This window comes from Acidovorax cavernicola (assembly GCF_003581445.1).
The window spans coordinates 1-53,856 of sequence record NZ_QXMN01000039.1; the positions used below are offsets into that span (position 1 = coordinate 1).

The following is a 53,856-nucleotide window of genomic DNA, read 5'->3' on the forward strand; positions in this document are numbered from 1 at the left end:
GGGTCATGTTGGGAATTTTACGGGTCGGCGCTAGCATGGGCCGATGACCGACCATGACCACGCCCACGACCACAGCGAACTCGGCGAGATGGACCTTCGCGTGCGCGCCCTCGAGAGCGTGCTCACGCAAAAGGGCTACATCGACCCCGCCGCGCTCGATGTGCTGATCGACACCTACCAGACCCGCATCGGCCCGCGCAACGGCGCGCGCGTGGTCGCGCGGGCCTGGGTCGACCCGGCTTTCCACGACTGGCTGATGGCCGACGCCACGGCCGCCATCGCCTCGCTCGGCTACACCGGGCGCCAGGGCGAGCACATGGTGGCGGTGGCCAACACTGACGACCAGCACCACATGGTCGTCTGCACCCTGTGCAGCTGCTACCCCTGGCCGGTGCTGGGCCTGCCGCCCACCTGGTACAAGAGCGCGCCGTATCGTTCTCGCGCCGTGAAAGACCCGCGCGGCGTGCTGGCCGATTTCGGCACCACGCTGCCGGAGACCACGCGCATCCGCGTCTGGGACTCGACCGCCGAGGTGCGCTACCTCGTGATTCCGCAGCGCCCGGCAGGCACAGAGGGCTGGAGCGAGGACGAGCTCGCCGCGCTGGTCTCGCGCGATTCGATGATCGGCACGCGCGTGGTCGAGGCGCCTTCGGCAAGGAGCGCGGCATGAGCTATACCACCCACGCCGACCTCGGCGGACAACCCGGCTTCGGCCCCGTCACGCCCGAGCCCGAGGGCGAGCTGTTCCATGGCGCGTGGGAGCCGCGCGCGTTGGCGCTCACGCTGGCCATGGGCGCTACTGGTTCCTGGAACATCGACACCAGCCGCGCCGCGCGCGAAACGCTGCCCGACTACCGTGACCTGAGCTACTACCAGATCTGGCTCGGCGCGCTGGAGCAACTGATGCTGCAGCGCGGCCAGGTCTTCGCCGACGAGATCGCGTCCGGCCAGATGCAGCATCCGGCCGCGCCGGTCGCCCGCGTGCTGCAGGCCGGGAACGTGCCAGCTATGCTCGCCAAGGGCTCCGGCACCGAGCGTCCCGCGTCGGCGCCCGCGCGCTTCGCGCTGGGGCAGGCCGTGCGCATGCACCTCGGGCGCGTCGACCACCACACGCGCCTGCCAGGCTACGTGCAGGGCAAGCGCGGCACGATCGAACACATCCATGGCGCGCACGTATTCGCCGACGCGAACGCGCAGGGCCTGGGCGAGCAGCCGCAGTGGCTCTATACCGTGGTCTTCGACGAAGCCGAGCTGTGGGGCGACGACGCGCCGCGCCAGAACCTCGCCGTGTCGGTCGATGCGTGGGAAAGCTACCTGGAGCCTGCGGCATGAAGGTCAACGACCTGCCGCCACTGGCGCTTGCTCCCGGCATGCCGCACGATGCCGACGGGCCGGTGTTCCGCGAGCCTTGGGAGGCACAGGCCTTCGCGATGACGCTGGCGCTGCACGAGCGCGGCCTGTTCACCTGGGTGGAGTGGGCTGCGGCGCTGGCCGACCAGATCACCGCCGCGCAGGCTGCCGGCGACCCGGACACGGGCGACACCTACTACCGTCACTGGCTGGCGGCGCTCGAAGGGCTTGTGGCTCGCAAGGGCGCGAGTTCCGGCGACGAGCTGGCCCGCTACCGCCATGCCTGGGACCACGCGGCCGACCGTACGCCGCACGGCCAGCCGATCGAGCTTCGAAGCGAAGACTTTCCAGGCTAGACCCGGATCACCCGCCCCGGATTGAGGATGTTCTTCGGATCGAGCCCGCGCTTGATCGCCCGCATCATCTCCAGCGCCACCGGCGACTTGTGCTTCTCGAGCTTGTCGACCTTGAGCGAACCCACGCCGTGTTCGGCCGAGAACGAGCCGCCGAACTGCTCGACCGCGTCGTACACCAACGTGTTGATGCGCTCTTCCTCGTTCTTCAGGAAGGCCTTGGTGTCGATGTTCTCGGGCGCCTGCACGTTGTAGTGCAGGTTGCCGTCGCCCAGGTGGCCGAAGTTCACGAGCCGCACGCCGGCGATCTCGCGCTTCAGGAGTGCGTCGGTCGCTTCCACGAAGGCCGGGATGCGCGACACGGGAATCGAGATGTCGTGCTTGATGTTCAGGCCTTCCTCGGCCTGCGCTAGGGGAATGCTCTCGCGGATGTGCCAGAGCTGGTGCGCCTGCGTGAGGTTCTCGGCCACCACCGCGTCGGTCACGCAGCCGTCCTCGAAGGCGGTTTCGAGCAGGGCCTCGAAGCGCGCGCGGGCGTGGTCTTCGGACTCGTTGTCGGAGTTCTCCAGCAGCACGCAGTAGGGCACCGCCTCGTCGCCGATGAAGGGCACGCGCAGCTGCGGCATGTGCTTGTCGACCAGGCTCAGCGCAAACTTGCCCATCACCTCGAAGCCCGTGAGGCCCGAGCCCAGGTGCTTGTGCGCCAGGCCCAGCAGCGTGACCGCGTGGTCGAGCGAGGGCACGGCGGCCCAGGCGGTGAGCTGCGCGGCGGGCAGCGGGTACAGCTTCATGGTCGCGGCCGTGATGACGCCCAGCGTGCCTTCGCTGCCGACGATCAGGTCGCGCAGGTCGTAGCCGGTGTTGTCCTTGCGCAGGCCGCTCGTGCCTTCCCAGATCTCGCCCTGCGGCGTGACCACTTCCAGGCCCAGGCACAGCTCGCGCGTGTTGCCGTAGCGCACGACCTGCGTGCCGCCCGCGTTGGTCGCGAGGTTGCCGCCGATGGTGCAGCTGCCCTCGGCCGCGAGGCTCAGCGGGAACAGGTAGCCGGCTTTCTCGGCGGTTTCCTGCAGGGTCTGCAGGATGCAGCCGGCCTCGACGGTCATCGTGAGGTTGGCGGCGTCGATCTCGCGGATCGCGTTCATGCGCTGCAGGCTCAGCACCACCTGCGTGCCGCTGTCGTCGGGAATGGAGCCGACCGCCAGGCCGGTGTTGCCGCCCTGCGGAATGACGGCGGTGCCGGTCGCGGCGCAGGCCTTGACCACGTCGGCCACCTGCTGCGCATTGGCCGGACGCACCACGGCCAGCGACTTGCCGCGCGAGCGCTTGCGCCAGTCCTGCTCGTAGGCGGCGAGGTCACCCTCGGTGAGCACATGCGAAGCGCCAACGATGGCGCGCAGTTGATCGATCAATGCGGTGGACGAAGAAGTCATGGGGCGGAAGTCTCCAGTGGACGGGCAGCGGCAGCGGCGGCCTTGGCGTGACGCAGGCGAAGGCGCACATGCCAGGCGCAGGCGGCGAAGAGCACGAGGCACAGCAGCACCTCGATGAGCGCGAGGATCTGCCCCACGCCATTGGTGTCGCTCCAGGCGCGCACCACGCCCTCGGTGAAATAGAGCCAGATCATCAGGCTGACCCAGCGGTAGGTGTACATGCGGTTCTTGTAGAGCCCCGCGAGCGGAATGACCAGCGGCAGCACCTTGAGCGCGAGCAGCGAACCGCCCGGGCGCAGCGGCGCCAGCCACAGTTCCCAGGCCAGGCCCAGCACGATCAGTCCGACGAGGCTGCCCACGGCAAGCCAACGGGTGGCGCGGACGGAAGAGGGCGGGAGCGGGGTGTCGGACACGGTGGCGAGGGAAGAAGAAAGGGGTGGCGCGACGGGCTGCCGGGCGCCTCTGAAAGAGCGGATGGCATGATAACGGCCATGAATCGTCGGCAGCTTTGGAGGGATCTTTCGCGCTTTCCATGGCGCAACACCGCAGCGGTGCTGGGGGAGCGTTTCCGCGAAGACCGGCTCGGCCTCACGGCCAGCAGCCTGACCTTCACCACGACCATCGCGATGGTCCCGTTCTTCACGGTGGCGCTGGCGCTGTTCACCGTGTTTCCGATGTTCGCCACCATGCAGGGCCGCCTGCAGCGCTGGCTGATCGAAAGCCTGATCCCCGACAACATCGCGCGCCAGGTGCTGGGCTACCTGAACCAGTTCGCGAGCAAGGCCAGCGGGTTGGGCATCGCGGGCCTGGTGGTGCTGCTGATCACCGCCATCGCGCTGATCCTCACCATCGACAAGACGCTCAACAACATCTGGCGCGTGCGCACGCCCCGGCCCTTCGCGCAGCGGGTGCTCATCTACTGGGCCACCATCACGCTCGGTCCGCTGATCCTGGCCGTGAGCCTGTCGACCACCTCCTACGTGTTCGCTGCCTCGCGCGACGTGGTGGGTGGAGGTGTCGTCAAGCTGGTCTTCGACGCCTTCGAGTTCGTGCTGCTGGCGGCCGGCATGGCGGCGCTCTACCACTACGTGCCGAACACCAACGTGCGCTGGTCGCATGCCTGGGCCGGCGGCATCTTCGTGGCGGCGGCCATCGAGATCGCCAAGCGCGTGCTGGGCTACTACCTGAGCCTCGTGCCGACCTATTCGGTGCTGTACGGCGCCTTCGCCACCTTCCCGATCCTGCTGGTGTGGATCTACGTGGCGTGGGTGATCGTGCTGCTGGGCGCCGTCATCGCGGCCTACCTGCCGAGCCTGTTGACGGGCGTGGCGCGTCGGGGCAGCGCGGCGGGCTGGCCGATGCAGCTCGCGATGGAGGTGCTGCAGCACCTGGCGCGCGCGCAAGCCACGCCGGCCAAGGGCATGGGCGCCAGCGAAATGTTGACGCGCATGCGTGTCGACGGGCTGCAGCTGGCACCGGTGATCGAGGCGCTGGTGCGGCTGGACTGGATCGCGCCGCTGGCCGAGGAGCCCTCCAACCAGGACCCGCGCTACGTGCTGCTGGCCGACCCGTCGACGCCCATCGAGCCGCTGCTGCGCGAGCTGCTGATGCCGCGCGCCGAACCGCTGGAAGACCTGTGGCAGAAGGGCCCGCTGCACACGTTGCGGCTGGGCGACGTGCTGTTGATCTAAAGCCTGGGGCGGCTCAGATCTTGACGCGTCCCGCCCAGATGTCGCGGTACATCGTCCAGTCGCCCATGAAGGAATAGAGCGGGCGCTTGAACGAGGCCGGCTTGTTCTTCTCGAAGCCGAAATGCCCGACCCAGGCGAAGCCGTAGCCCGCCACCAGCCCGGCCAGCAGCCACCACGGATTCAGCGTGACCACCAGGGCCACGAGGCACAGCAGCGAGATCGTCGAGCCCGCGAAATGCAGCCGCCGGCAGGTGACGTTGGCGTGCTCGGTCAGGTAGAAGGGATAGAACTCGGCGAAGCTCGTGAAGCGGCGTGGATCGACGGCGCCCGAGGCTTGCGGCGTGGTGTGGGTGGAGGTGCTCATCGTGTGTCTCCTGCGCCCCGCGGGGGCTTTGTCCATAATAGCCACGAGCCCGCGGCCGCACCACCCGGGTTCGCCATTCCACCTTCGCCATATCCACCTTGAGCGCTGTTCCCGCCGTCCCCGTCGATTCTTCCGCCGATGCCAACGCGCCGTGGGTCGTCTGCCTGTGCGCCGAATGGTGCGGCACCTGCCGCGACTACCGGCCGCTGCTGGCCGAGCTGGCCAGGGCGCATCCGCAGTTCCGATTCGCCTGGGTCGACATCGAGGACCACGCCGAGATCGCCGATGCCTTCGACGTCGAGACCTTCCCGACCCTGCTGGTGGCGGGCGCCGACGGCACGCGCTTCCTGGGCCCGCTGCTGCCGCACATCGAGACGCTGTCGCGCCTGCTCGGCGCGCTGCAGCCGCCACAGCCTTCCAGCCTCGACGTCGACCTGCTCCTGGCCGTTCTCGAGAAAAAGCCCGCGGTCTTCGCGGTCTGACCTCTTCGGAGCCTTCCTCCCATGAACATCCTGATCTTCGGCGCCACCGGCATGGTGGGGCAGGGCGTGCTGCGCGAGTGCCTGCTGGCGCCCGATGTGGAGCGCGTGGTCGCCGTGGGGCGCAGCGCCACCGGGCAGCAGCATCCCAAGCTGCAGGACCTCGTGCACAAGGACATGTACGACTACCGCACCATCGAGTCGCAGTTGACGGGCTTCGATGCCTGCTTCTTCTGCCTGGGCGTGTCGTCGGTGGGCATGAAGGAGCCCGAGTACAAGCACATCACCTACGACCTGACGATCGCTGCCGCCACCGTGCTGGCGCGGCTCAATCCGGGCATGACCTTCACCTACGTGACCGGCGCGGGCACCGACAGCAGCGAGCGCGGCGAGCGCATGTGGGCGCGCGTGAAGGGCGCGACCGAGAATACCCTGATGCGCCTGCCGTTTCGCGCCTCCTACATGTTCCGGCCCGGGATGATCCAGCCGCTGCACGGCGTGCGCTCGAAGACGCCGCTGTACGACGCTGCGATCGTCGTGCTCAAGCCGGTGCTCGGACTGGCCCACCGCTGGTGGCCCGACCGCGTGACCACCACCGAGAAGATGGGCCGCGCGATGCTCACGGTGGCGCGGCAGGGCGCGCGCAAGGTGCTGCTCGATCCGGCGGATATCAACGCGCTGGGCAGTTGAACAGCAGCTGAGCCGCCCAGCGTTTTCCGCAGTTTCTCAGCCCGCGACGAAGTCGCGCAGCGCGAACAACACCTCGTCCGGCGCCTCGCTCATCAGTGCGTGGCCGGCGTGCACGGTCACCACCTTGGCGTTGCGCGCCTTGCTCACCAGTGCCTTGGTGGCGCGCGGCGGCGTCATCTGGTCGGAATCGCCCAGCAGGAACAGCACGGGGCACTGCACCTTCTCCATCGCCGCCTCGCCATTCGCATAGTCGTTGCAGGCCTTGAAGCCGATATGGAACACGTTCGCCTCGCGGTTGCTGGCGAGCACGCGGCGCATCAGCGCGCGTGAGCTGCCGTACAGCCACGTGCCCGGGCCGAGCGAGGAGGGCGGTGGCGCGAGCAGCGAATGCGAGAAGGTGTTGACCATGGCGATGGCGCGCTGCGGGTCGCTCACCGAGCTTTCGAGCAGCGCGGGCGACACCACCATCGGATAGGCCGTGCCGACCATCGCGAGCTGCGTGACGCGCTCGGGTGCGCGCGCCGCGGTCTCGAGCGCGATCAGCGAGCCGAAGCTGTGGCCGACGAGCGCGGCCTTCTGCACGCCGGCCGCGTCGAGCAGCGCGATGACGAACTGCGCCGCGTCTTCCACGCTGGCCGGTGGGGCGCCGGCGCTCTTGCAGTGACCGGGGAGGTCCACCGCGAGCACGTTCCAGCCGTGGTTGGCGAACCAGCGGCTTTGCAGGATCCACACGCTGTGGTCGTTGAGCACGCCGTGGATGAACACGACCGTGGGCCTGGCCGCATCGAAGGGCTTGCCGCCGGTGTAGCAGTAGGTGCTGTGGCCGTTGACGGTGTAGTTCATCTCAGGCACCTGCCTTTTCCGCGGCCTTGAGCGCGCGCTTGAGGTCGTCGATCAGGTCGGCCGGGTCTTCCAGGCCGATGGACAGGCGGATCGTGCCCTGCGAGATGCCCGCGCCCGCGAGTGCCTCGTCGGTCATGCGGAAGTGCGTGGTGCTCGCGGGGTGGATCACGAGGCTGCGGCAGTCGCCCACGTTGGCCAGGTGGCTGAAGAGCTTGAGCGTCTCGATGAAGGCCTTGCCCTGCGCGCGGCTGCCCTTGATGTCGAAGCTGAACACCGCGCCCGCGCCGCGCGCGCCATGGCGCAGCAGCTTCTGCGCGAGCGCGTGGCTCGGATGCGATTCGATCAGCGGATGCCCCACGCGCGACACGAAGGGGTGGCTGGCCAGGAACTCGACCACCTTCTGCGTGTTGTCGATGTGGCGCTCCATGCGCAGCGGCAGCGTCTCGATGCCCTGCAGGATGAGCCACGCCGTGTGCGGGCTCATCGAGGCGCCGAAATCGCGCAGGCCTTCGCGGCGCGCGCGCAGCAGGAAGGCGCCGACAGTGCTTTCTTCGCTGAACACCATGTTGTGGAAGCCGTCGTAGGCCTGGGTCAGCTCGGCGAACTTGCCCGACTTCTCCCAGTCGAAGCTGCCGCCGTCGACCACCACGCCGCCGATCACGGTGCCGTGGCCCGACAGGAACTTGGTGGCCGAGTGGTAGACCAGGTCGGCGCCCCAGTCCAGGGGCTTGATGAGGTAGGGCGAAGTGAGTGTGGAGTCGACCAGCAGCGGCACGCCGGCTTCGTGCGCGATGTCGCTCACGGCGGGAATGTCGAGCACGTCCAGGCCCGGGTTGCCCACGGTCTCGCCAAAGAACAGCTTGGTCTCGGGGCGCACGGCCGCGCGCCAGCCGTCGAGGTCGCCGGGCTTCACGAAGGTGGTCTCGATGCCGAAGCGGCGCATCGTGTAGTGCAGCAGGTTCTGCGAGCCGCCGTACAGCGCCGTGCTGGCCACGATGTGCGAGCCCGCGCCCATGAGCGTGGCGATCGACAGGTGCAGCGCCGCCTGTCCGCTGGCCGTGGCGATGGCACCGATGCCGCCTTCGAGCGCCGACACGCGCTGCTCCAGCACCGCGTTGGTCGGGTTGCTGATGCGCGAATAGACGTGGCCCGCGCGCTCCAAGTTGAACAGCGCGGCCGCGTGGTCGCTGGATTCGAAGACGAAGGAGGTGGTCAGGTGGATGGGAACGGCCCGGGCGCCGGTGGCGGGGTCGGGGGCGGCGCCGGCGTGCAGCGCGAGGGTGTCGAAACCGGGGTCGGAATAACCGGGCATGAGGGCCTTTCTGCTTTCTGTTGTCTCTTCGCAATGCTCCGTTACGCCTGCAATGGATACGCAGGCGACAGGGGCGTTCAGGTCGGCGTCGATTGTGGGCTATATTCAAATCGGCACGACGCCGAGAACGACGAATCCCCGAGAGGAGCACCACCATGAAAGTCAGCGACATTCTTCGCGTCAAGGGCAACACGCTCTTCACCATCACGCCCGACGATCCGTTGGCGGAAGCCGCCAAGACCATGGCGGAAAAGGACATCGGTTCCCTGGTGGTCATGGAACACGGCGACCTGGTCGGCATGCTCACCTTCCGCGAGGTGATCGTGGCCGTCGTCAACAACGGCGGCCAGGTCGGAACCACGCTGGTGCGCAAGGCCATGGACGACGCGCCGGTCACCTGCACCCTCGAAACCGACCTCGACGAGATCCGCCGCATCATGCTCGAGCGCCACGCGCGCTACATGCCCGTGATGGACAAGCGCATGCTCATGGGCGTGATCAGCTTCTACGACGTGGCCAAGGCCGTCGTCGACGCACAGAACTTCGAGAACAAGATGCTCAAGGCCTACATCCGCGACTGGCCGGAAGACGAGAGCAACGAAAAGGCCGGCTGAGCCCTTCAGCCGACCACCGGCCGAATCCCCAACGGCCCATTCGTGAAACACCACGGAACCGGCTTTGCCGGGCCGTAGGTGTTGCCCCCGGTAGGGGGTAGGCGAAGCGACACGAAGTGCGCGCAGCCTGGGGGCGAGCTTTCTACTCTTTGATGTTGGCGGTCTCGACGATTTTCTTGTTGCGCGCGTACTCGGCCTGCACGAACTTCCCGAACGCCTCCGGCGTCCCGCTGCCCGGCAATGCGCCTTGCTCCGCCAGCTTGGCGCGCACGCCTTCTTCCTGCAGCACCGCATTCAGTTCCTGGTTGAGCCGCGCCACCACGGCCGGCGGCGTCTTCGCAGGCGCGAAGATGCCGGTCCAGCTCACCATGTCGTAGCCCTTGAGGCCGGGCATCTCGTTGAAGGTCGGCACCTGCGCGAGCGCCGGCAGGCGCTGGCTGCCGGTGATCCCCAGGGCCTTCAGGCGCTTGCCGTTCACGTGCGGGATCGCGCTGGTGCTCACGAGCATCGCCAGGTCGACCTGGTCGCCGATCACGTCGGTGGCGATCTGTGCACCGCCGCGGTAGGGCACGTGCGTCACGAAGATGCCGCTGCGCTCTTTGAGCAGTTCCATCGCCAGCTGCAGCACGGTGCCCACGCCCGAGGTGGCGTAGTTGTAGTGTCCCGGCTGGGCCTTGGCGAGCTTCACGAAGTCGGCGTAGCTGCGCACATCGAGGCCGGGGCGCGCCACCAGCACCATCGGTGCGGTGTTGAGCATGCCCACCGGCGCCAGGTCCTTCAGCGGATCGAAGCGGAAGGCCGAGGGGTTGACCAGCCGTCCGATGGCGATGGCGCTGTCGGGGCCGACCACCAGTGTGTAGCCGTCGGGCGCGGCAGCAACGGCCTTGGCCACGCCGATCGCGCCGCCCGCGCCGCTCACGTTGTCGATGACGACCGACTGCTTGAGCCGCTCGCCCAGGCGCTGCGCCACGAGCCGCGCATTCACGTCCACGCTGCCGCCGGCCGTGTAGGGCACGATCAGCGTGAGGGGCTTGGCGGCGGGCCAGGCTTGTTGCGCGAGGGCGCCCATGGGCAGGGCGGCGCAAAGCGCGGCGGCAAGGATCAGGCGGCGGTTCGTGGTCATGGCGGGGTTCATCCGGGGAAAGGTGTGGCGGAAGGCGTGGGTTCGGGAACGGTCAGGCGCGCGCGCAGCGCATCGAAGGCGCCGCTCCATTCGGCGCGCCACTGGCGGCGCTGCGTGTCGTCGATCCATGCGCCGTCCAGGCCGTTGTGCATGAAGCCGCGCAGGTCGTCCAGGCCGAAACCGAAGTCGCGCACCATCATCAGCCAGGCCCCCGTGGGCGTGACCTGGTGCAGCGTCGGGTCGTCGGTGTTCGGATGGATGCGCAGGCCCAGGCCCGGCATGCGGCGGATGGGGTGGTCCAGCGCCCAGCGCTCAGGCGGCAGCGTGCGCAGGTAGTAGGAGTTGGTCGGCACCACGGTGAAGATCACGCCGCGCTCCGCGCATTGGCGCGCGAAGTCGGGCTGGTCGACCACCGTGTAGCCGTGGTCGATGCGGTCGACCTGCAGCAGATCGAGGGCGGTGCGCACGTTGGTCCAGGGCATGCCGAACTCGCCGGCGTGTGCGGTGGTCTTGAGGCCGGCCTTCTTCGCATCAGCGTACGCGCGTGCGAACAGCTCGGGCGGCCGGTCGTTCTCGCGGTAGTCGATGCCGATGCCGATCACCTCGTCGCAGCGGTGGGCCTTGACCCACTCGACCATCTCCACGGCCGCGTCGGCGCTGGCCTCGCGGTCGATGGCGGCGATGAGCCGGCCGGTGATGCCGAACGCCTGCCGCGCATCGTGAATCGCGCGGACGATGGCGCCTTGCGCGAGCGGGTACGCAATGCCCGATCCGTGCACCGTGCCGGTCGGGTTCCAGAAGAACTCGGCGTAGCGCACGTGGTGCGAGGCTGCGTCCTGCAGGTATTCGAGGGTGAGCTGGTACAGGTCGTCGGCGCTGCGCACCAGCTGGGCGTCGAGTGCGCGCAGCACGCGCAGCACGCCCACGGGCTTTTCGCCGCGCGTGTAGAAGCCGTCGATCTCCGCATCGGCCAGCGGCGCGCCGGCGCGCTGGTTGAGCTGGCGGAAGGTGGCGTGGCGTACCGTGCCGAAGAGGTGGCAGTGCAGCTCCACCTTGGGAATCTCGCGCAGCATCGCTTCGAGCGCGAAAGGAGCGGGCGCGGGCGTGGGCACGGCAAGGGTCATGCGGCGCAGTCTAGGCAGCGCAGACTCATAAGGAAAATTTTGAATTTCTATAATTTGATTCACTGAATCGATAACCAGGACGCCCATGGCCACCTTGCCCCTGCGTGCGCTCACGCTGCGCCAGCTGCAGTGTTTCTCGGTGCTGGTCGAGGAAGGGCACTTCGGCCGCGCGGCGCGCCGGCTGGCCATCACGCAGCCCGCGCTGAGCAACGCGATCAAGCAGATGGAAAAACTGCTCGGCGCTGAGCTGCTGACCCGCTCCACCCACCGGCTCGAACTCACGCCCGTCGGCGCGGAGGTGCTGGCGCGCACCGATTTCCTGGTGAACACCTTCGAAGTGGCGCTGCGCGATATCGAGAGCACGGTGCAGCGCGGCCGAGCCTATGTGCGCGTGGGCGTGATCCCTTCGGCCAGCGCGCGCGTCGCGGCGGCGGCGGCCGGGTTCCTGCAGGCGCACGGCGAGGTGGAGCTGTCCTGGCGCGATGCGCCTTCCACGGCGCTGCTGGCCGAGCTGCGCAGCGGCCAGCTCGACATGGCCGTGGCCGCGATCACCGAGCCGCCCGGGGGCCTGGAATGCATCGACCTCTTTCGCGACCCGCTGGTGCTGGTGGTGCGCCGCGACCACGCCCTGGCGGCGGCCCGCGATGTGCGCTGGGAGGCCATCGGCAGCGAGCGTCTCGTGCTGTTCGAGAGCGGCAGCATGCCGGCGCTCGGCGACCCGGCGCGGGCCCAGTTCGCGCAGGGCGCGCAGCCGTACCGCGTGAGCTATTCCGAAACGCTCTACGCGCTGGTGCGCAGCGGGCAGGCGCTGGGGCTGATGCCGCAGCTGTACACCTCGTCGCTGCGCGACCCCGAACTGGCCGTGGTGCCCTTGTCGGCGCCGCGCATCGAGCGGCGCGTGGTACTGGCCTACCTGCCGGGGCCGATGCGCAACGTGGTGGCGCAGGAGCTGATCGGTTTCCTGCGCGAGCGCTTGCCGCAGTCCTAGGCGGTTTCGAGCATCGCCATGCGCGTTTCGCTAGCGAAACGTTCCAGCGTCCAGCCCTCGCCGAGCATGAACATGCGCGTGTGCAGCTGCGAGAGCGTGTCGTCGTCCACCTCGGCGCCGAGATAGCTCAGTCGTTTCTCGCGCAGGTCGACGAAGCCGGTCGCGTAGTCGCGTCCCAGGCGCAGCCACAGCGCGTGCGCGCCTGGCGACTGGCGCGCGCCGCTCATCAAGCACATGCCGCAGTCGAGCGCCCAGCGGTACACCGCCGTGGCCAGCCCGCGCCGCTGGTAGGCCGGGTCGTACTGCGAATGCGGCGCGCGGATGTGGCGGTCGGCGCGGCGGTCGAGCTCGATGAGGCGGTTGAACACGGTGTAGCCGACCAGCCGCTGGTGGCGCACGTCCTCGATGTAGACGTAGGTCTCGCCGTCGGCCTCGCGAAAGCGCGCGCGCAGGTCGGGGTCGTGCAGGCGCAGCGCGGGCAGGTCCTGCACGCGATCGCCCATGGCGCGCATGCGTTCGTACACGGGCGTCAGCGGCTCGCTGGGGCGGCCCTTCTTCGGATCGACGTCAATGCGCAGTTCGGTCGGCCGCAGGAAGCGGCGACGCAGCGCATCGAACGACAGCCATGCGGGCCAGGGCGGCAGAGCAGGCGAAGGGACGAAAGGGGAGACAGGAGAGCAGGCAAGAGCCACCACGGGGACATCCTCACGACGAAACACGACGACAAGGCGGGCGAGCTTCTTCCGCGCGGCACGGGGCCGAAGGCGGGAAGAAAGTCGGACGCTGGAGAAGTGGTGCGTCGCCCGGGCCGATCAAAGCCGGGGCGCGCGACCGCGCGGGGCGGGTGCCCGACGGTCGATGTGCGCTGAAGAAAAAAGGAGGCTGACCGCCGGGCTCAGGGATGTGCGAGGGTCTGCTGCGACCTCGCCGTCATTGCGGCGGGCGCGCGCACGCGCGCATCGCCCGGGGCCGCGCAGGCCGCCGTGCGATCGAAACCGGCAATGAAAACCATGACGTTCATAGGGGCGATTTTATGAAGATGGATGCATCGGGGCAACCAAAGCCCCCGCGCTCCTTGCCAGATTGAAGGGTGCGCTGGTCAGTGCAACTCGTCGGCCGCGTGGATCGTTTCGCGCACGCGCGGGTAGATCTGTGCGTTCCACTTGCTGCCGCTGAACACGCCGTAGTGCCCGACGCCGGCCTGCAGGTGGTGCGTCTTCAGATAGGGGCGGATGCCGCTGCACAGGTCCTGCGCGGCCACGGTCTGGCCGACCGCGCAGATGTCGTCGCGCTCGCCTTCCACCGTGAGCAGCGCGGTGCGCCGGATCGCGGCGGGGTTCACGCTGCGCCCGGCCACGGTGAGGGCGCCGCGTGGCAGGTCGTAGGTCTGGAACACGCGCTCCACGGTCTCCAGGTAGAACTCGGCCGGCAGGTCGTTCACCGCCAGGTACTCGTCGTAGAAGTCGGCGATGGTGCGGGCCTTGTCGAGATCGCCCTCGACCAGCAGGCGTTCCATGTCCTCGAACTGCTTCTTGTGGCGCTCGGGGTTCATGCTCATGAAGGCCGTGAGCTGCAGGAAGCCGGGGTACACGCGCCGCATCGCGCCCGCATGCGGCCACGGCACATGGCTGATGAGGTTGCGGCGGAACCAGTCGATGGGCCGGTCGGTCGCGAGCTTGTTCACGGCCGTCGGGTTGATGCGGCAGTCGACCGGCCCCGCCATCAGCGTGAGGCTGCGCGGCGTGGCCGGGTGATCGTCTTCCGCCATCAGCGCGGTGGCGGCCAGCGCGGCCACGCAGGGCTGGCACACGGCCACCATGTGCGCGCCGGGGCCCACGGCCTCGACGAAGCGCATCAGCTGCAGCGTGTAGTCGTCGAGCCCGAAGCGGCCCTGCCACAGCGGCACGTCGCGCGCGTTGTGCCAGTCGGTCAGGTACACGTCGTGGTCGCGCAGCAGGGTGCGCACGGTTTCGCGCAGCAAGGTCGCGAAATGGCCCGACAGTGGTGCGACCAGCAGCACGCGCGGATGCACCGCTTCGGTGTGCGCCTTGCGAAAGTGCAGCAGCGTGCCGAAGGGCGAGACCAGCGCGGCTTCTTCGTGCACGGGCACTTCGGTGCCGTCGACCGTGACGGTGTCGATGCCGTAGGCGGGCCGCGTGTGGGTGAGCCGCATGCGCGAGATGACCTCGCAGCGTGCGGCCATGCGCCGCAGCGCGGTGCGCTCGGTGCCGTCCTGCCAGAGTGCGCGGCCCAGGTACTGCGCGGTGAGTCGCAAGGGCGAGAGCAGGTCGGCATGGTTCTGGTAAGCGCGGTACAGCATGCCTGGGTTGCAGGCAAGTTGCGGGCCAGCAAGCACGGCACCTCATGGCAACTTATGGCACGGCGCTTGCACACAGCCGTGCATCGTCCAAGGACGTTCAAGGAGTGGTGCGATGACCAAACCCGTTCTCACGATCAGCAGCAAGAACTACGGCGCCTGGGCGCTGCGCGGCTGGCTGATGTGCAGGTTGGCGGGGCTCGACTTCAGCGAGAAGGTCATTCCGCCCGACGACCCGGCCATGAAGGCCGAGATGCTGTTGCTGTCGTCGTCGATGCTGGTGCCTTCGCTGCAGCATGGCGGCATCAAGGTGTGGGACACGCTGGCCATCGGCGAGTACCTGAACGAGATCAAGCCCAAGGCCGGCCTGCTGCCCGCCGACGCCGCGGCGCGCGCGCACTGCCGCGCCATCTGCGGCGAGATGCACTCCGGCTTTGCCTCGATGCGCGGTGCGCTGCCGATGAACATCAAGGCCCGCTTCAAGGGCTTCAAGGTCTGGTCGCGGGCGCAGGCGGACATCGACCGCATCGTCGCCATCTGGCGCGAGTGCCTCAAGGCCTATGGCGGTCCCTTCCTGTTCGGCAAGCAGCCCGGCATGGCCGATGCGATGTACGCGCCCGTGGTCACGCGTTTCCTGAGCTACGACGTGGCGCTCGACAGCACCTGCGCCGCGTACTGCAAGCGCGTGATGGAACTGCCCGCCATGAAGGAGTGGGTGGCCGCCGCGCTGCAGGAGCCCGACGAGATCGACGAACTCGACGCCGAGTTTTGAGGCTTCGCTTCGTCAGGCGCTCGCAGGCGGCAGCCCGAGCCCGTCCTGCCGCAGCCGGCGCTCGATGCTTTGCGCGGCCTGCTGCAGGTCGCCCAGGTGCGCCGACACGATCTCGCGCTCGCTCTTCACCGCTGGCAGCCACGCGCAGCTGAGGCAGCCCACCACCTGCTCGCCGAGGCGCACCGGCACCGCCACCGCGCCGAATCGATCGGGCGAGTCGGGGCTGGTGGAGGTGGGGTCGCGCGCCGCATAGCCCTGGTCGCGCGCATGCGCCACCATGCGGCGGATGCTGTCGGGGCGGCGCGCGCCGCGGTCGAAATCGTTCGGTGAGCGTGCCAGTGCCGCCACGATCTCGCGCCGCTCGGCTTCGGGGCAGAAGGCGAGGTAGCAGCGCCCGAGCGACGACAGCAGCATCGGCGGACGAAAGCCCAGCGCGCGGTAGTTCACTGCGAGGCCATTGCGCGGGCGGTCGGTGTCGAGGATCAGCATGGCGGTGCCGTCGCGCACGCCGAGGTCGATGGGCCACGGCACCAGCCGCTGCAGCGTGGCGCGCGGCGATGCCGCCAGTGCCGTGAGCCGCGTGCGCCACGCCGCCGCGGCACCCGACTGGCCGGTGGCCGAGGTGGGCACGTAGCGTTTCTCCAGCTCGTTGCGCTCCACCCAGCCGGCCTGCTGCAACGTCTTCAGGATGCGCAGCAGCGTGGCCTTCGACAGGCCGGTCTGGCGGTGCAGCTCCTGCAGCGTGACGGCCGACGCGCGCTGGATGGCCAGCATCACATCGAGTCCGCGCCGCAGCGCGTCGATCGACTTCACGCTCTGTGCACCGGCGGTGTCGGACATGTGCTTTCCCTCATTTGGTTCACTCAGTGAAACTATATCTTCTGGCTTCCAGGCGGCATTCCTACAGTCCGACGACACCTACACGTCGTCCCACCGAGAAGGAAATCCCCATGATGTTTCACCACCGAAACGCGGTCCGTGCCGCTGCTGGAGCCATTCTTTTGCTATGTGCCGCCACGGCGGCCTTGGCGCAGTCGTGGCCCGCGAAGCCCATCACCATCGTCGTCGCCTACCCGGCCGGCGGCGACACCGACGCCATCGCGCGCACCTACGCCGAGAAGCTCGCGCAGCGCATCGGGCAGCCGGTGCTGGTCGACAACCGGCCCGGCGCGAGCGGCATGATCGGCAACGCCTGGGTCGCCAAGGCGCCGGCCGACGGCTACACGCTGCTCTTCACGCCCAGCACCTTTCCCATCGCGCAGCACGTGTTGAAGGCCGGCCCCGGCGTTGCGCACGACGTGGTGAAAGACTTCACCCCCATCGTGAAGACCGGCAACATCCCGGTGCTGATGGTCACGTCGCCCACGAGCGGCATCCGGAACGTGGCGCAGCTCGTTGCTGGTGCCAAGGCCGGCAAGGCTTACACCTACGGCACGCCGGGCGCGGGCTCGCCGATGCACATCGCGGGCGAGCTGTTCAACAAGGACGCCGGCATCGCCGTCGCGCATGCGCCGTACCGCGGCGTGGCGCCGGTGGTGAACGACACGCTGGGCGGCCACGTGAGCGTGGGCTGGATCACGCCCGGCGCGGTGGCGGGCCACATCGCCGCCGGCAAGCTGGTGCCGCTGGCCGTGGCCGAGCGCCAGCGCACGAAGCTGATGCCCAACGTGCCCACCTTCCTGGAGCTGGGCTATCGCGACATGGACGTGAGCGCCTGGATGGGCCTGCTCGGGCCGAAGGCCCTGCCGGCCGAGGTCGTGCAGACGCTCAACCGCCACTTCAACGAAATTTTGAAGATGCCCGACGTGCAGGCCCGCATGGCCGCGCTCGGCATCGAGCCCGTAGGCGGCGCGCCGTCCGTGCTGGCCCGCCAGATCGCCGACGACGACCAGCGCTTCGGCGCGCTGGTGCGCGAGTTCGGCATCCGCGCCGAATGACGACAGACACCCAAGGAGACGATGCATGTTGAGCGAAGAGAAGAACCGCCTGTTGACCGAAGTGGGTCCGGGCAAGCCCATGGGCGACTACCTGCGCCGCTACTGGCACCCGATCGCCGGCGCCAGCGAGTTCGACGACAAGGCCGTCAAGCCGCTGCGCATCCTCGGCGAGGACCTGGTGCTCTACAAGGACCTGAGCGGCAACTACGGGCTGGTCGATCGCCGCTGCCCGCACCGCAACGCCGACATGTCCTACGGCTATGTCGAGAAGTGCGGCCTGCGCTGCAGCTACCACGGCTGGCAGTACGACACCAGTGGCCAGTGCATCCACCAGCCTTTTGAAGAAACGCTGGACCCCGATGCACGCATGCGCAAGAACACGAAGATCAAGGCCTATCCCGTGCAGGAAAAGGCCGGCCTGCTGTGGGCCTACATGGGCCCGCAGCCCGCGCCGCTGCTGCCTGATTGGGAACTCTTCAATTGCAAGAATGGTTTCGCGCAGGCCGTGTTCGCCGAGATTCCCTGCAACTGGTTCCAGTGCCAGGAGAACTCCATCGATCCCGTGCACTTCGAGTGGACGCACAACAACTGGACCACGCGCCTGCAGGGTGACGAAGGCCCCTACGTGCCCACGCACCTGAAGCTGGCCTTCGAGGAGTTCGAGCACGGCTTCGTCTACAAGCGCCTGCGCGGTGGCGAGCGCGAAGACAACGTCATGTGGACGACCGGGCGCGTCACGCTGTGGCCCAACGGCTTCTTCCTCGGCCACCATTTCGAATGGCGCGTGCCCATCGACGACCACCACACGCTGAGCGTGCTGTGGGTGCTCAGCCGCGTGCCGACCGAGCAGGAGCCCTATGTGCAGGAGCGCATTCCCTCGTGGTACGGCCCCATCAAGGACCCGGCCACCGGCCGCTGGATCACCAGCCACGTCGCCAACCAGGACTTCGTGGTGTGGGTCGGGCAGGGCACCGTGACCGACCGCACGCGCGAGAAGCTGGGCCAGAGCGACAAGGGCATCGTGATGATGCGCCGTCGCTTCTTCGAGGAACTCGAGTCGATGCAGTCCGACCCGTCGCACGAGCCCAAGGGCCTGATCCGCGACCCCGAGAAGAACCACGACGTGTTCCTGCCGTCCGCCTGCCGCGACGAGATGCTGCATGGCCTGCCGCGCCGGGAGCTGGCCGCGCATCCGCTCTTGGGCCCCTACCTGAAGGACTTCTTCGGCCAGGCCGGTCAGCCCGACGATGTGCGCGCGGCCTATGAGCAAGCCATCGGGCAGAAGGTCGAGGGGGCGAGCTTCTTCAAGGTGCACGGCGGCGCGTCCGACGCGGAAGCGGAGGCCGAAGCGCAGGGAACGGCGAGTTAACGCGCGCCGCGATCCGGGTCTTTGCGCCGAGGCTCGCCTCGACGCGCACGGCGTGTGAACATCCCGCGTCAGGGGAACACACTGTGAAGTTTCGTGATCGCGCAGATGCCGGCCGCCAGCTCGCTGCATTGCTGCAGCGGCTCGGCGGCTTTCCGGATGCCATGGTGCTCGCACTGCCACGTGGCGGCGTGCCGGTGGCCTTCGAGGTCGCCCGCGCACTGCGGCTGCCGCTCGATGTGCTGGTGGTCCGCAAGCTGGGCCTGCCCGCGCAACCCGAGTACGCCTTCGGTGCGCTCGCGGGCGATGGCCTGCCCGAGATCGACGACCACGTCGTGCGCATGCTGGACCTGCGTCCGTCGGAGATCGACGCTGTGGTCCGCGCCGAGCGCGCGGAAATGGCGCGCCGCACGCAGGCCTATCGCGGCGATCGTCCTTTGCTTGAGATGCGTGGCCGCGCGGTGCTCGTGATCGACGACGGGCTCGCCACCGGCGCCACGATGCGCGCCGCCGTTCGCGGGTTGCGACGGCAGGGCGCTGGCACCGTGATCGCCGCCGTGCCCGTGGGCTCGCCCGAGGCCTGCGAGGCGTTGCAGCGCGAAGCTGACGACGTCGTGTGCGTGCGCTGCCCCACGGTGTTCCGGTCGGTCGGCGCCTGGTACGGCGACTTCTCGCAGACGACGGATGACGAGGTGTGCGCGCTGCTGGCGCAGGCGCGCGGCGATTCGGCTTAGCGCCTGAACATCCGCAGGTCGAGCTCGCTCTCTTCACCCAGCCACATCGCATGCGTCGTGTGGTCGGCAAGATCGTCGCCGGTCACGCCGTGCACGAACACATCGAGCCCGTTGCGGTTCGCATCGAGCCAGCCGATGACCTCGTCGAACTCGGCGGCATCGAAAGCGAGCTGGCAACTCCAGTGCGGGTGTGGTCCGACGAGGCGTTCGTGCACGCGGCCCACCACCACCATCAGCTCGCGGCCGGCGCGCTCGCACAGGTCGCGCGCCTGCGCCAGCGTGGCGGGGGCGAAGTAGACGTGGGCGTGGTACTGGGCGTAGAGGTTTTCGGGGCGGCGCGGCATGGTGTGCTCATTGTGAACCGAGAAGGTGTGAGCAAGCCCGCCATGTCCGCTCATCCCGCGCAGGCACGCCGGATTCACTCACACTTTCCGAGGCGGAAGCGGCCGCTGTAGCGGAACACGTCGCCGAACCAGCGGTGGCGCAGCAGCATCTTCATCGTGAAGTGGTCGGGGTCCGACGGATCGGGCCGCTCCTCGACATAGGCCGTCCCCAGCAGCAGGCCCAGCGGCAGCGGAATGCGCAGGCGGCCGAAGCGCCAGAGGTAGCCCCGGTCGCGGAAGACGAGCGCGCCTTCTTCCGCGCTCACGGCGAGCCGCATGCCGATGCCGAAGCGCACGTATTCGATCACCTCGCTGCCTCCCGTCGGCGCTGCTTCCATGTGCGAGCGGAAGTGAAAGGGCGTGCGACCTGGGAAATGAAAGACGCGGTCCCAGTACAGGTGCGGGTCGTCGGTGCGGCAGCGGTAGTGCACCTCGATCGGCACGTCGGTTCCCTGGTGCGGAACCAGCGCGCCGAACAGCCGGCCGAAGGGCATCAGCAGCGCGGCCCAGGGAGCGTGCCAGACCTCGCGCATCGTGCCGCGCACGCACACGTAGTCGTCGGAGAACGGCGTCATCGCGTAGTGGCGGCGGATCACGTCGCCGAGCCGTTCCCATTCAGGGCCCAGCGCCTGCCGGATCAGCGGCGTGGCATTCATGAAGCGGTGCGCTCGTCGGCCGCGCGGGTGGCGCTCACCATGGCGTAGTCGAAGTCGCGCCAGAACATGCCCAGTGCGAGCGCGCAGTAGCTGGCCACGATGTGCTTGCGGCGCCAGGGGCTCAGCCGGCCGCGCGCCTTCCACAGTTCGGCCAGCGTGAAGCGCGTGGCCAGCACGGGAATGTGCAGCGCGCTCGGCGCGACGCGCCAGCGCAGCGAGGTGACCTCGATGTCCTCGAAGCCATGGGCGCGCAGCGCGGCCGTGAAGTCGTCGCGCACGGCGAGCGTGGGCACGGCCCAGTTGTCGGCCCACAGGCGGTGCAGCCAGCCCGCGAGGCGGCCCGGCCGGCGGCGCAGCAGGAAGCCGTCGACCACCACCAGCCGCGCGCCGGGCTTGAGCAGCCGCGCGGCCTCGCGCACGAAGTCGGCCTTGGCGGTGCCCTCGGCGTAGCAGGCGCTTTCGAGCGCCCAGGCGCCGTCGGCCTGGGCGGCGGGCAGGCCGGTGCGGGTGTAGTCGGCCTCCACATGCGCGATGCGGTCGGCCACGCCGGCCCGGGCGTCGAGCCGCGCGGCGATGCCGTTCTGCACCGGCACGTTGGTCACGGTGACCGCATGCAGCGCGGGATCGTCACCGACCAGTGTGCGCGTGGTGGCACCCGCACCGCAGCCGAGGTCGAGCACGCAGCGCGGGCCGACGGTGATGGTGTCGAGCCGCAGCGCACGGCCGACGGTGCGATTCATCTCGATCAGCATGCCTTCGCGCCGGAAGGGGTTCAGGCCCAGGCGCCAGAAGCCGAAGTGCATGTTGTAGCTGGGGCTCCAGGCGCGGTAGTCGTCGGCGACCTCGGTGAAATAGTCCTGCGTGTCCTCGCGGCTCACGTGGCCCTCGACCGCGGGCGGTGTGGCTCGCGCGGCGGTGGGCAGGCGGAAGTCGGGCTGGAAGACGTCGGGCATCGAAACTCCTTCAGGCGATGGCGGATGGGGTGTGACAGCGTGAACGGAATTTTTCAGAGCCTGCACTGGTCGTCGGCGCAGGTGGCCGGCGCAATCGCCCCTTGCCCTGCGAGCCGCAGCACCAGCCAGCGTGGCAGCCGGTAGCGGTTGCGGGCCAGCACGGCGTAGGCGCGGTCGGCGAGCCGGCCGACCACCGGCAGGTCGAGCAAGGCGCCGCCAGCCGGCAGGCCCACCGCCGCGCGGCAGGCGCGGATGGCGTCGACGCCCACGCGCAGCCGGCCAGCGGCATCGACGGCGTGCAGCGAACGCATCAGCGCCTCGCGTGGCGCCGGGCCGTTCGAGAAACCGGCGGGCGAACAATCGACTAAGTGCAGCCGCCCCGCGGCATCGCGTGCCTGCATGGCGCCCATCTCGGCCGTGCACAGCGGGCAGGTGGCGTCGAAATAGACCGTGAGCGGGTAGTTGGCCGGGGCGAAGCGGGTCATGGCGTTTGCAGTTATCGATATTTCAGTCGAAACAGAAATAGAAGGGCAAAAAAAGGAGGCTCAGATCATGGGCAGGCTGGCGTGGTGCGCGTCCGGGTCGTCGCCCTTGCCGGCGGCGGGCGCGGTGTCGCCACGCACGAACTTCTGCACGCTGGCGCCGAGCGTGAGCACCTTGTCCAGCGTGCCGGGCGACAGCCGCAGCATCTCGTCGGCCCAGGTGGCGAGCTTGGTCATGAGGTCCATGGTGGAGCGGATGCGGTCTTGCGCATCGGCGGGCTCCTTCTGGAAATCGGGGCTGGCGACGATCTCGCGCAGCACGCGGATGGTGGGGTCGAACTCGCGCTCCTTGCGCTCGCGCACCACGGTACGGAACAGCTCCCACACGTCGACGCTGGTCTCGAAGTAGTCGCGCCGGTCGCCCAGCGTGTGGGTGACGCGCACGAGGTTCCAGGCCTGCAGTTCCTTCAGGCTGTTGCTGACGTTGGAGCGGGCCACGCCCAGCGTTTCCGAGAGCTCTTCGGCGTGCATCGGCTTGCCGTGCGCGAAGAGCAGGGCGTGGATCTGCGAGACCGTGCGGTTCACGCCCCACATGGAGCCCATCTCGCCCCAGTGCAGGACGAACTTGCGTTGAATGTCGGTGAGTTCCATGGCGTCGAGTTTAGAAATTCCTAAATTTCTGTCAAGACAGAAATAAAAAATCCTGCACGGCTGGATCAAAAGTGAAATACTGTATGAATAAACAGTTGTTTGCCTTGTTTCCTACTTGTCTCCTGTTTCCTTCCAAGGATCCGCCATGCCCGCCGCCCAAGTTCCCATCCACATCATCAAGGGCCGCGGCGCAGCCACGCGACTCGCGCACCGCTTCTCCAAGGACGAACGCAACGCCTTCGACGACGGCTGGGGCACGCTGGAAGACGGCGCGGCCGATGCTGCCGAGTTGCTCCCGCTGGCGACCGAGGTGCGCTTCGAAGACGTGAAGTCGGTGCTCAGCAGCAACGACTCACCCGATATTCCTTTCGACCGCTCGCTCAACCCGTACCGCGGCTGCGAGCACGGCTGCATCTACTGCTTTGCACGGCCCACGCACAGCTACCTCAACCTCTCGCCCGGCCTGGACTTCGAGACCAAGCTGATCGCAAAGCGCAACCTCGTCGAGGTGCTGCGCGCCGAACTCGGCCGCAAGAGCTACCGACCGAGCAACCTCGCCATCGGCACGGCCACCGACTGCTACCAGCCCATCGAGCGCGAGCTGCGGCTCACGCGCGGCGTGATCGAGCTGCTGAGCGAAGTGCGCCACCCGTTCGCGCTGATCACCAAGTCGAGCGCGGTCGAGCGCGACCTCGACCTGATCGCGCCGATGGCGGCCGACCGGCTCGCGGCCGTGTACGTCACCGTGACCACGCTCGACGGCGAACTCGCGCGCAAGCTCGAGCCGCGCGCCGCCGCGCCGCATCGACGGCTGCGCACCATCCGCACCCTGGCCGAGGCCGGTGTGCCGGTGGGCGTGAGCGTGGCGCCGCAGATTCCGTTCATCACCGAAGACATGGAACAGGTGCTCGAGGCCGCCTGGGAGGCCGGCGCGCGCAGCGCCTTCTACACCGTGGTACGGCTGCCGTGGGAGGTGGCACCGCTCTTCAAGGAATGGCTCGAACTGCACTACCCGCAGCGCGCCGACCGCGTCATGGCGCGCATCCACGAGATGCGCGGCGGCAAGGACTACGACGCCGACTTCGCCACGCGCATGAAAGGGGCCGGCCTGTGGGCCGACCTGATCCACCAGCGTTTCCACAAGGCGACGAGCCGGCTGGGTTTCAACCGTGAGCGGATTGCGCTGGACACCGGGGCCTTCCGCCCGCCCGGCGCGCGAGGGCAGGGCAGTCTGTTCTGAGTGTGTGGCGCTTGCGCGTCGCCGGCCTGCCGGTCCGGATCACCGCCGCCGTCAGTGCGCGAGCCAGCCGTTGATCTCGTCGATGACATCGGCCTTGGCGCCGCCCGCGAGGGCCTGCAACCGTATGCGCGACAGCAGGTAGACGAAGCGGGCCTGCGCCAGATCACGCTGGGCGGAGACCTTCAGATGTTCCGCGTTCAGCACGTCAGGCAGGGTGCGGCTGCCGGCCTCGAACGAGCGCTGGTTCGAGAGGACGACCTGCTCGGCGGAACGCGCCGCTTGTTCCAGGGCCTTGACCCTCAGGACGCCTTCGGTCACGCCGCGGAACTCGCGATGCAGCCGCACCCCCAGGTCGCGGCGCAGCGCCTCGAGGGTCTCTTCGGCCCGCTGCTGGCCCGCGAGCGCCTGCCGCACGGTGGAGCTCACGTAGCCGCCCGAATACAGAGGAATGTTGAGCTGCACGCCGATGGACCGGTTGGTGTAGCGGGTCTTGATGCTGGTGACCGTGTCGCTGTCGTTGCGGGACCACTGCGCGATGGCGTCCAGGGTCGGGTAGTGGCCCGCCTGTGCCTTCTCCAGCTCGTGCCTGGCGGCCTCCACCTGGGCGGCGAGCGACCGAAGTTCCGGGCTGTTGAGTTCGGCCTGCGCGATCCAGTCTTCCACCCGGTCGGGCGCCGGCCGAACGAGCCGCATCCGGGACGGGTCCAGCGGCGCGAGCCTGTCGATCGGGCGATTGACCAGGCTCTGGAGTTGCCTGCGTGTGAAGTCGAGGTTCTGGCGCGCCTCCAGTTCCTGCGCCACGTTGAGGTCCAGGGCCGCGCGTGCTTCGTCGATGTCGGTGCGCGTGCCGAAACCCGTGCCGAGCCGCTTCTGCGCGGCATCGAGCTGGGTCGTGTAGGCCGTCTTCTGCGCGAGCACCAGCGCGAGATGCTCTTCGGCCAGCAGCGCCTCGAAATAGGCGCCGCTCACCCGGACGCCGACGTTCTGCAGCTCGCGTTCAAGAATGGCCTCGGCATCGTCGACCTGCGCCTGCGCCTGGCGGTAGTCGGCCATCTGGTACATGCGAAAGAGAGGCTGCCTCAAGGTCAGCGCCTCGCTGCTGCTGGTGTAGCGCAGGTTGGCGGTGACGAGATGCCCCGAGCCGTCGGGCGACGTTCTGTCCAGCCAGTTCCGATGGCGCGAGACGCTGGCCGACAGGTTGGGAAGCAGTTGCGCGCGGGCCTGCGGCAGGCGCTCGCGCCGCGCATCCGTGGCGGCCCGCACCGACCGGATCGTCGCGTCCTGTTCCAGTGCTTCCCCATACGCCTGGGACAGGTCGAGCGACCAGGCCGGCCCCCCGAGAAGACCGGCGACGGCCGCAACAGCAGCAGCGAATGCCAGCGCGGTTTTTTTCACGGGTCATTCTTCCGTCATGGCGGCGGCGATGCGCCTGGTGAGCGGATGCAGGAGATACACGAGCAGCGAGCGCTCCCCGGTCTTGAAGACCACTTCGACCGGCATGCCCGGCTGCAGCGAACGCTTGCCCAGCTTTCGCAGGCCCTCCTGCGTCACGGTCACCCGCGCAAGGTAGTAGCTCGTGTTGGTCTGGGGGTCCGTCAACAGATCGCCGGAGACCGAAGCCAGCTGGCCCTGCACCACGAGCTGCGGGGAATGGGCGAAGCTCGAGAAACGCACGTCCACCGGGATGCCGGCGTGGATGCGGTCGATCAGGTGCGGCGGCACCCGCGTCTCGAGCAGCAAGGGCTCGTTGGCGGGCACCACGTCCATCAGTTTCTGCCCCGACGCGATCACGCCGCCCACGGTCTGCGCCACCAGTGCCACCACCTGACCCGAAGCGGGCGAGCGGATCTCGGTGCGGCCCAGCTCGTCCCGCAGCGCGACGAACTTCTCGAAGTCGGCCAGCACCTCACGGCTGACTTCGGCCTGCTGCGTCTCCACTTCCTTGTGGTACTCCTGCTGCCTGGCAATGGCGCGCTGGCGAAGCTCCGCGACCGACCGCCGGGCCCGGCCCGTGTTGCCGATGAGTTCGGCAATGAAGGTGCTCGATTCCGCGACCTGACGTTCCATCTCCAGCCGGCGATTGCGCGGGACATACCCTTCGGCGACCATCTTGCGCGTCTGGGTCAGTTCCTCGCCGAGGAGCGACAGCTGGGTCCGGCGGCTGCTCAGCATGCTGGCGTAGGCCTGAGACAGTGCCTGCTGGCCCTGGATGTTCTCTTCGATCGACTGCAGGTCGGCGCGCAAGGCGGCGCGGCGCGACCGGAGCAGTTGCTCCTGGTTGAACATCTGCTGCCGGATCAACGGGTCCGTGGCAGCGGCCTGCAAGTCTGGATGGAAGTCGATGGTGTCGCGTCCCCCCTGTTCGGCCAGCAGGCGGCTCTGGATGGCGCGAAACCCGAGGTAGCGCTGCCGCACGGCCTCGAAGCTCGCCCTGGCTGCGGCGTCGTCGAGCTTGAACAGCAACTGGCCCTCCTGGACCTGGTCGCCTTCGCCGACCCGCACCTCCTTGAGGATGCCGCCGATCTGGTGCTGCACCGCCTTGCGCTTCGTATCGATGGAGACCAGCCCCTGGCTGGGCACGCCCTCGTCGAGCGGGGCCAACGCAGCCCACAGCACGAACCCGCCGAATCCGGCGGCAAGGGCCCAGGCGCCGATCCGTCCTGCGCGTCCGAACTCGGTTCCGAAGCCCTGGGCATGGGCATCCCGCGACCGGTCGTCCTCGGTCGGCGAAGGGGGAGAAGTCAGGTTTCTGAGAAGGTTGGGCTGGACCATTTGGAGCTCCCTCCGGGATGAATCGCGAACAGGACGGCGCCGGGATCAAGCCGACTGCACCAGGGCCGCCGGCCGCACGACAGGCGCAGGTCGGCGAAGAGACGCGAGCACGGCATCGCGGGGTCCATCGGCCGTCAATTCGCCATCGCTCAGGACCATGAGGCGGTCGGCCACGCCCACCACACCCTGGCGGTGCGTCACCAGGAGCACCGTCTTTCCCTTGGCCTTCAACGCCCGGATGGCGCGCAGCAGCGCGGCTTCCCCGGCATCGTCCAGGTTGGCATTCGGTTCATCCAGAACAATGAGCGACGGATCGCCGTAGAGCGCCCGGGCCAGTCCGATGCGCTGCCTCTGCCCGCCGGACAGCAGGTGGCCTGCATCCCCGATAAGGGTGTCGTAGCCCTGGGGGAAGCGCAGGATCGTCTCGTGCAGGCCTGCACCGCAGGCTGCCTCGATGACCTTGCGCGAGTCGACCTCGCCGAGCCGCGCAATGTTCTGGGCAATGGAGCCGCCGAACAACTCGACGTCCTGCGGCAGATAGCCAAGATGCGGACCCAGTTCGAGACGGTTCCAGTCCCGGACCGGCACACCGTCGAGCAGCACCGCGCCACGGGTGGCGGCCCAGATTCCCACCATCACCTTCACCAGCGTGGACTTGCCGGAGCCGGAAGGTCCCAGCACCGCGACCACGGTGCCTGCGGGGATCGCGAACGAAACGTTCTTCAGGATCGGCGTCGCGCGCCCCGCGGCCCCCGCGAAGACGCCCTGCAGGCTGATCTGGCCGGTGGGTGCGGCGCGGGAGGGGGCAGGGGGCTGCTCGGGGAAGTCGGCCAGCAGCCTGTCCAGGCGTTGGAACGCGCAACGGCAGGAGACGAAGCCCCGCCACGCGCCGAGCAGCAGGTCGATGGGCGCCAGGGCACGGCCCATCAGCACGTTCGCCGCGATCATGGCGCCCGGCGACAACTGGCCGTCGATGACCAGGAGCGCGCCTGCTCCCAGTGCGAGCGACTGCTGGCTGTAGCGGATGAACTTGCTCCAGCCGGCGACGCGATGGATCAGGCCCTGCGCGCGAGTGCTCTTGTCCATGCAGGCCGCATGCTGGCGGTTCCAGCGCGCTTGCAGCGCGGCGACCATGCCCATCGATTCCAGCACTTCGACGTTGCGAAGCTTGCTCTGCAGCTCGCTCATCGTCTGGCCCGTGGCCTGCAGGACCGCCTCCGACGGCGCGACGGTCCGCCGCTGTCCGAACCAGGCCAGCGCGGCCTGGACCAGGGCGAACGCCAGCGCCAGCACGCCGAGCCAGGGATGCAGAACGAAGATCACCGCGATGTAGATCGGCGTCCAGGGTGCGTCGAAGAGCGCGAAGATGCCCTGGCCGGTCAGGAACTGGCGGATCTGGCTCAGGTCGGCGAACGGCCTGGGCGCGACGGACGCCGACTGGCCGAGATAGGCCCGGAAGCTCCCGTTGAACACCCGTGTGCTCAGCTGCCGCTCGAAGCGCAGGCTGGCCCGCACCAGCAGGCGCGAGCGCAGCCATTCCGACAAGGCCAGCGTCCCGAAAAGAAGCAGCGTGATCAGGGACACCGCGAGCAAGGTCATCTCGCTCTGGCTGGCCAGCACACGGTCGAATATCTGCAGCATGTAGATGGTCGGCGCGAGCATGAGCAGGTTGCTCAGGAAGCTCAACGCGCCGACGAACAGGAGCTCCCTTCGGAACCCCCAGAGCGCGCGTCCCAGTTCGCCGCGGTGGAAGGGCGCAGGTGTCTTCATGGCCGTGGGTGCGCCTGAAGCGCGATGTTCGCGGCGTTGCCGGCATCGCGCCGTCGCGATGCCGCGCTGTTGGCCGCCTTGCGCGCGCGATCCGCGGCTTGATCGCCGGCTTGCCGCAGCGCGGCCAGCACCTCGTCGCGGGGGCCGAACGCCTGCATGGCGCCGTCGCTCAGCACCAGCATCTTGTCCGCCACGGCCAGCACGCCGGTGCGGTGCGTCATGACGACGAAGGTGGTGCCCCGCGCCTTGAGGTTCAGGATGGCGGCCGCCAATGCGGCGTCCCCGGCGTCGTCGAGGCTCGAATTCGGTTCGTCGAGCACCACCAGTGCGGGCTCGCCATAGATCGCGCGGGCCAATGCCACACGCTGCCGCTGCCCGCCGGACAGCACGGTCCCTTCGGGTCCGATCGGGCTGTCGTAGCCCAGCGGAAGGTTCGTGATGCTGGCGTGCAGGTCGACGGCCAATGCGGCCGCCTTGACCTTGGCGGGCCGCACCTCCCCGAAGCGTGCGATGTTCTCGGCCAGCGTGCCCTCGAGCAATTCCACGTCCTGGGGCAGGTAGCCGATGTGCGGGCCGAGCTCGCTCTTGTCCCACGCGAACACGTCGGCGCCGTCCAGCCGCACCTTGCCGCTCGCCGCCGGCCAGAGGCCGACGAGCAGGCGCGCCAGGGTCGTTTTCCCCGCGGCGGAGGGACCCACGACGGCCAGCACCTCGCCGGGTGCCAGGCTGAAGGCCACGTTCTTCAGAAGGGCGGGACCGGTGCCCCCCGGAGCGCCGGCCACGAGGCTTTCGACTTGCAGTGCGCCTTTGGGGGGCGGCAGCGGCATCGTGTCCGGTCTCGGGGCGATGGCGGTCAGCAGGCTGTCCAGGCGCTGCCAGGCATCGCAGGCGTTGACCACCACGCGCCATTGCGTCACGAGCTGCACCAGCGGCGCCAGGGCCCGGCCGCCCAGGATCGAGCCGACCACCATCAGGCCGGCGTTGCCGTGGAGCTGGTTCTTCAGCAACAGCCAGGCACCCAGCCCGAGCAGCAGGGAACCCGTGGTGACCTGCAGGAACCTGCTGACGGCCTGCGCGGTTCCGGCGTGGTCCGAAGCCACGGCCTCGCGCTGCAGGAAATCGCGTCGCTTGTGCATCCAGCGGCGATGGACGTCCTGCTGCATGCCCATCGACTCGATGACCTGCGAATTTCTCAGCACGGCATCGGCGTACTGCTGCGCCTCGATCGCGCATCGATTGGCCGACACCAGCGACGGGCGCGTGTTGCGGTCGTTGATCCAGCCGACAAACACCTGCAGCAGCGAGCCCACGACGGCCGACCAGCCCAGCACCGGGCTGATGGCGAACATCAGCCCGGCGAAGACCAGCGACACCGGCGCTTCCATCAGCGCCAGCAACGGCGGCGAATACAGGAATTCGCGCAAGGTCCGCAGGTCGTTGAGCGGCTGCACGGTTCCGCCCGGCAAGCGCATGAGACCCGCATCGAAGACGGCGACGAACACGCGGTTGCGCATCTTCTGATCCAGCGCCTGCCCGGCCTGGTACATCACCTGCGCGCGTGCCCAGTCGAGCACTTCCATGAGGCCGTAGGCGGCCAGGACCAGCAGGGTCAGCATGGCCAGCGTGAGCGTGTTGCGGCTGTTCAGGACGCGCCCGTACACCTCCAGCATGTAGCCGCTCGGCGCCAGCAGCAGGAGGCCGGCGCACACGCTGAACCAGGCCGCCCGCACGAAGCAGGGGTGGAGCGCTGTCACGGCCTGCCGCAATTCGCCCGACTTTTCCGGAGGCTTCATACCACCTCGCTTGTTCGAGATCGATCACCCGGACGAGGGCGGTCCGCATGGGGCCGCCCCCGCTTCAACGCCACGCCTTCGCCTACACGACAAGGTCACTCAGCAGCGGCGGCGCCACGACACCCACCAGTTGCACCTCGAAGTCGGCGCCGCCGTTGCCGTCGACATCGGCCTGAAGCGTCTGGGTGGCGACGTCGAACCTCAGCTGTCCGGCCACGTTGGTGAACGCCGCACCACCCAGGTAGCTGAAGGCATCGTTCGCGTTCGCGTTGCCCGAAATGGCGTCGATGCCCGACAGGTCGATCTTGTCCGCACCGCTCGTGAATCCGGAGACCACGTCCCTGTTCGCACCCGCAGGGCTCTCGGCAACGGCGTTGAAGTCGTACACATCGTTGCCGCCGCCTCCGGTGAGCGTGTCCTTGCCCAGCCCGCCGGTCAGCGTGTCGTTGCCCGCGCCGCCCTGGATCGCTTCGTCATCCGCACCGCCGGTGAAGGCGGTGCCGCCGACGATGCCGACGTCCAGCACCTGCGTCGCGGTGGCGTCGCCATCGGCGTCCTTGACCGCCAGCGAGAACTGCAGATTGGCGTCGAGCTGGCCGCTGTTGAGGGTGACGAACCCGATGTCCGAGATCTTGATGACGTCGTTGTCGGACGTGGCCGCCTCGGGGTTGGCCGTGCCGGGTGTTCCCGTGAATTCCTGGAACGTGGTGCTGCCGCCGCCGGCCCCGGTCAGCGCATTGAGGTTGATGGCCGTGCCCGTCACGCCTTCGGTCGACACCAGCAACTGCGCACCTTCGATGACGTAGTTCTCGGTGCCGGTGTTGAAGTCGTTCGACTCGATGATCACCGCGCCGTCGTTGTTGTCGAGCGAGATGCTGTACGGGGCTGGAATGGTGCCGCCGGATTTGATGATGTCGGCGTTGTCGATGATGATGGCCTTCGTCGTGCGGCTGCCGTCGTCCGGGTCCACCAGCTTGAGCACGAGCACCAGGTCTTCGCTGCCGATGCCGTCGAACTTGAGGAACATGCCGGCGGCCTGCGTGGTCGGCGTCGCGGTCGTGATGCCGAACGGGTTCGCGGCGAAGAAGTCGAGGTCCAGAACTTCACCCTGTTGAATCGTGTCGCCCGCCACGCCGTTGGCCAGGTTGGACACGCTCACCCACGTTCCTGCCTGCTTGAACAGCTCGCCGTTCACAAAGGCGGTTCCGTTGGCCGTGCCCAACGGGTCCGCCGGGGCGAGCGACTGGATGTTGTTGGCACCGGTGCCGCCGCCCGGCTCGCTGTAGCCGGTGAACTGCACGAAGAAGTTGCTGCTCAACTGGGCCACCGACACGTCGGGCTGCGTCTGATCGACCGTCTGTGTGCCCAGTGTGTAGCCGGTGAAGCCCAGGGCCTGGCCGGTCGAGACGGTGTTGAAGCCCGCGATGGGCGCATTCAGCGTGAGCGAGTAGGTGCCGTTCACCTTGTCGAAACTCAGCGTGCCGGTGGCGTTGGTGGTGGTGGCCGAGCCCGGGTCGGGCTTGTAGCTGAAGCTCACGGCGAACGAGGCGCCCGTCGAAGTCTCGGAGGACCAGGTCACCGTCGGGCTGGTGATCGCCGCGTTACCCACCGTACCGGTCAGCGTGATCGCCGAGAAGTCGGAGTTGGAGACGCTGTAGCTCGACCGCGCGTCGGCGCCGATCTCGTAGTCGAAGGTGCCGGTCCCGCCGGGCGACGGGTTGCTGGTGTTCGCGTAGATGAGATCGGTGCGGGCCAGGATGCTCGGTCCGTCGTCCTCGAAGTTCAGGGCCTGACCGATGTTCAGGAAGTCCGAGCTCGTGTTCTGGTCGCCGTCCTTGTCGGTGATGGTGTCGGTACGGGTCAGCACGATCAGGTCGGCCGCGGTGAGCGTCTTCGAGTCGTCCGGGTTGGTGGTGTCCGGGTGCACGATGGCGCGCAACTGGTCGAGGGTGACCGTGCCTGAGGCGTCCACGCTGACGGTGAAGACCAGCAATCCGCTTCCGGCCGTGCGTCCTTCGACGACGCCGCCGGCGGTAAGGGTCAACACCACGCTCTGATTGCTGAGCGTGTCGACCAGGCCCGAGGCGACGCCCGCGCTCTTCACGCTCAGCGCGTAGGCGCTGGTGACCGTGCCTGCGCCGTCCGCGCCGTAGGTGGGCGTGCTGGAGAAGTTGTCGGCGAAGCTGGCCGACGCATTGGTGGCCAGCACGGTCTCGTCCACCGTCAGCGCATCAGGGGGCGCGATGTCGGCCACCACGATGCTCGGGCCATCGTCCTCGAAGTTCAGGGACTGTCCGATGTTCAGGAAGTCCGAGCCGGTGTTCTGGTCGCCGTCCTTGTCGGTGATGGTGTCGGTGCGGGTCAGCACGATCAGGTCGGCTGCGGCGAGCGTCTTCGAGTCGTCCGGGTTGGTGGTGTCCGGGTGCACGATGGCGCGCAACTGGTCGAGCGTGACCGTGCCGGCGGCATCCACGCTGACGGTGAAGACCAGCAATCCGCTGCCGGCCGTGCGTCCTTCGACGACGCCGCCGGCGGTGAGGGTCAGCACCACGCTCTGATTGCTGAGCGTGTCGACCAGGCCCGAGGCGACGCCCGCGCTCTTGACGCTGAGCGCGTAGGCGCTGCTGGTCGTGCCTGCGCCGTCCGCGCCGTAGCTCGGCGTGCTGGAGAAGTTGTCTGCGAAGCTGGCCGACGCGTTGGTGGCCAGAACGGTCTCGTCCACCGTCAGCGCATCAGGGGGCGCCGTATCGGCCACCACGATGCTCGGTCCGTCGTCCTCGAAGTTCAGGGCCTGGCCGATGTTCAGGAAATCCGATCCCGTGTTCTGGTCGCCATCCCTGTCGGTGATGGTGTCGGTGCGGGTCAGCACGATCAGGTCGGCCGCGGCGAGCGTCTTCGAGTCATCCGGGTTGGTGGTGTTCGGGTGCACGATGGCGCGCAACTGGTCGAGCGTGACCGTGCCGGTGGCACTGACGCTCACCGTGAACACGATGTCGCCCGTGGCTGCCGCCGCGGCATCCGTGCCCTGGCGCCCCTCGACGACGCCCGAGGCGTTGAGGAACAGGAACACGCTGTTGCCGGTGGCCACGTCGTCCAGGCCGGAGTCCGCGCCGCTGGTCTTCAGGCTCAGCGCGTAGGCGCTGGTGGTCGTGTCCGCGCCGTCCGCGCCGTAGCTCGGCGTGCTGGAGAAGTTGTCGGCGAAGCTGGCCGACGCGTTGGTGGCCAGCACGGTCTCGTCCACCGTCAGCGCATCAGGTGGCGCCGTGTCGGCCACCACGATGCTCGGTCCGTCGTCCTCGAAAATCATCTGCGAGCCGATCTCCGCCGTGGCGGTGGACGACCTCAGCAGCCGGAAGCCCCCGATGTCGAAGTCCGCGTGGGTGTTGCCCGAGGCATTGTGGGCCGCCCCGTTCTCGATGAGCACGCGGTTGTGGTCCGCCGACGTCGTGTATTCGATCGATTGGCCGGCCAGGACGCCGGTGATGGTCGCGACGCCGCCGGTGATGCTGATGGAGAGAGACGAACTCAGTGCGCCCTCAGTGCCGTTCGAGAAGGTTTCGAGCACCGCCCCGGTGACGGAGTTGAGCACGCGCACGCTCGTGATCGAGATCACCGCGTCGTTCGCATAGCCATCGATGAAGCTGTTGCCGGACTCCACCGCCGTGCTGAAGGCGGAGATCTTGACCTGGGCACTCTTGCCGCTTTGCAACTGCACGACGTCGAAGTCGGCAGTCCTCGCACCGAACATGCCGGTGAAGTCGATGTTCGATTCCAGATCGGCCTCGTTCTGGTCCAGGTTCGGAATGGTGACGTCCGCCCTGGCGCCGGTCACGAAGCTGAAGCGGATGCCCTCCTGCTCGGTGATCATCTGGCTGTTGGTGCCGAACGTGGTCGGCCCGCCTGCCTTGCTGGTGTTGATCGTGTCGCCGGTCGTGATGTTGATGTCGTCGGCGGTGCTGTTGGGGTTGGCACCGGACTGGTTGGCCGGGTCCTTGCCGGTCGCGATGATCGACACGTTGGAAATCCGGCCGTTGACGATCGTCGGACTGTCCGTCGTGAACATCAGGAACAGGTTCTGGCCGGAGGGCGCGTCCGCCAGGTTGAACTCCGTATCCTGGCTGACGCTGACGAAGACCTTGTCCGTCAGGTCGACCGGATCGTCGGCGTTGGCCGCGTCGGGGTTCGAGATCGCTTCATACTGGACCGTCCAGATCTTGGCGCCGGTCACCGGGCTTCCCGTTTCCTCCAGATAGACGGCGAACACGACGACGTTGAGGGCGGTCTTCCCGTAGACGACGTTGTTGTTGGTCGTGTCGGTGTACAGGAAGATGTCTTCGCCGTCGGCGGTGTTGAGGCCGCTGTCCAGGCCATTGAGCGGCGCGCCGTTCGCGTCCGTGAAGGACATGTCGGTGACCGTGCCCGTCACACTGAACGTGAAGGCGTTGGTGCCGGTATTGGTTCCGTTGTAGCCGCTCAGCGCCGCGTTGATGGCGGTGCCTGCGCCTTGGGCCGTCAGGCGGGCGCTGAAGGCGGCCGGCAGCGAACTCGCGGAAATGTCATTGTCGTTACTGTCGCCGGCAGCAGCGGGAGTAGCGGCAAGGTTCTGCAAATTGGCGGATTCATCCAGGGTGACGGTTGAGCCGTCCGTCAGGTTTAGCGCAGCCATGGGAACTCCTTGGTTGGAAAGATGCGCCGACTGGAATCAGTGCTCCCGATTGACCTGCATGCGCTGGCGATCAACCACGTTCACACATCAGCAGAGAGGGATGCTGAACCGCCGGCCCGCGCCCTGTCCATAGGATAAAAGTTGTCACCCGGAGGGTGATGTGCCGGGCCGATCGCGCCCCTTACCCTTTGATACCTTGCGAAGGCTGAAGACCTTTTGGCAAGAATTTGTGGTCTTTATCATGACGAACCAGATGCCTCCCAATGAGCAACTCGGAGGGAAACCATGGAACAAGTCCCCCTGTCGTCTGCCGGGCTGGAGCCTGCGTGGAACGCAGATCCGCCGCCGTTCATGCAAGGCTTGCGTCCCCTGTCGCCATTCGCGCCACCCGCGCTGCTGGCATCGGACTGGTTTCAGCCGGCGTTCCTCGACATCCCGCGCCCGGTGGCCGACCTCCGTGTGCCGGTTCTGGTCGCCACCGGCCCCAGCCGCGCATCACCGCACTTCGGGCTGGGCCTGCTGGCCTCGCGGCAGCGGGCCGGGCGGATGTACGAGATCGCGTACGCGCAGATGGGCAGCCTCTGCGACCTGGAAGTCTGCTGCCGGCCGCCGACGCCTCGTTTGCTGCTGGTGGACATCGCGTTGATTGCGCCGGAGAGCGTCAACAGGTTGGACGATCTGCGCAGCCGCTTTCCCTCCACCGACTGGCTCCTCGGCTGGGACGAGCCTTCCCTGCCGGGCCTGGATGCAGCGATCCGGAGCCAGGCGTGCGGCAGCGTCGAGTGGACTTCGAGTGCGGAGCAGCTCGCTCAATCGCTGGATGCCGTGCTCGCGGGCATCCTGGGCTTCCCGGGGCCGGTGTTGCAGGCCCTGTATCTGTCCGTGCTGCGATCCAGGGCCATCGGCAGGCGGCAGGCGTCCTGTGGAACAACCCCGGCCATCCGGCTGACCGCACGGGAGGACGAGGTGCTGTCGCTGATGCACCGGGACATGACCAACAAGCAGATCGCCGAGCGGCTCGGCATCAGCGTCAACACGGTCAAGAAGCACCTTGCACACGTGTTCGCGAAGCAGGGGCAGCACAGCCGGCGCTGGCATCTCATCTGATCCGTGGCAGGCCCTGGCGTTTCGACGAGAGCCTTCCGCCCACCGGGCGCGCAAGGGCAAGGCAGGGAAGGGCGGCACGCTTGCGAACCGAATCCAGTCCATCCCGGTGGGTCGCCGACGCGGTAGATTCGTGACCGCGTGTGCCGGCCTCGGCGCGCCAATCGGTTTCAACACAAGGTCACAAGGTCAAGGGTGCGCATGAACAGGGTCTGGCTCGTGGTGATGGGGGTTTCGGGCTGCGGCAAGTCCAGCATGGGCGCGGCGCTGGCCACCGCGTTCGACTTGCCGCTGATCGAGGGCGACGACCACCATCCGCAGGCCAACGTCGACAAGATGAGCCGCGGCATCGCGCTCACCGATGCCGACCGTGCCGGATGGCTCGCCACGCTGGGCCAGGCGCTGGCCGCCGCGCCGCAGGGCGCCGTGATGACCTGCTCCGCGCTCAAGCGCAGCTACCGCGACCAGTTGCGCGCGGCCGCGCCGGGTCTGCGCTTCGTGTTCATGCAGATCGACCGCGCCGAAGCCGAGCGCCGCGTGGCCGCGCGTGCAGGTGCCGGGCTGCACATGTTCCCGGCCAGCCTCGTGGCCAATCAGTTTGCGACGCTCGAATCGCCCATGGGCGAGGCGGGCGTGCTGACGGTGGATGCGACTGCGCCGCTGGCGCAGTCGGTCAGTGCGGTGCGCGACTGGCTGGCCGATGCCGGTTGAGGGGCGCGAGCCTTATTCAATAACTTCGGGCCAGTCTGTGTGGAAGAACTGGCCCTCGGGTTTGTCCACGCGCTCGTACGTGTGCGCCCCGAAGAAATCGCGCTGCGCCTGCAGCAGGTTCGCGCTCAGGCGCGCCGTGCGGTAGCTGTCGTAGTAGGCCAGCGAGGCACTGAATGCTGGCACCGGAATGCCCTGCGTCACGGCCAGTGCCACCACCTCGCGCCAGTTCTGCTGCGTGCGGTTCAGCAGGTCCTGGAAGAACGGGTCGAGCATCAGGTTACCCAGCGCCGCGTCGCGGCGGAAGGCGTCGGTGATGCGGTTGAGGAAGCGCGCGCGGATGATGCACCCGCCGCGCCAGATCGACGCGATACCGCCCAGGTCGAGCTTCCAGCCCTTCTTCTCGCCCATCGTCTGGATGAGGTCGAAGCCCTGCGTGTAGCTGATGACCTTCGACGCGTAGAGCGCGTCGTGCACCTTGGCCACCAGCGCCTTCTTCTCGATCGACAGCGTGGACACCGGCCCGTGCAGCAGCTGGCTCGCCGCGACGCGCGCCTTCTTCTGCGACGACAGCACGCGCGCTTCCACGGCGGCGTTGATGGTGCTGATGACCACCGCGTTCTCGGCCGCGTTCAGCAGCGTCCACTGGCCCGTGCCTTTCTGGCCGGCCTTGTCGAGGATCACGTCGACCACCGGCTGGCCCGTCTCCGGGTCTTTCTGCTCGAGCGCCTTGGCGGTGATCTGGATCAGGTAGCTCTGCAGCTCGCCTTCGTTCCATTCATTGAAGATCGCGGCCATCTCGTCGGTCGTGAACCCGGCCGCCTTGAACAGGCTGTAGGCCTCGCAGATGAGCTGCATGTCGCCGTACTCGATACCGTTGTGCACCATCTTCACGTAGTGGCCGGCGCCGCCCGGGCCGATGTGGATCACGCACGGCTCGCCGTCCACCTTCGCCGCGATGCTCTCGAAGATCGGCTTCATCACCTCCCAGGTCGACAGCGGCCCGCCCGGCATGATCGACGGCCCCTTGCGCGCGCCTTCCTCGCCGCCCGACACGCCCGCGCCGATGAAGCGCAGGCCCTTGCTTGCAAGGTAGGTGTCGCGGCGTTCGGTGTCGGTGTACAGGCTGTTGCCGCCGTCGATGACGATGTCGTCCTTGTCGAGCAGCGGAATGAGCTGCTCGATCACCTGGTCGACCGGCGCGCCGGCCTTCACCATGATCTGGATCTTGCGGGGCTTGGCCAGGCTCTGGACGAATGCCTCGAGCGTCTTCGCGCCCACCAGTTGCTTGCCCGGGTTGGCGGCAATGAAGGCTTCGGTGGTGGCTTCAGTGCGGTTGTAGACGCTGATCTGGAAGCCCCGGCTTTCCACGTTCAGCACCAGGTTCTGTCCCATCACGGCCAGGCCGATCAATCCGAAATCGCTTTGCTTGCTCATGTGTGCCGACCCTTCGTGCGTGTGCGGTTGGAGAGAGAAAGAAGCCGGCCATTGTGCCGGGCACCCGCGCGGCGCGGCGTCGGAGGGCGTCTATACCCGCTTGGCAAACGGGCCCGGGCTGGCTATGTTGAGGGGATGACCTCCGCCGCCACTCCTGCAGCTGCCGCAGCCTCTGTAGCGATCCACACCTGGTCGACCGACGCGGTGCCGCCGCCGCAGCGGCTGGACTACTGGATCGGCGCGGTCTGCGAGGGCTTTCTGGAGATGGACGTGAGCAGCCCGGCCATCGGCGGCAGCTTCGGTGCTTGGCTCGCCTCCGCCCCGCTCGGGCCGTTGCACGTGAACCGGGTGCGCGGCAGTGCGCAGGACGTGTATCGCACCCGCCGCGCCATCGCCCACAGCCGCCAGAACTACTACTACCTGCTGTGCAAGGCCGACTCGCCCTGGGTCACGGTGCAGGAGGAGCGCTCGGCGCGGCTGCTGCCCGGCGACGCGGTGCTGGTCGATTCGCGGCGCTGCTATGCCTTTCACTTCCAGCAGTCGGCCGACACGGTGTCGATCGAGCTGCCGACCGCGTGGCTCGAGTCGTGGCTGCCCGATGCCGGCGACCACGTGGCGCGCCGCATCGACGGGCACAGCGGGTGGGGCGCGGCGCTCAGCGGCTTTGCCCGGGCGTTGTCGCCCGAGGTGGCCGCACAGCCGCCGCTGCCGGCGGCGTTGCTGGCCGACCAGCTCGGCGGCCTGCTGGCGCTGGCGCTCGGTCCGGCCGGCGGCATGGCCATGCCAGACGAGGGGAGCCGCGCCGCCTTGTGCCGGCGCGTGCTCGATGCCACGCGCGAGCGGCATGCCGAGCCGGGCCTCACGGCAGCGGCCGTGGCGCAGGGGCTGGGCATCTCGGAGCGCAGCCTGCATCGCTGCCTGGCGGACGGGGCCGGGGACGGCGCCACCACCTTCGCGAACGCGCTGGCCGCCTGCCGCATGCAGGTGGCGCAGCGCATGCTGGCCGATGCGCGCTTCGATCGCCTGAGCGTGGCGCAGATCGGCCTGCGCGTCGGGCTCACCGACGCCTCGCACTTCGTGCGCCTGTGCCGCCGTCATCTGGGCGGCACGCCGGGTGCACTGCGGCAATCGCGCCGCTGAGAGCGGCGGCTACGCCTCGAACCAGTCGCGCGCAGACCGACCCTGGTCCGGCCCCAGCATCGAGAAGCCGCCGTCGACCGGGATGTCGGCGCCGGTGACGAAGCGTGCCGCGTCCGAACACAGGAACAGCACCACCTGCGCCACGTCGTCGCCGTCGCCCACGCGGCCCAGCGGGTGCAGGGGCGCGCCGACACGGTCGGCCCGCGCGCGGTCGCCGTTCGTCATGCGCGACAGCGCGTCCGACCAGGTCCAGCCCGGCGACACCGAGTTCACCCGCACGCCGTGCGGCGCCAGCGTGGCGGCCTGGTTGCGCGTGAGCTGCAGGATGGCGGCCTTGGCCGCCGGATACAACGCCCGTCCCGCCGCGCCGAACTTGCCGCCGACGCTTCCTATGTTCACGATCGCGCCGCCGTGCGCGGCCAGCGCGTCGGCGCTCTTCTGCACCAGCATCGCGCCGGAGACGAGGTTGACGTTCAGCGCGCCCAGCCAGTCGGCGCGCGCGGCGTCCAGGCCCGCGTCGCCGTAGACCACCGCGTTGTTGACGAGGAAGTCGATGCGGCCCTCGGCGCCCAGCACGCCGGCCACGAGCGCATCGAGCGCGTCGTCCGAGGCGATGTCGCAGGTGACGAAGCGGCAACCCGCACCCACATCGGCTGCCAACGCGGCGCCGCGCGCCGTGTCGATGTCGACCGCGACCACCCGCGCGCCGGCCTGCACGAAGGCGCGCACGATGGCGCTGCCGAGCAGCGCCGCGGCACCGGTCACGATCGCGACCTTGCCTTGCAGCGTCGTCATGGCCGGCCTCCCATCTGTGCGACGGCCTCGTCCACGCGGACCACGTCCGCGAGCATCGCCAGGGTCTCCAGGCTGGCCGCTTGCAGATGCGCCTGCGCGGTGCTGCAGGCATCGGCGACCACCGCCACGTCGTAGCCCAGGTCGCTCGCATGGCGCGCGCCATGCTCGACCACATGGTTGGTGGCGATGCCGGCCAAGTACAGGCGGCTGGCCCCGGTGGCGCGTACCGCCTCTTCGAGTCCGCTGGCCCAGAAGGGGTTGTTGCGCTTGTGGGTGACGACCGCTTCGCCCGGCCGGGGCGCGAGCTCGTCGTAGAACCCGGCGCCCCAGCTGCCTTCCTGCACCGCGCCGCTCTCGGCCACGCGCCGGAACAGCGTGCAGTTGCGCAGGCAGTCGGCGTAGTCGGGCGCGAAGGCGATGCGCACGAAGATCACCGGCACGCCGTTGGCGCGCGCACCGGCGATCAGCCGCGCGGCCGAGGCGATGAGGCGCGGGCGCGCGGGGTCGTCGGCGGCCACGCCCACGCGCACCTTGCCGTCGACGTGCAGCACGTCGTTCTGGTAGTGCATCGCCAGTAGTGCGGCCTTCACAGGAACACCTGCAGGGCTTCGTGCGGCGCGTCGCAGTTGACGAGGTCGATGCGCTTGGTCTGGATGCGCCAGCCGTCGTCTGCGCGGCGCAGCGTGTGCAGCACGCTGCCGCCGAAGGTGCGCTGTTCCGTCTTGCGCCACTCCAGCAGCAGGAAGGTCGAGCGCACGGTGCAGGCCGCGTCCTCGCGTGATTCGAGCGCGATGTTGCCCAGCACGTGCACGGTGCGCGTGGGCGGCTGCTGCGAGTAGGCGCGCGCCTGTTCGAGCCGCCGTGCGCGCATGGAGCGCAGCAGGGCGTCCTCGCAGAACAGCGAGGCGTGGTTGAGGTGGTCGGCCTGGCCGTGCACCAGCGGCACCCAGTACAGCCCGTCGGGCGTGAAGAGCTTCTGCCATTCGTCCCAGCGGTGCTCGTCGAGCAGGCGCGCCTCGTGGTGCAGGAACTGGGTGAGGTCCTGCTGTTCGTTCCAGTCGCGGAAGTTCATTCGGCGCTCCCGGCGTGTTCGTTTGTCCTGGTGCCCGTGTCGACACCCATGTACCCGGCCCAGGCCGCGAACATGTTGCGCGAGGGCATCTCGCTGTTGCCGTTGGAGGCGCGCCCGCCCGGCAGCGGCTGGTCGCGCCCGGCCGCGCGATGCATGCTGACCCAGTCGCCGCCGTCCGAGCCCAGGCCTTCCTGCACGCGGTTGTAGGCCTCCAGGTCGTCGGGCATCACGTTCGAGGAGGGCGAGTTGACGATGTTGGTGTACTTGAGCGTGCGTTGGAAGGTGGCCTCGGGCGCGCCCTTGAGCCGGAAGCTGAAGATCTCGACCAGCGTGCGATCCACCGACAACGGCCGGATCACGCGGATCTGCTGGAACGAGGTGTGCGGCGAACAGCTCGGGTACACGATGGTGTTGTGCCGGTTCACGCGCAGGATCTCGTCGGTGCGCTCGGGCCCCTTCGCGGCTTCGAGCGACGCCACGTAGGCCAGGCTCACCGGGTCGGTCGGCGGCACGAAGATGCCTTCCATGAAGCCGTGGCCGTGGTCGTAGCCCTTGAGCTCCAGCTTTTCCCAGAACTCCAGCGGCTCGCCGTTGCCGTCGACGATCACCACCTCGAAGGGTTTGGGCGTGCCGGCCGGCATGGCCTCGTGCTCTTCCTTGGCCGCGCGCCACGACGACTCGTGCGTGGCCACGGCGTGGATGGTGTCGTGCAGGTTCTCGAAGAAGATCTTCCAGTTGTTGCGCTGGATCACGCGCTGCACGCCGCCGGCCACTTCCACTTCGCCCTCGGGCGCGCGGTCGCAGAAGTTGTCCAGCGACGTGGCCACGCCGCCCAGGAACTCCTGCAGTTCAGGCCCCTCTGCCGACAGGCTGGCGAAGACGAAGCCGCGGTGCGTGGCCACGCGCGCCACCTTGCGCACGCCGTACTGCGGGTCTTTCAGGTCGAGCGCGGTGCATTCGTAGCCGCTGCGCAGCGGCACCGACAGCAGGCTGCCGTCGCACTTGAAGGTCCAGCCGTGGTACAGGCAGCGCAGGAACTTGCCGGCGCTGCCGCTGCCGTCGGGCACGAGCTTGGCGCCCTTGTGCGGGCAGCGGTTGAACATCACGTGCACCTGCCCGTCGGTGTGCCGCACCATCACCACGGGCTCGCGGCCCAGGCGGGTGGTGAAGTAGTCGCCGGGCCTGGGCACCTGGCTTTCGTGGCCGACGTAGAGCCAGGCCTGGCCGAACACGCGGTCCATTTCCAGCTCGAAGATGGCGGGGTCGGTGTAGACGCGCTTGTGCACGCGGTCGGGCTGCACGAGCGACTGGATGTCGATCGGGTTTGTCGCCGCTATGGGGATGATGGGAATCACGGAATTCATCGGGTGGGTCTCCTGAAACGTCATCAGATGTCGAGCACCAGGTGCTGCGTCTTCGCGCGCGACACGCAGGTGCACAGGGTCTTGCCTTCCGCCTTCTCGCGCGGACTGAGGTTGTGGTCGCGATGGTCGGGCACGCCCTCGACCACGTCGACCGCGCACACGCCGCAATCACCCTGGCGGCAGTCGTACAGCGGGTCCAGGCCTGCGGCGATGAGCACGTCGAGCAGGCTCTGGTCGGGCGCCACGGTCAGCGTCTTGCCCGAGCGCAGCGTGCGCACCTCGAAGGGCGCATCGCCCGCCTGCTCGATGGCGCCGGCGAAAAGTTCGAAGTGCACGTGGTCGTCGGACCAACCGAGCGCGCGGGCCGTGTCGACCACCGCCTGCACCATGCCGCGCGGGCCGCACACATGCAGGTGGCGCCCGGGCGTGGGCGCGACCAGCAGCGCGCGCAGGTCGAGGCCGCGCGCCGGGTCGCCGCCGTCGTGCCGCACGGTGCCTCCGAGCGCGCGCACCTCGTCCAGGTAGGCCGTGGCCTCCTCGCTGCGCGTGGCGTAGAAGAATTCGAAGGGGCGATCTTCAGCCGCGAGCGACCGGGCCATGCACAGCAGCGGCGTGATACCGATGCCGCCGGCAATGAGCAGCGGCGGCGCGCTGCCCGCGTGCAAGGCGAAGTCGTTGCGCGGCGCGTGCGCGGCCAGCGCGGCGCCGGGTTGCAGCGCGTGCATCCAGGTCGAACCGCCCGCGCCCTGGGGCTCGCACAGCACCGCGATCTCGCACCGGTCCGACCCGTCGTGCGGTCTGGCGAGCGAGTAGGCGCGTTGCCCCGTGCGGCCGTTGGCCTGCACCACCTGCACGCCCAGGTGCGCGCCCGGCGTGAACGGCGGCAGGGGCTCGCCGTTCGCCGAGCGCAGCACGAAGGCCTTGATGGCCGGCGTGAGCGGCGTGACCGAGGCCACGACCAGCGTCAGCATGTCGGGGGCGCCGCTCATCCCAAGGGCAGCGCCGGGTCGGCGATGGTGAGCGCGGTCGATTTTTCCCAGCGCGGCATCAGCGTGTTCGACGGTTGCGTCTCGTCGACCAGCTTGCGTGCGGTCTCGGCGCCGGCCACCGGCAGGCCCTTCGCATCGAGCAGGCCGATCTGCACCAGCACGCTGGCCTGGTCCCAGTAGATGTGCTCGTGGTAGAGCTTGTCGCCGCGAAACTTCACGATGGCCACGAGCGGAATCTCCACCGGCTTGCCGGTGGGCGCGATGCCCGGGAGCATCCAGTCGATCTCGACCGTGTGGGTGAAGCAGAAGAGCATCTCGTCCACGATCTGTGTCGCGCCCACCGTGCGCGAGATCGGCGTGAGCCGCGTGTCGGGCGGCGTGCTCGGAATGAAGTGGTGCTTGTAGAAGCGCGACAACTCCTTCGCGCCCACGCCGCCGGTCATCGTCGGAATGTGATTCACGTAGGGCTCGCTCACCATCGTGGCCATGGTGGCGACCACGTCGCGCGTGGCGAACTCGTACTCGCAGTGCTTGTCCCACAGCGCCGAGAGGTCGTAGACCGGGCCGATCGCTTCCTTGAACAGCGCCATCGAGCGCTGGTGCGCCATGAGCGTGGAGGGCTTGTCGAAATGGTCGCCGCCGGTGCGCGCGAAGGCGTGGTCGACGTCGGGGTACACGTACATCTGCGCACCCGGCTTGCCGGCGAAGGCTTCGAGCACCTGGGCGCGGGCCTCGGGCGGACAGAACTGGTCGAGCTGTGCGAAGTGCAGGGCGATCGGACACTCGATCTTCGGCACCAGGTCGAGCGCGCCTTCGATGCCCACGCCGTAGTAGCCCACAGCCGCGTCCACGCCGGAGTGCGCGGCCGCCAGGTACGCGAGCTTGCCGCCGAGGCAGAAGCCCAAGGCGCCGACCTTGCCGGTGCAGGCCGGGTGGGCGCGCAGCGCCTTCACGCTCGCCGTGACGTCGGCCACGCCGGCGTCGATGTCGAACTTCTGGAAGAAACCGAAGGCCCGCTGCCAGTCTTCCGGCGAGTAGCCCAGCTCGACGCCGGGCTCCATGCGCCAGAACAGGTCGGGCGCGAGCACCACGTAGCCTTCTTCGGCGTAGAGATCGGCCACCTCGCGCACGTAGTCGTTGATGCCGAAGATCTCCTGGCACAGCACGATGCCGGGGCCGCGCCCCGAGGCGGGCAGAGCCAGGTAGCCGCGAAAGGTCTGGGTGCCGTCGCCGGCGGGGATGTCGATGGTGTCGCTCATCGGTTCGTCTCGTGAAGTGGTGGGGTCGGCGGCGATTCTGTGGAGCGTGCCGGCGCCTTGTCTGTCCATTTCGTGCAGCCGCTTCGGCCGCACGAAACGGATAGCGGCGTGCCGCCGCCGCACAGAGACTGCGGCCTGCATTGCCCTCACCCACGTTCAACGAAACCATCCCTTGAGGAGATCCTTCATGTCGCAGGCCACGTCCCGATCCGTCTTGTGCGCGCTCACCGTCCTGGTGGGCGCGCTGGCATCGCCCTCGCAGGCGCAGACTGCGCAGCCCGTGAAAGTCGGCCTGGCGATGGACCTGTCCGGTCCCTTCGCCGTCGGCGGCGCGGAGGCCAAGGCCGGCTTCGCCGTCGCGATCAAGCAGTTGGGCGGCAAGCTCGGCGGCGTGCCGGTGGAGTTCGTCGAGGCCGACACGGCAGGCAACCCCGAGGCGGCCCGCCAGGTGGTCGAACGCATGCTGCTGCGCGACAAGATCGACCTGTTCACCGGGCCCGTCGGCTCGTCGGTCGCACTGGCCGTGGGCCCACCGCTCTTCGCGGCCAAGGTGCCCTACCTGTCGAGCAACACCGGCCCGAGCGACTATTCGGGTGCGCGCTGCAACCCGTACTTCTTCGGTGCCTCGTACCCGAACGATGCGTACTACGAATCGGCCGGCAAGTTCGCTTCGGACAAGGGCTTCAAGAAGGTGGCGATGATCGCGCCCAGTTACCCCGGCGGCAAGGACGCCATCAATGGGTTCAAGCACACCTTCAAGGGCGGCGTGGGCGACGAGCTGTACACCAAGCTCGGGCAGCTCGACTACGCGGCGGAGCTGGCGCAGATCCGCGCATCGAAGCCCGATGCGCTGTACTTCTTCCTGCCCGGCGCCATGGGCGTGAGCTTCATCAAACAGTTCGTCGCCGCCGGGCTGTCGAAGGACGTGGCGCTGATCTCCACCGCCTTCTCCGCCGACGAGGACATGATCCCCGCCGTCGGCGAGCCGATGCTCGGCCTGTTCAACACCGCGCACTGGTCGTTCGACCTCGACAACGCCGCCAACCAGCGCTTCGTGACGGCATTCCGCCAGCAGAACAACGGACGCAATCCATCGTTCTATGCCGGCCAGGCCTACGACGTGCTGATGGCCATGGATGCGGCCGTGCGCGACGTCGGCGGCAAGGTGGCCGACAAGCCCGCGCTGCTCAAGGCGATCAAGGCGGCCAACTACAAGTCGGTGCGCGGCGACTTCCGCTACGGCCCGAACAACTTCCCGATCCAGAACTACTACCTGCGCGTGATCGCCAAGGACGCCAACGGGCGCATTGCGAACAAGGTGATCGGCACCGTGCTCGAGCGCTACCAGGACCGCACCGCTGCCCAGTGCGCGATGAAGTCCTGAGGATGCGTGTTCAGTGCCGCGCGGTCGGGAGCCGCGCGGGATCGCGCGAGGTGTCGCGCGGCAGCTGGCCGAAGCGCTCGCGGTAGCAGGCGGCAAAGCGGCTGAGGTGCGAGAAGCCGCAGCTCAGCGCCACTTCGGTGACGCTGGCGCCGTCGTGCCGCGCCAGTTGCGCATGCGCGGCGTCCAGCCGCATGTTGCGCAGCACCTCGCCGGGCGAGAGGTCGCGGTAGCGCCGAAAGAGCAGGGCCAGCCCGCGGCGCGTGACGCCCGCGGCCCGGGCCACGTCTTCCAGCGACAGCAGCGAGTCGAGCCGCTCGCGCATGAACTCCTCGGCCCGCCGCAGCTGCCGCAGGCTGGTTTCTTCCGATCCGCGTTGTGCATCGGCATGCCGCTGCAGCACCGAGTTCGGCCGGTGGCACAGCAGGTAGAGCATGAGGTTGTCTTCGCAGTGCGCGAGCCAGCGCGGGTCGTAGCGTTCGGATTCGTGGGGTGGCAGCAGCGAGGCCAGGCTCGCAACCATGCGGCACCACTGCGTGCCGGCCGTGTCGTCGAGGCGAAGGGGCATGTCGAAATCGATCTCGTCCACGGAATCGCCACCGCGCAGGGCGAAGGCATGGCGCGCAACCTCCTGCAGGCGGCTGAGCTCGATCTTCAGCATCAGCTGTTCGCAGTCGGCATGCCAGCGCAGCCGCACGGGCTTGTGGGCGGAAATGATGGCGCCCTGCCCGGGATGGATCTGCAATGTCTGGCCGCCGGTGTGGATGTCCGCGTGGCCCCGCAGCGGCATCTGCACGAGCACGAAGTTGCCGAGCGCGTCAGGCTCGATGTCGACATCGCACCCGTAGCGCAGGATGCACAGCGACAGTGCGCTCATCTCGGCGCGGCAGAAGATGGCATCGACATCGCCCGACCCCCACACGCTGCGGTGCGGCTTCAGTTCGCGGGCCACGCGCGCATCGGTTTCTTCGGCCTCGCGCGAGCGGAAGACCTCGCGCCTGTACAGCGGGGACAGTTGCTGACTCGACCATGCGTCCATGGACACTCCTGCGGGGCCAAAGTGGGGGGAGGCGGCGGCGACCGGCTCTTTCGTTCTGCGCAGGAATCTACGTCGATGCGCTGCGCGCCGCCATGGGAATTGCCCGGGCAACGGGCGTCCCCGTTGCAAGAAGCCTGCCTGGCCTGTATCTAGATGCTGCGCAGGTTCACGCGCCTGGACAGCGCTTCCGCGCTCTCGCGCCGTTCGCTGTAGCGGTCGACCAGGTAGCTCGCGCAGTCGCGCGTGAGCAGCGTGAACTTCACCAGCTCTTCCATCACGTCGACCACGCGTTCGTAGTACGGCGAGGGTTTCATGCGGCCCGCGTCGTCGAACTCGAGAAAGGCCTTGGCCACCGAGGACTGGTTGGGGATGGTGATCATGCGCATCCAACGCCCGAGCACGCGCAGCTGGTTCACCGCGTTGAACGACTGCGAGCCGCCCGAGACCTCCATCACCGCCAGTGTCTTGCCCTGCGTGGGCCGCACCGAGCCGACAGCCAGCGGAATCCAGTCGATCTGCGCCTTCATGATCCCGGTCATCGCGCCGTGGCGTTCAGGCGAGGTCCACACCATGCCCTCGGCCCATTGCGCCAGCGTGCGCAGCTCCTGCACCTTGGGATGGTCTTCGGGTTCCCCGTCGGGCAGGGGCAGTCCGCGCGGGTCGTAGATGCGGGGCTCGGCACCCATCGCGCGCAGCAGGCGCGCGGCCTCTTCGGTCAACAGGCGGCTGTAGGAGCGTTCGCGCAGCGACCCGTACAGCAGCAGGATGCGCGGCGCATGCGTAGCGCGCGCGGTGGGCTGCAGCTCCTGCAGGCCGGGGATGCGGAAAGCGTCGGCGTCGAGGTGAGGGAGTTCAGGGCTTGGCGACACGCTGGCCCTTCGCGTCGATCACGGCTTCGCCGTCTTCCTTGGCGAAGGCGCCTTGCTGCGGCTTCGGCAGGATGTCGAGCACCGCTTCGGACGGCCGGCACAGGCGCGTGCCCAGCGGCGTGACGACGATGGGCCGATTGATGAGGATCGGATGCTGCAGCATGAAGTCGATGAGCTGGTCGTCGCTCCACTTCGTGTCGCCCAGGCCGAGCTCGTCATAGGGCGTGCCTTTCTGGCGCAGCACGTCGCGAACGGGCATGCCCATCGCCGCGATCAGTTGCACGAGCGTGGCGCGGTCGGGCGGGGTCTTCAGGTACTCGATGACGGTGGGCTCGTCGCCGGTGTTGCGGATCAGCGCGAGCACGTTGCGCGAGGTGCCGCAGGCGGGGTTGTGATAGATCGTGATGTCGCTCATGGCGGGCCTCGTTCGAAGAAGAAAGGAAGATGGATCAGCCGAGGCTGAGGCGCAATGCCAGCGCGGCGAGCGTCGCGGCCAGCACGGGAAGCGTCAGCACGATCCCGATGCGGAAGTAGTGGCCCCAGGTGATGGTCATGCCCTTCCTGGCGAGCACGTGCAGCCACAGCAGCGTCGCGAGGCTGCCGATGGGCGTGATCTTCGGGCCGAGGTCGCAGCCGATCACGTTGGCATAGACCATGGCTTCCTTCACGGCACCGACCGCGCCCGAGGCCTCGATCGACAGTGCGCCCACCAGCACCGTGGGCATGTTGTTCATGACCGAGGAGAGCACCGCCGCGAGAAAGCCCGTGCCCATGGCCGCGCCCCAGATGCCGCCTTGCGCGAACACGTTCAGCAGCGTGGCGATCTGCCCGGTCAACCCGGCGTTGCGCAGCCCGTAGACCACGAGGTACATGCCCAGCGAGAAGACCACGATCTGCCAGGGCGCGCCGCGCAGCACCTGGCGCGTGCCGATCACCGGACCGCGCGCCGCCACCGCGAGCAGGATCACGGCGCCGAAGGCGGCCACGGCGCTCACCGGAACGCCCAGCGGCTCCAGGCCGAAGAAGCCCACGAGCAGCAGCGCGAGCACGACCCAGCCGGCGCGGAAGGTGTCGCGGTCGCGGATGGCATCGGCCGGCGCCTTGAGGCGGGCCATGTCGTAGCGCGCGGGAATGTCGCGCCGGAAGCACCACAGCAGCACCCCCAGGCTTGCGAGCACGGCCGCGAGGTTCACCGGCACCATCACCGAGGCGTATGCGTTGAAGCCGATGCCGAAGAAGTCGGCCGACACGATGTTCACGAGGTTGGAGACGATCAGCGGCAGGCTGGCCGTGTCGGCGATGAAGCCCGCGGCCATCACGAAGGCCAGCGTGGCGGCGGGCGAGAAGCCGAGCGCCGCGAGCATCGCCATCACGATGGGTGTGAGGATCAGTGCCGCACCGTCGTTGGCGAACAGGGCCGAGACCGCGGCGCCCAGCAGCACGATGAAGGCGAACAGCCTGCGACCGTTGCCGCGCCCCCAGCGGGCCACGTGCAGGGCGGCCCATTCGAAGAACCCGGCTTCGTCGAGCAGCAGGCTGATGAGGATGACGGCGATGAAGGTCGCGGTGGCATTCCAGACGATGGCCCAGACGACGGGGATGTCGGCGAGTTGAACCACGCCGAAGAGCAGGGCGAGGACGGCGCCCAGCGAGGCGCTCCAACCGATGCCCAGGCCGCGTGGCTGCCAGATGACGAGCACGAGGGTGCAGGCGAAGATGAGGAGGGCGGCGGTCATGTTCTTTTCAGGGCGTGTGCGTGCCGGGGCGCACGCGCGCGGCGTGCGAGGGCACGGGTTTTCATCTCAGCAGTCGCAGGCCTGTGTCGCACCCGCCGGGAGACAGGGCTCCCCTTGGCAGCAGTTCTCGGTGAGGTAGCCGAGCAGGCCGTTCATCCGGTCGAACGACGCGCGGTAGATGAGGTTGCGCCCCTGCCGCTCCTGCGAGACGAGGCTCGCGTTCACCAGTTCCTTGAGGTGGAAGGACAGTCCCGTGGCCGACACCGCGAGCGCTTCGGCGAGTGCGCCCGGCGTCAGCCCGTCGGGCCCGGCGACCACCAGGGCACGGAACACCCGCAGGCGCACGGGTTGCGCGAGCGCGCCCAGCGCGCGGACCACATCGTTTTCTTCCATATTTCAAGTATCTTTGAATTATTGAATCGAAGCAACCCAACACCTGCAGAAAACCCGCCAGGGCCTCGATGGCGCGAATCGGCCATCACCTTGGCAGGCGGCGGCCATCCGCGATGCGCGGTTCTTTCTACAGTCGCGCTCGGTCCATCACCCAACGAAGCACTCAACGAAGGAGACACCCATGTCCGACACCTATGTTCTGGTTCATGGCGCCTGGCACACCGGCGCTGAAATGGCGGCCGTGGCCGACGGCCTGCGCGCGGCCGGCCACACCGTGCATTGCCCCACCGTGGCAGGCAACAACCCCGGTGACAACCGCGCGAGCACCGGCCTGGACGACGCCATCGCGTCGGTCGTTCGCTTCATCGAGGGCCAGGACCTCACGCAGGTGCGGCTCGTGGGCCACAGCTACGGCGGCATGGTGATCTCGGGCGTGGCCGACCGCATCGCGGCGCGGCTGCGCCGGCTGGTCTACATCAACGCCTTCGTGCCGCTCGATGGCGAGTCGCTCAACGACATGGTGCCGCCGCACTACGTGGCGATGTTCGACGCCATCGCCGGGGCGAACAGCAACGCCGTGACGCTGCCCTTCGAGATCTGGCGCGAGGCCTTCATCAACGATGCCGACCTCCCGCTGGCGCGGGCCGCCTACGACAAGCTGAACCCGCACCCGTACCGCACCTTCACCGACAAGATTCAATTGAAGCAGCCGCTGGCGGCGCTGGCGCTGGGCAAGTCGTACGTCAATTGCCAGCAGGACACGGCGCTGCCGCACAGCCTGCCGTGGCATCCGCGGCTGTCGGAGCGGCTGGGCCTGTTCCGGCTCGTGGAGTGCCCCGGCAGCCACGAGATGTTCTTCTCGAACCCGCAGCGGCTGGCGCAGGCCATCCTTGAAGCGGGGCGCGACTGAGCTATTGAGCGCCTGAGCGACTGAACTCAGCCGTTCGGAAAGAGCGCGTCGAACACGCGCAGCGACGCCCAGGCGTCGTTGGCGGCATAGCGAATCTGCGATTCGCTGAGCTGCTTGTGCGCCCAGTTCGACGTGGTCGCCTTGCGCGACTTGGCGAAGCGGCGGTTGAACATCAGCGCCACCGCCGTCTTCACGCCGACCGAGCGGCGGTAGCCGCGCCGGCGGAATTCGTCGTCGATGTCGAACACCGCCTGCGGCGCAATGGCCAGCCGCAGCTTGATGAGCGACAGGTCGCTCGAGAGCCCGAAGCCGACCTTGCGCAGCTCGCGCGAGGCCAGCAGGCCGGCGACCACGGGGTTGCATTCGTCGCGGTGCAGCTGGAACAGCCAGGCCGTGTCGCGCGTGGCGAACTGCACCACGTGTGGGCCGGTCGACACCTCGTTCTTCGCGAAGGTGGGGCGCGACTCGGTGTCGAAGCCCGCCACGCCCGCAGTGAGCAAGGCATCTGCCGCGCGCTCGGCCTCGGCCAGCGAGGCGACGACCACGATGTCCTTCAGGTCGAGGCTGTCGAACGGATCGAGCAGCGCAATCTGCTCACGTTCGGGCAGCGGCGGGAGCGGGCGCTTGGGGGTGTGGTTGTGGTCGTTCACCGGGTCACTGCCTTTGCGGCTGTCTTTCTGGCCTTCTTCGGCTTCGGCGGCTGGCCCGAGCGCAGGGCGGCTTCATAGGCGAGCCGGCCCCAGCGGGCGGCTTCCTCGCGGTCTTCGAACAGGTCGGCCGGCGCCAGCCGGTACGACATGGGCATCTCCTTGCCCGCGCGCACGTAGGTGAAGGGCGGCAGGTTCAGCGCGTCGAAGTGCGCGGCGCTGCCGGCGTCGGACTTGAGGTACAGCGTGTCCTTGGCGACGAGCGCGATCATGCGGCCCTCGTGCCACACGCCGTGGCCGCCGAACATGCGGCGGGTCTCGATGCGCCCGAGGCGCTCGAAGGTCTCGTGCAGGCTCTGTACAAAAACGCTCATGACGTGATCTCGATGCGGTTGCCGTCCGGGTCGAGCACCACGCTCTCGTAGTAGCCGTCACCGGTGCGGCGCGGGCCGTCGAGCAGCGGGTAGCCGTCGGCCTTCAGCCGCTGCGTGAGGGCATCGACCTCGGCGTCGGAGCCGACCGAGATCGCGAGGTGCGTCCAGCCCATGCGCTGGGCGCCGGGCTCTGCGACCACGGGCGATTGGGTGCTCGTCGTCATGGCCTCGATGCGCGCGCCGTCGCCCAGGCTCAGGAAGCACGAGGCGAAGCCCTTGGCCGGGTTGACGTACCCCTCGCCGGCGGTGGCGCCGAAGTAGTCGACGTAGAAGCGCTTGCAGCGTTCGAGGTCGGTGGTCCAGAGGGCGATGTGGTCGATGCGGATGCGCATGGGACAGGAGAAATGGAGGGGGTGTGTCAGCCCGTGCGCCAGGGCGCGCGGGCAGGCGACCAATGGTAGGCGATGCGTTCGCGCCCGCTGCCGGGGTGCCGGTCGACCGCGCCGCGCACGAGGCCGTAGCGTTCGTAGAAGCGTTGCGCCTCGGTGTTGGTGACCGCCACGTGCAGCCGCCAGCCGTGCGGCATGCGCACGCAGGCCTCGTCGAGCAGCGCCTTGCCCAGGCCCTGGCTGCGCAGGTGCGGTTCGACGAACAGCTGGGCCACGTATTCGCGCCCCGTCAGCAGCACCATGAAGGCCAGCACCTGGCCGTCGCGCTCGGCCAGCACCACGTCGGCGGGTGGGATGAATTCGGTCTGCACGCGGCGCAGCCAGTGGCCGATGGGCTCGACATGCGCGGCGCCCCGGTTGGCCGACACCCAGGCACGGCGCCAGATGCCCGCGAGCACCATGTTCTCCTCGGGGCCGCCTTCACGCGAGCGCAGTTCGAAGGCAGGAATCTGGGCGGCGGACATGCGGACCATGATAGCCACGCAGGGCGCGGACTGCACCCCGGATGGATCAGCCGTTCAGTGTCTGCGCGTGGTGCGCGATGTGGTCCGCCATGAAGCTCTGGATGAAGTAGTAGCCGTGGTCGTAGCCCGCGTGGCGGCGCAGCGTGAGCGGCTGGCCGGCGGCAAAGCAGGCGGCCTCGAAGGCCTCGGGGTGCAACTGCTCGGCGAGGAATTTGTCGGCCAGGCCCTGGTCGATGAGGATGCCCTGCGGATAGGGCGCCACGGTCTGCGATTGCATCAGCGCGCTGGCGTCGTGCGCCAGCCATTGCGCGCGGTCGTCGCCGGGCTCGCCCAGGTAGCCGCGCAGGGCCTTCTCGCCCCACGGGCACTGGGTGGGCGCGCAGATCGGCGCGAAGGCCGAGAGCGACAGGAAGCGCCCCGGGTGCCGCAGCGCCAGCGTGAGCGCGCCGTGGCCGCCCATCGAGTGGCCGAAGATGCCCAGGCGCTGGCCGTCGATGGGCAGGTGCTGCGCCACCAGTGGCAGCAGCTCATGAACGATCCAGCTTTCCATGCGCCAGTGCGTGGCCCAGGGCTCGGCGGTGGCGTCGAGGTAGAAGCCGGCGCCGATGCCGAAGTCCCAGCTGTCCTTGGCGCCCGGCAGGCCCTCGGGGCCGGCGCCGCGCGGGCTGGTGTCGGGGGCGATGAGCGCCAGGCCCAGGCTCGCGGCCATGCGTTGCGCGCCGGCCTTCACCGCGAAGGTTTCCTCGTTGCAGGTCAGGCCCGCGAGGTAGAGCAGGGCTGGCACGCGCTTGCCCGCGGTCGCGGCTTGCGGCGGCAAGTACACCGAGAAGCGCATCGGCAGGCCGATTTCGTGCGAGCGGTGCTCGAAGAAGC

At 68.5% G+C, this 53,856-nt stretch carries 56 protein-coding genes (1 of these 56 only partly in view); 18 read left to right on the forward strand and 38 right to left on the reverse strand.

Annotated elements, in window-relative coordinates; all coding sequences use genetic code 11:
* Positions 1–43: 43 nt before the first annotated feature.
* Genes nthA through D3H34_RS24120 form a run of 3 tightly spaced genes read left to right on the forward strand, consistent with a single transcriptional unit; the run spans position 44 to position 1,706 of the window.
* The gene (nthA, locus tag D3H34_RS24110; protein WP_119556770.1) at positions 44–670 is read left to right on the forward strand and encodes a nitrile hydratase subunit alpha; all 627 of its coding nucleotides are present in this window, start codon (positions 44–46) and stop codon (positions 668–670) included.
* Entirely contained in the window at positions 667–1,332 is a 666-nt protein-coding gene (gene nthB, locus D3H34_RS24115; protein WP_119556771.1) for a nitrile hydratase subunit beta, read from the forward strand. The genes nthA and nthB overlap by 4 nt, the downstream gene beginning before the upstream one ends.
* On the forward strand, positions 1,329–1,706 hold the full coding sequence (locus D3H34_RS24120) for a nitrile hydratase accessory protein (protein ID WP_119556772.1): 378 nt from the start codon (positions 1,329–1,331) through the stop codon (positions 1,704–1,706). Before nthB ends, D3H34_RS24120 begins: the two co-directional genes overlap by 4 nt.
* Here D3H34_RS24120 and D3H34_RS24125 read toward each other — a convergent pair.
* Together D3H34_RS24125 and D3H34_RS24130 are read right to left on the reverse strand one after the other, a co-directional pair.
* Complete coding sequence (locus D3H34_RS24125; protein WP_119556773.1) at positions 1,703–3,133, reverse strand: FAD-binding oxidoreductase; 1,431 nt, start codon at positions 3,131–3,133, stop codon at positions 1,703–1,705. The two genes, D3H34_RS24120 and D3H34_RS24125, sit on opposite strands and share 4 nt — an antisense overlap.
* Positions 3,130–3,546: a DUF2069 domain-containing protein gene (locus D3H34_RS24130; protein WP_119556774.1), complete on the reverse strand. Its 417-nt coding sequence runs from the start codon at positions 3,544–3,546 to the stop codon at positions 3,130–3,132. Before D3H34_RS24130 ends, D3H34_RS24125 begins: the two co-directional genes overlap by 4 nt.
* A gap of 66 nt (positions 3,547–3,612) precedes the next feature.
* Here D3H34_RS24130 and D3H34_RS24135 point away from each other — a divergent pair, with 66 nt between their 5' ends.
* On the forward strand, positions 3,613–4,824 hold the full coding sequence (locus D3H34_RS24135) for a YihY family inner membrane protein (RefSeq protein ID WP_119556775.1): 1,212 nt from the start codon (positions 3,613–3,615) through the stop codon (positions 4,822–4,824).
* A gap of 13 nt (positions 4,825–4,837) precedes the next feature.
* On the opposite strand, the gene D3H34_RS24140 is transcribed toward D3H34_RS24135, so the two are convergent.
* Positions 4,838–5,188, reverse strand: coding sequence for an Mpo1-like protein (locus D3H34_RS24140; RefSeq protein WP_119556776.1), 351 nt, complete (start codon positions 5,186–5,188; stop codon positions 4,838–4,840).
* A gap of 98 nt (positions 5,189–5,286) precedes the next feature.
* On the opposite strand from D3H34_RS24140, the gene D3H34_RS24145 reads away from it, so the two are divergent.
* Entirely contained in the window at positions 5,287–5,670 is a 384-nt protein-coding gene (locus tag D3H34_RS24145) for a thioredoxin family protein (RefSeq protein WP_119556777.1), read from the forward strand.
* 21 nt (positions 5,671–5,691) lie between these two features.
* Entirely contained in the window at positions 5,692–6,357 is a 666-nt protein-coding gene (locus D3H34_RS24150; RefSeq protein WP_119556778.1) for an NAD-dependent epimerase/dehydratase family protein, read from the forward strand.
* A gap of 36 nt (positions 6,358–6,393) precedes the next feature.
* Here the strand turns inward: D3H34_RS24150 and D3H34_RS24155 are convergent, their stop codons facing one another.
* Together D3H34_RS24155 and D3H34_RS24160 are read right to left on the reverse strand one after the other, a co-directional pair.
* Positions 6,394–7,200 (reverse strand): alpha/beta fold hydrolase, encoded by an 807-nt coding sequence (locus D3H34_RS24155; protein ID WP_119556779.1) that lies wholly within the window; start codon positions 7,198–7,200, stop codon positions 6,394–6,396.
* Between the two features lies 1 nt (position 7,201).
* Positions 7,202–8,512: an O-acetylhomoserine aminocarboxypropyltransferase gene (locus tag D3H34_RS24160; protein WP_119556780.1), complete on the reverse strand. Its 1,311-nt coding sequence runs from the start codon at positions 8,510–8,512 to the stop codon at positions 7,202–7,204.
* 155 nt (positions 8,513–8,667) lie between these two features.
* Here D3H34_RS24160 and D3H34_RS24165 point away from each other — a divergent pair, with 155 nt between their 5' ends.
* Positions 8,668–9,126, forward strand: a complete 459-nt coding sequence (locus D3H34_RS24165; RefSeq protein ID WP_119556781.1) for a CBS domain-containing protein — start codon at positions 8,668–8,670, stop codon at positions 9,124–9,126.
* Between the two features lie 142 nt (positions 9,127–9,268).
* Here the strand turns inward: D3H34_RS24165 and D3H34_RS24170 are convergent, their stop codons facing one another.
* Positions 9,269–10,249 carry a Bug family tripartite tricarboxylate transporter substrate binding protein gene (locus D3H34_RS24170; protein WP_119556782.1) on the reverse strand — a complete coding sequence of 327 codons (981 nt, stop codon included), beginning with the start codon at positions 10,247–10,249 and terminating at the stop codon, positions 9,269–9,271.
* An 8-nt stretch (positions 10,250–10,257) separates the two neighbouring features.
* The gene (locus D3H34_RS24175) at positions 10,258–11,373 is read right to left on the reverse strand and encodes an adenosine deaminase family protein (protein ID WP_205736801.1); all 1,116 of its coding nucleotides are present in this window, start codon (positions 11,371–11,373) and stop codon (positions 10,258–10,260) included.
* Between the two features lie 85 nt (positions 11,374–11,458).
* Here D3H34_RS24175 and D3H34_RS24180 point away from each other — a divergent pair, with 85 nt between their 5' ends.
* Positions 11,459–12,361: a LysR family transcriptional regulator gene (locus D3H34_RS24180; RefSeq protein WP_119556783.1), complete on the forward strand. Its 903-nt coding sequence runs from the start codon at positions 11,459–11,461 to the stop codon at positions 12,359–12,361.
* Here the strand turns inward: D3H34_RS24180 and D3H34_RS24185 are convergent.
* From D3H34_RS24185 to D3H34_RS24190, 3 genes are all read right to left on the reverse strand, one after another.
* Positions 12,358–13,056, reverse strand: a complete 699-nt coding sequence (locus D3H34_RS24185; RefSeq protein WP_286186174.1) for a GNAT family N-acetyltransferase — start codon at positions 13,054–13,056, stop codon at positions 12,358–12,360. The two genes, D3H34_RS24180 and D3H34_RS24185, sit on opposite strands and share 4 nt — an antisense overlap.
* 200 nt (positions 13,057–13,256) lie before the next feature.
* Positions 13,257–13,382 (reverse strand): hypothetical protein, encoded by a 126-nt coding sequence (locus D3H34_RS34745; protein ID WP_257214726.1) that lies wholly within the window; start codon positions 13,380–13,382, stop codon positions 13,257–13,259.
* 78 nt (positions 13,383–13,460) lie between these two features.
* Positions 13,461–14,681, reverse strand: a complete 1,221-nt coding sequence (locus D3H34_RS24190; protein WP_119556784.1) for a polyhydroxyalkanoate depolymerase — start codon at positions 14,679–14,681, stop codon at positions 13,461–13,463.
* 112 nt (positions 14,682–14,793) lie between these two features.
* On the opposite strand from D3H34_RS24190, the gene D3H34_RS24195 reads away from it, so the two are divergent.
* A complete protein-coding gene (locus D3H34_RS24195) occupies positions 14,794–15,450 on the forward strand; it encodes a glutathione S-transferase (RefSeq protein ID WP_119556785.1) in 657 nt (218 codons plus the stop codon).
* A gap of 12 nt (positions 15,451–15,462) precedes the next feature.
* Here D3H34_RS24195 and D3H34_RS24200 read toward each other — a convergent pair whose 3' ends face one another.
* On the reverse strand, positions 15,463–16,290 hold the full coding sequence (locus D3H34_RS24200) for a helix-turn-helix domain-containing protein (protein WP_119556786.1): 828 nt from the start codon (positions 16,288–16,290) through the stop codon (positions 15,463–15,465).
* Between the two features lie 110 nt (positions 16,291–16,400).
* Between D3H34_RS24200 and D3H34_RS24205 the strand changes: the two genes are divergently transcribed.
* The 3 genes from D3H34_RS24205 to D3H34_RS24215 all read left to right on the forward strand — a co-directional run bounded on the left by D3H34_RS24205 (position 16,401) and on the right by D3H34_RS24215 (position 19,487).
* Positions 16,401–17,387, forward strand: coding sequence for a Bug family tripartite tricarboxylate transporter substrate binding protein (locus D3H34_RS24205; RefSeq protein ID WP_119556787.1), 987 nt, complete (start codon positions 16,401–16,403; stop codon positions 17,385–17,387).
* Between the two features lie 25 nt (positions 17,388–17,412).
* Complete coding sequence (locus D3H34_RS24210; RefSeq protein ID WP_119556788.1) at positions 17,413–18,756, forward strand: aromatic ring-hydroxylating oxygenase subunit alpha; 1,344 nt, start codon at positions 17,413–17,415, stop codon at positions 18,754–18,756.
* An 83-nt stretch (positions 18,757–18,839) separates the two neighbouring features.
* Positions 18,840–19,487 (forward strand): phosphoribosyltransferase, encoded by a 648-nt coding sequence (locus tag D3H34_RS24215; protein WP_119556789.1) that lies wholly within the window; start codon positions 18,840–18,842, stop codon positions 19,485–19,487.
* Here D3H34_RS24215 and D3H34_RS24220 read toward each other — a convergent pair.
* From D3H34_RS24220 to D3H34_RS24240, 5 genes are all read right to left on the reverse strand, one after another.
* The gene (locus D3H34_RS24220; RefSeq protein ID WP_119556790.1) at positions 19,484–19,831 is read right to left on the reverse strand and encodes a DOPA 4,5-dioxygenase family protein; all 348 of its coding nucleotides are present in this window, start codon (positions 19,829–19,831) and stop codon (positions 19,484–19,486) included. The genes D3H34_RS24215 and D3H34_RS24220 overlap by 4 nt on opposite strands.
* A 74-nt stretch (positions 19,832–19,905) precedes the next feature.
* Entirely contained in the window at positions 19,906–20,526 is a 621-nt protein-coding gene (locus D3H34_RS24225; RefSeq protein ID WP_119556791.1) for a DUF4166 domain-containing protein, read from the reverse strand.
* The gene (locus D3H34_RS24230; RefSeq protein WP_119556792.1) at positions 20,523–21,479 is read right to left on the reverse strand and encodes an SAM-dependent methyltransferase; all 957 of its coding nucleotides are present in this window, start codon (positions 21,477–21,479) and stop codon (positions 20,523–20,525) included. Before D3H34_RS24230 ends, D3H34_RS24225 begins: the two co-directional genes overlap by 4 nt.
* A 53-nt stretch (positions 21,480–21,532) precedes the next feature.
* Complete coding sequence (locus tag D3H34_RS24235; protein WP_119556793.1) at positions 21,533–21,964, reverse strand: thiol-disulfide oxidoreductase DCC family protein; 432 nt, start codon at positions 21,962–21,964, stop codon at positions 21,533–21,535.
* 60 nt (positions 21,965–22,024) lie between these two features.
* The gene (locus D3H34_RS24240; protein ID WP_119556794.1) at positions 22,025–22,612 is read right to left on the reverse strand and encodes a GbsR/MarR family transcriptional regulator; all 588 of its coding nucleotides are present in this window, start codon (positions 22,610–22,612) and stop codon (positions 22,025–22,027) included.
* A 145-nt stretch (positions 22,613–22,757) separates the two neighbouring features.
* Between D3H34_RS24240 and D3H34_RS24245 the strand changes: the two genes are divergently transcribed.
* A complete protein-coding gene (locus tag D3H34_RS24245; RefSeq protein WP_119556795.1) occupies positions 22,758–23,852 on the forward strand; it encodes a PA0069 family radical SAM protein in 1,095 nt (364 codons plus the stop codon).
* 51 nt (positions 23,853–23,903) lie between these two features.
* Here the strand turns inward: D3H34_RS24245 and D3H34_RS24250 are convergent, their stop codons facing one another.
* The 5 genes from D3H34_RS24250 to D3H34_RS24270 form a co-directional block, all read right to left on the reverse strand.
* Complete coding sequence (locus tag D3H34_RS24250) at positions 23,904–25,247, reverse strand: TolC family outer membrane protein (RefSeq protein ID WP_119556796.1); 1,344 nt, start codon at positions 25,245–25,247, stop codon at positions 23,904–23,906.
* A 3-nt stretch (positions 25,248–25,250) separates the two neighbouring features.
* On the reverse strand, positions 25,251–26,624 hold the full coding sequence (locus tag D3H34_RS24255) for an HlyD family type I secretion periplasmic adaptor subunit (protein WP_119556797.1): 1,374 nt from the start codon (positions 26,622–26,624) through the stop codon (positions 25,251–25,253).
* A 45-nt stretch (positions 26,625–26,669) separates the two neighbouring features.
* Positions 26,670–28,394, reverse strand: coding sequence for a type I secretion system permease/ATPase (locus D3H34_RS24260; protein ID WP_119556798.1), 1,725 nt, complete (start codon positions 28,392–28,394; stop codon positions 26,670–26,672).
* Positions 28,391–30,187, reverse strand: coding sequence for a type I secretion system permease/ATPase (locus D3H34_RS24265; RefSeq protein WP_119556799.1), 1,797 nt, complete (start codon positions 30,185–30,187; stop codon positions 28,391–28,393). The genes D3H34_RS24260 and D3H34_RS24265 overlap by 4 nt, the downstream gene beginning before the upstream one ends.
* Before the next feature lie 82 nt (positions 30,188–30,269).
* Entirely contained in the window at positions 30,270–34,853 is a 4,584-nt protein-coding gene (locus tag D3H34_RS24270) for a DUF5801 repeats-in-toxin domain-containing protein (protein ID WP_147400481.1), read from the reverse strand.
* 285 nt (positions 34,854–35,138) lie between these two features.
* Here D3H34_RS24270 and D3H34_RS24275 point away from each other — a divergent pair, with 285 nt between their 5' ends.
* Together D3H34_RS24275 and D3H34_RS24280 are read left to right on the forward strand one after the other, a co-directional pair.
* Positions 35,139–35,960, forward strand: coding sequence for a response regulator transcription factor (locus tag D3H34_RS24275; RefSeq protein WP_119556801.1), 822 nt, complete (start codon positions 35,139–35,141; stop codon positions 35,958–35,960).
* A gap of 198 nt (positions 35,961–36,158) precedes the next feature.
* On the forward strand, positions 36,159–36,668 hold the full coding sequence (locus D3H34_RS24280; RefSeq protein ID WP_286186176.1) for a gluconokinase: 510 nt from the start codon (positions 36,159–36,161) through the stop codon (positions 36,666–36,668).
* A gap of 12 nt (positions 36,669–36,680) precedes the next feature.
* Here D3H34_RS24280 and gnd read toward each other — a convergent pair whose 3' ends face one another.
* A complete protein-coding gene (gene gnd / locus D3H34_RS24285) occupies positions 36,681–38,102 on the reverse strand; it encodes a decarboxylating NADP(+)-dependent phosphogluconate dehydrogenase (RefSeq protein ID WP_119556803.1) in 1,422 nt (473 codons plus the stop codon).
* A gap of 135 nt (positions 38,103–38,237) precedes the next feature.
* On the opposite strand from gnd, the gene D3H34_RS24290 reads away from it, so the two are divergent.
* Positions 38,238–39,242: an AraC-like ligand-binding domain-containing protein gene (locus D3H34_RS24290; protein ID WP_119556804.1), complete on the forward strand. Its 1,005-nt coding sequence runs from the start codon at positions 38,238–38,240 to the stop codon at positions 39,240–39,242.
* Positions 39,243–39,251: 9 nt separating this feature from the next.
* Here the strand turns inward: D3H34_RS24290 and D3H34_RS24295 are convergent, their stop codons facing one another.
* From D3H34_RS24295 to D3H34_RS24320, 6 genes are read right to left on the reverse strand one after another with little or no spacing between them, the layout of a single operon-like run.
* Positions 39,252–40,037: an SDR family oxidoreductase gene (locus D3H34_RS24295; protein WP_119556805.1), complete on the reverse strand. Its 786-nt coding sequence runs from the start codon at positions 40,035–40,037 to the stop codon at positions 39,252–39,254.
* Positions 40,034–40,627: a cysteine hydrolase family protein gene (locus tag D3H34_RS24300; protein WP_119556806.1), complete on the reverse strand. Its 594-nt coding sequence runs from the start codon at positions 40,625–40,627 to the stop codon at positions 40,034–40,036. Before D3H34_RS24300 ends, D3H34_RS24295 begins: the two co-directional genes overlap by 4 nt.
* Positions 40,624–41,109 (reverse strand): aromatic-ring-hydroxylating dioxygenase subunit beta, encoded by a 486-nt coding sequence (locus D3H34_RS24305; RefSeq protein WP_119556807.1) that lies wholly within the window; start codon positions 41,107–41,109, stop codon positions 40,624–40,626. The genes D3H34_RS24300 and D3H34_RS24305 overlap by 4 nt, the downstream gene beginning before the upstream one ends.
* Entirely contained in the window at positions 41,106–42,473 is a 1,368-nt protein-coding gene (locus tag D3H34_RS24310; protein ID WP_119556808.1) for an aromatic ring-hydroxylating dioxygenase subunit alpha, read from the reverse strand. The genes D3H34_RS24305 and D3H34_RS24310 overlap by 4 nt, the downstream gene beginning before the upstream one ends.
* A 23-nt stretch (positions 42,474–42,496) precedes the next feature.
* Complete coding sequence (locus D3H34_RS24315; protein ID WP_119556809.1) at positions 42,497–43,462, reverse strand: PDR/VanB family oxidoreductase; 966 nt, start codon at positions 43,460–43,462, stop codon at positions 42,497–42,499.
* Complete coding sequence (locus tag D3H34_RS24320; protein ID WP_119556810.1) at positions 43,459–44,721, reverse strand: dienelactone hydrolase family protein; 1,263 nt, start codon at positions 44,719–44,721, stop codon at positions 43,459–43,461. Before D3H34_RS24320 ends, D3H34_RS24315 begins: the two co-directional genes overlap by 4 nt.
* Positions 44,722–44,908: 187 nt before the next feature.
* Here D3H34_RS24320 and D3H34_RS24325 point away from each other — a divergent pair, with 187 nt between their 5' ends.
* Entirely contained in the window at positions 44,909–46,105 is a 1,197-nt protein-coding gene (locus D3H34_RS24325) for an ABC transporter substrate-binding protein (RefSeq protein WP_119556811.1), read from the forward strand.
* A 10-nt stretch (positions 46,106–46,115) separates the two neighbouring features.
* Here the strand turns inward: D3H34_RS24325 and D3H34_RS24330 are convergent, their stop codons facing one another.
* The 5 genes from D3H34_RS24330 to D3H34_RS24350 form a co-directional block, all read right to left on the reverse strand.
* Positions 46,116–47,141 (reverse strand): AraC family transcriptional regulator, encoded by a 1,026-nt coding sequence (locus tag D3H34_RS24330; protein ID WP_119556812.1) that lies wholly within the window; start codon positions 47,139–47,141, stop codon positions 46,116–46,118.
* 149 nt (positions 47,142–47,290) lie between these two features.
* Complete coding sequence (arsH, locus tag D3H34_RS24335; protein ID WP_119556813.1) at positions 47,291–48,010, reverse strand: arsenical resistance protein ArsH; 720 nt, start codon at positions 48,008–48,010, stop codon at positions 47,291–47,293.
* Positions 47,994–48,425, reverse strand: coding sequence for an arsenate reductase (glutaredoxin) (arsC, locus tag D3H34_RS24340; protein ID WP_119556814.1), 432 nt, complete (start codon positions 48,423–48,425; stop codon positions 47,994–47,996). Before arsC ends, arsH begins: the two co-directional genes overlap by 17 nt.
* 34 nt (positions 48,426–48,459) lie before the next feature.
* Positions 48,460–49,746, reverse strand: a complete 1,287-nt coding sequence (locus D3H34_RS24345) for an arsenic transporter (protein ID WP_119556815.1) — start codon at positions 49,744–49,746, stop codon at positions 48,460–48,462.
* Positions 49,747–49,812: 66 nt separating this feature from the next.
* Complete coding sequence (locus D3H34_RS24350; protein WP_119556816.1) at positions 49,813–50,139, reverse strand: ArsR/SmtB family transcription factor; 327 nt, start codon at positions 50,137–50,139, stop codon at positions 49,813–49,815.
* A 181-nt stretch (positions 50,140–50,320) separates the two neighbouring features.
* On the opposite strand from D3H34_RS24350, the gene D3H34_RS24355 reads away from it, so the two are divergent.
* Positions 50,321–51,049 (forward strand): alpha/beta fold hydrolase, encoded by a 729-nt coding sequence (locus D3H34_RS24355; protein ID WP_119556817.1) that lies wholly within the window; start codon positions 50,321–50,323, stop codon positions 51,047–51,049.
* Positions 51,050–51,075: 26 nt separating this feature from the next.
* Here the strand turns inward: D3H34_RS24355 and D3H34_RS24360 are convergent, their stop codons facing one another.
* The 5 genes in view from D3H34_RS24360 to fghA are tightly spaced (at most 46 nt apart) and all read right to left on the reverse strand, a layout consistent with a single transcriptional unit that may run on beyond the window.
* Positions 51,076–51,699: a 3'-5' exonuclease gene (locus D3H34_RS24360; protein ID WP_119556818.1), complete on the reverse strand. Its 624-nt coding sequence runs from the start codon at positions 51,697–51,699 to the stop codon at positions 51,076–51,078.
* Complete coding sequence (locus D3H34_RS24365; RefSeq protein WP_119556819.1) at positions 51,696–52,070, reverse strand: TfoX/Sxy family protein; 375 nt, start codon at positions 52,068–52,070, stop codon at positions 51,696–51,698. Before D3H34_RS24365 ends, D3H34_RS24360 begins: the two co-directional genes overlap by 4 nt.
* Positions 52,067–52,462 (reverse strand): VOC family protein, encoded by a 396-nt coding sequence (locus D3H34_RS24370; RefSeq protein WP_286186177.1) that lies wholly within the window; start codon positions 52,460–52,462, stop codon positions 52,067–52,069. The genes D3H34_RS24365 and D3H34_RS24370 overlap by 4 nt, the downstream gene beginning before the upstream one ends.
* Before the next feature lie 26 nt (positions 52,463–52,488).
* Positions 52,489–52,983 carry a GNAT family N-acetyltransferase gene (locus D3H34_RS24375; protein ID WP_286186178.1) on the reverse strand — a complete coding sequence of 165 codons (495 nt, stop codon included), beginning with the start codon at positions 52,981–52,983 and terminating at the stop codon, positions 52,489–52,491.
* A 46-nt stretch (positions 52,984–53,029) separates the two neighbouring features.
* A protein-coding gene (fghA, locus tag D3H34_RS24380; RefSeq protein ID WP_119556821.1) for an S-formylglutathione hydrolase crosses the window boundary here: on the reverse strand, positions 53,030–53,856 show its 3' portion. Its footprint extends 58 nt past the window's final position; only the last 827 of its 885 coding nucleotides appear in the window; its start codon lies beyond the right edge, outside the window; its stop codon occupies positions 53,030–53,032.

Excerpts from the sequence above, each read along its gene's own strand:
- nthA (WP_119556770.1), top strand. The coding sequence starts at position 44 with ATGACCGACCATGACCACGCCCACGACCACAGCGAACTCGGCGAGATG.
- nthB (WP_119556771.1), top strand. The coding sequence starts at position 667 with ATGAGCTATACCACCCACGCCGACCTCGGCGGACAACCCGGCTTCGGC.
- D3H34_RS24120 (WP_119556772.1), top strand. The coding sequence starts at position 1,329 with ATGAAGGTCAACGACCTGCCGCCACTGGCGCTTGCTCCCGGCATGCCG.
- D3H34_RS24125 (WP_119556773.1), bottom strand. The coding sequence starts at position 3,133 with ATGACTTCTTCGTCCACCGCATTGATCGATCAACTGCGCGCCATCGTT.
- D3H34_RS24135 (WP_119556775.1), top strand. The coding sequence starts at position 3,613 with ATGATAACGGCCATGAATCGTCGGCAGCTTTGGAGGGATCTTTCGCGC.
- D3H34_RS24140 (WP_119556776.1), bottom strand. The coding sequence starts at position 5,188 with ATGAGCACCTCCACCCACACCACGCCGCAAGCCTCGGGCGCCGTCGAT.
- D3H34_RS24150 (WP_119556778.1), top strand. The coding sequence starts at position 5,692 with ATGAACATCCTGATCTTCGGCGCCACCGGCATGGTGGGGCAGGGCGTG.
- D3H34_RS24155 (WP_119556779.1), bottom strand. The coding sequence starts at position 7,200 with ATGAACTACACCGTCAACGGCCACAGCACCTACTGCTACACCGGCGGC.
- D3H34_RS24160 (WP_119556780.1), bottom strand. The coding sequence starts at position 8,512 with ATGCCCGGTTATTCCGACCCCGGTTTCGACACCCTCGCGCTGCACGCC.
- D3H34_RS24165 (WP_119556781.1), top strand. The coding sequence starts at position 8,668 with ATGAAAGTCAGCGACATTCTTCGCGTCAAGGGCAACACGCTCTTCACC.
- D3H34_RS24170 (WP_119556782.1), bottom strand. The coding sequence starts at position 10,249 with ATGACCACGAACCGCCGCCTGATCCTTGCCGCCGCGCTTTGCGCCGCC.
- D3H34_RS24175 (WP_205736801.1), bottom strand. The coding sequence starts at position 11,373 with ATGACCCTTGCCGTGCCCACGCCCGCGCCCGCTCCTTTCGCGCTCGAA.
- D3H34_RS24180 (WP_119556783.1), top strand. The coding sequence starts at position 11,459 with ATGGCCACCTTGCCCCTGCGTGCGCTCACGCTGCGCCAGCTGCAGTGT.
- D3H34_RS34745 (WP_257214726.1), bottom strand. The coding sequence starts at position 13,382 with ATGAACGTCATGGTTTTCATTGCCGGTTTCGATCGCACGGCGGCCTGC.
- D3H34_RS24190 (WP_119556784.1), bottom strand. The coding sequence starts at position 14,681 with ATGCTGTACCGCGCTTACCAGAACCATGCCGACCTGCTCTCGCCCTTG.
- D3H34_RS24195 (WP_119556785.1), top strand. The coding sequence starts at position 14,794 with ATGACCAAACCCGTTCTCACGATCAGCAGCAAGAACTACGGCGCCTGG.
- D3H34_RS24200 (WP_119556786.1), bottom strand. The coding sequence starts at position 16,290 with ATGTCCGACACCGCCGGTGCACAGAGCGTGAAGTCGATCGACGCGCTG.
- D3H34_RS24205 (WP_119556787.1), top strand. The coding sequence starts at position 16,401 with ATGATGTTTCACCACCGAAACGCGGTCCGTGCCGCTGCTGGAGCCATT.
- D3H34_RS24210 (WP_119556788.1), top strand. The coding sequence starts at position 17,413 with ATGTTGAGCGAAGAGAAGAACCGCCTGTTGACCGAAGTGGGTCCGGGC.
- D3H34_RS24220 (WP_119556790.1), bottom strand. The coding sequence starts at position 19,831 with ATGCCGCGCCGCCCCGAAAACCTCTACGCCCAGTACCACGCCCACGTC.
- D3H34_RS24225 (WP_119556791.1), bottom strand. The coding sequence starts at position 20,526 with ATGAATGCCACGCCGCTGATCCGGCAGGCGCTGGGCCCTGAATGGGAA.
- D3H34_RS24230 (WP_119556792.1), bottom strand. The coding sequence starts at position 21,479 with ATGCCCGACGTCTTCCAGCCCGACTTCCGCCTGCCCACCGCCGCGCGA.
- D3H34_RS24235 (WP_119556793.1), bottom strand. The coding sequence starts at position 21,964 with ATGACCCGCTTCGCCCCGGCCAACTACCCGCTCACGGTCTATTTCGAC.
- D3H34_RS24240 (WP_119556794.1), bottom strand. The coding sequence starts at position 22,612 with ATGGAACTCACCGACATTCAACGCAAGTTCGTCCTGCACTGGGGCGAG.
- D3H34_RS24245 (WP_119556795.1), top strand. The coding sequence starts at position 22,758 with ATGCCCGCCGCCCAAGTTCCCATCCACATCATCAAGGGCCGCGGCGCA.
- D3H34_RS24255 (WP_119556797.1), bottom strand. The coding sequence starts at position 26,624 with ATGGTCCAGCCCAACCTTCTCAGAAACCTGACTTCTCCCCCTTCGCCG.
- D3H34_RS24260 (WP_119556798.1), bottom strand. The coding sequence starts at position 28,394 with ATGAAGACACCTGCGCCCTTCCACCGCGGCGAACTGGGACGCGCGCTC.
- D3H34_RS24265 (WP_119556799.1), bottom strand. The coding sequence starts at position 30,187 with ATGAAGCCTCCGGAAAAGTCGGGCGAATTGCGGCAGGCCGTGACAGCG.
- D3H34_RS24270 (WP_147400481.1), bottom strand. The coding sequence starts at position 34,853 with ATGGCTGCGCTAAACCTGACGGACGGCTCAACCGTCACCCTGGATGAA.
- D3H34_RS24275 (WP_119556801.1), top strand. The coding sequence starts at position 35,139 with ATGGAACAAGTCCCCCTGTCGTCTGCCGGGCTGGAGCCTGCGTGGAAC.
- D3H34_RS24280 (WP_286186176.1), top strand. The coding sequence starts at position 36,159 with ATGAACAGGGTCTGGCTCGTGGTGATGGGGGTTTCGGGCTGCGGCAAG.
- gnd (WP_119556803.1), bottom strand. The coding sequence starts at position 38,102 with ATGAGCAAGCAAAGCGATTTCGGATTGATCGGCCTGGCCGTGATGGGA.
- D3H34_RS24290 (WP_119556804.1), top strand. The coding sequence starts at position 38,238 with ATGACCTCCGCCGCCACTCCTGCAGCTGCCGCAGCCTCTGTAGCGATC.
- D3H34_RS24295 (WP_119556805.1), bottom strand. The coding sequence starts at position 40,037 with ATGACGACGCTGCAAGGCAAGGTCGCGATCGTGACCGGTGCCGCGGCG.
- D3H34_RS24305 (WP_119556807.1), bottom strand. The coding sequence starts at position 41,109 with ATGAACTTCCGCGACTGGAACGAACAGCAGGACCTCACCCAGTTCCTG.
- D3H34_RS24310 (WP_119556808.1), bottom strand. The coding sequence starts at position 42,473 with ATGAATTCCGTGATTCCCATCATCCCCATAGCGGCGACAAACCCGATC.
- D3H34_RS24315 (WP_119556809.1), bottom strand. The coding sequence starts at position 43,462 with ATGAGCGGCGCCCCCGACATGCTGACGCTGGTCGTGGCCTCGGTCACG.
- D3H34_RS24320 (WP_119556810.1), bottom strand. The coding sequence starts at position 44,721 with ATGAGCGACACCATCGACATCCCCGCCGGCGACGGCACCCAGACCTTT.
- D3H34_RS24325 (WP_119556811.1), top strand. The coding sequence starts at position 44,909 with ATGTCGCAGGCCACGTCCCGATCCGTCTTGTGCGCGCTCACCGTCCTG.
- D3H34_RS24330 (WP_119556812.1), bottom strand. The coding sequence starts at position 47,141 with ATGGACGCATGGTCGAGTCAGCAACTGTCCCCGCTGTACAGGCGCGAG.
- arsC (WP_119556814.1), bottom strand. The coding sequence starts at position 48,425 with ATGAGCGACATCACGATCTATCACAACCCCGCCTGCGGCACCTCGCGC.
- D3H34_RS24345 (WP_119556815.1), bottom strand. The coding sequence starts at position 49,746 with ATGACCGCCGCCCTCCTCATCTTCGCCTGCACCCTCGTGCTCGTCATC.
- D3H34_RS24350 (WP_119556816.1), bottom strand. The coding sequence starts at position 50,139 with ATGGAAGAAAACGATGTGGTCCGCGCGCTGGGCGCGCTCGCGCAACCC.
- D3H34_RS24355 (WP_119556817.1), top strand. The coding sequence starts at position 50,321 with ATGTCCGACACCTATGTTCTGGTTCATGGCGCCTGGCACACCGGCGCT.
- D3H34_RS24365 (WP_119556819.1), bottom strand. The coding sequence starts at position 52,070 with ATGAGCGTTTTTGTACAGAGCCTGCACGAGACCTTCGAGCGCCTCGGG.
- D3H34_RS24370 (WP_286186177.1), bottom strand. The coding sequence starts at position 52,462 with ATGCGCATCCGCATCGACCACATCGCCCTCTGGACCACCGACCTCGAA.
- D3H34_RS24375 (WP_286186178.1), bottom strand. The coding sequence starts at position 52,983 with ATGTCCGCCGCCCAGATTCCTGCCTTCGAACTGCGCTCGCGTGAAGGC.